This is a genomic window from Avibacterium volantium (assembly GCF_049366555.1).
Classification (GTDB): domain Bacteria; phylum Pseudomonadota; class Gammaproteobacteria; order Enterobacterales; family Pasteurellaceae; genus Avibacterium; species Avibacterium volantium_A.
Genome location: NZ_JBMMGT010000018.1, coordinates 1 through 48216, shown reverse-complemented (window position 1 = coordinate 48216; position 48216 = coordinate 1). Strand labels below are relative to the sequence as shown.

At 40.4% G+C, this 48216-nt stretch carries 45 protein-coding genes and 1 tRNA gene; 15 read left to right on the top strand and 31 right to left on the bottom strand.

Translation table 11 applies throughout. The features are described 5' to 3' along the window. Positions 1-37 precede the first annotated feature (37 nt). From ACLS0A_RS07260 to bioA, 25 genes are all read right to left on the bottom strand, one after another. Positions 38-2095 carry an AAA family ATPase gene (locus ACLS0A_RS07260; protein ID WP_416082864.1) on the bottom strand — a complete coding sequence of 686 codons (2058 nt, stop codon included), beginning with the start codon at positions 2093-2095 and terminating at the stop codon, positions 38-40. 153 nt (positions 2096-2248) lie between these two features. Then, positions 2249-2755 carry an opioid growth factor receptor-related protein gene (locus ACLS0A_RS07255; RefSeq protein WP_416082865.1) on the bottom strand — a complete coding sequence of 169 codons (507 nt, stop codon included), beginning with the start codon at positions 2753-2755 and terminating at the stop codon, positions 2249-2251. 55 nt (positions 2756-2810) lie between these two features. After that, positions 2811-4709, bottom strand: coding sequence for a DUF262 domain-containing protein (locus ACLS0A_RS07250; RefSeq protein ID WP_416082866.1), 1899 nt, complete (start codon positions 4707-4709; stop codon positions 2811-2813). Beyond that, complete coding sequence (locus ACLS0A_RS07245) at positions 4699-6111, bottom strand: DUF262 domain-containing protein (RefSeq protein ID WP_416082867.1); 1413 nt, start codon at positions 6109-6111, stop codon at positions 4699-4701. The genes ACLS0A_RS07250 and ACLS0A_RS07245 overlap by 11 nt, the downstream gene beginning before the upstream one ends. Before the next feature lie 60 nt (positions 6112-6171). Continuing rightward, positions 6172-7002, bottom strand: coding sequence for an SIR2 family NAD-dependent protein deacylase (locus ACLS0A_RS07240; protein ID WP_416082868.1), 831 nt, complete (start codon positions 7000-7002; stop codon positions 6172-6174). Positions 7003-7062: 60 nt separating this feature from the next. Continuing rightward, positions 7063-7809: a PP2C family protein-serine/threonine phosphatase gene (locus ACLS0A_RS07235; protein WP_416082869.1), complete on the bottom strand. Its 747-nt coding sequence runs from the start codon at positions 7807-7809 to the stop codon at positions 7063-7065. Positions 7810-7869: 60 nt separating this feature from the next. Continuing rightward, entirely contained in the window at positions 7870-8856 is a 987-nt protein-coding gene (locus ACLS0A_RS07230; protein WP_416082870.1) for a helix-turn-helix transcriptional regulator, read from the bottom strand. A gap of 116 nt (positions 8857-8972) precedes the next feature. After that, entirely contained in the window at positions 8973-9857 is an 885-nt protein-coding gene (hflC, locus tag ACLS0A_RS07225) for a protease modulator HflC (protein WP_416082871.1), read from the bottom strand. Next, positions 9857-11080 carry an FtsH protease activity modulator HflK gene (gene hflK / locus ACLS0A_RS07220; protein WP_416082872.1) on the bottom strand — a complete coding sequence of 408 codons (1224 nt, stop codon included), beginning with the start codon at positions 11078-11080 and terminating at the stop codon, positions 9857-9859. Before hflK ends, hflC begins: the two co-directional genes overlap by 1 nt. 94 nt (positions 11081-11174) lie before the next feature. Beyond that, positions 11175-11909, bottom strand: coding sequence for a 4'-phosphopantetheinyl transferase family protein (locus tag ACLS0A_RS07215; protein ID WP_416082873.1), 735 nt, complete (start codon positions 11907-11909; stop codon positions 11175-11177). A gap of 30 nt (positions 11910-11939) precedes the next feature. Continuing rightward, positions 11940-12203, bottom strand: coding sequence for a DUF5339 family protein (locus tag ACLS0A_RS07210; protein WP_103853734.1), 264 nt, complete (start codon positions 12201-12203; stop codon positions 11940-11942). Between the two features lie 73 nt (positions 12204-12276). Beyond that, positions 12277-14157: a molecular chaperone HtpG gene (htpG, locus tag ACLS0A_RS07205; RefSeq protein WP_416082874.1), complete on the bottom strand. Its 1881-nt coding sequence runs from the start codon at positions 14155-14157 to the stop codon at positions 12277-12279. 148 nt (positions 14158-14305) lie between these two features. Beyond that, positions 14306-15646, bottom strand: a complete 1341-nt coding sequence (locus ACLS0A_RS07200) for an anaerobic C4-dicarboxylate transporter (RefSeq protein ID WP_103853736.1) — start codon at positions 15644-15646, stop codon at positions 14306-14308. Between the two features lie 163 nt (positions 15647-15809). Further along, the gene (gene acpP / locus ACLS0A_RS07195) at positions 15810-16040 is read right to left on the bottom strand and encodes an acyl carrier protein (protein WP_005544465.1); all 231 of its coding nucleotides are present in this window, start codon (positions 16038-16040) and stop codon (positions 15810-15812) included. Positions 16041-16351: 311 nt separating this feature from the next. After that, the gene (gene fabG, locus ACLS0A_RS07190; RefSeq protein WP_416082875.1) at positions 16352-17080 is read right to left on the bottom strand and encodes a 3-oxoacyl-ACP reductase FabG; all 729 of its coding nucleotides are present in this window, start codon (positions 17078-17080) and stop codon (positions 16352-16354) included. Between the two features lie 23 nt (positions 17081-17103). Continuing rightward, positions 17104-18048 (bottom strand): ACP S-malonyltransferase, encoded by a 945-nt coding sequence (gene fabD, locus ACLS0A_RS07185; protein WP_416082876.1) that lies wholly within the window; start codon positions 18046-18048, stop codon positions 17104-17106. 45 nt (positions 18049-18093) lie between these two features. Beyond that, positions 18094-19044, bottom strand: coding sequence for a beta-ketoacyl-ACP synthase III (locus tag ACLS0A_RS07180; RefSeq protein ID WP_416082877.1), 951 nt, complete (start codon positions 19042-19044; stop codon positions 18094-18096). A gap of 30 nt (positions 19045-19074) precedes the next feature. Beyond that, complete coding sequence (plsX, locus tag ACLS0A_RS07175) at positions 19075-20109, bottom strand: phosphate acyltransferase PlsX (protein WP_416082878.1); 1035 nt, start codon at positions 20107-20109, stop codon at positions 19075-19077. Positions 20110-20134: 25 nt separating this feature from the next. After that, the gene (gene rpmF, locus ACLS0A_RS07170) at positions 20135-20305 is read right to left on the bottom strand and encodes a 50S ribosomal protein L32 (RefSeq protein WP_103853741.1); all 171 of its coding nucleotides are present in this window, start codon (positions 20303-20305) and stop codon (positions 20135-20137) included. Positions 20306-20322: 17 nt separating this feature from the next. Further along, entirely contained in the window at positions 20323-20847 is a 525-nt protein-coding gene (gene yceD / locus ACLS0A_RS07165; RefSeq protein ID WP_103853742.1) for a 23S rRNA accumulation protein YceD, read from the bottom strand. Positions 20848-20930: 83 nt separating this feature from the next. Then, a complete protein-coding gene (gene bioD / locus ACLS0A_RS07160; RefSeq protein ID WP_416082879.1) occupies positions 20931-21578 on the bottom strand; it encodes a dethiobiotin synthase in 648 nt (215 codons plus the stop codon). A gap of 14 nt (positions 21579-21592) precedes the next feature. Further along, a complete protein-coding gene (gene bioC, locus ACLS0A_RS07155; protein ID WP_416082880.1) occupies positions 21593-22351 on the bottom strand; it encodes a malonyl-ACP O-methyltransferase BioC in 759 nt (252 codons plus the stop codon). Beyond that, positions 22351-23058 (bottom strand): DUF452 family protein, encoded by a 708-nt coding sequence (locus ACLS0A_RS07150; RefSeq protein WP_416082881.1) that lies wholly within the window; start codon positions 23056-23058, stop codon positions 22351-22353. The genes bioC and ACLS0A_RS07150 overlap by 1 nt, the downstream gene beginning before the upstream one ends. Further along, positions 23049-24233, bottom strand: a complete 1185-nt coding sequence (gene bioF, locus ACLS0A_RS07145; RefSeq protein WP_416082882.1) for an 8-amino-7-oxononanoate synthase — start codon at positions 24231-24233, stop codon at positions 23049-23051. Before bioF ends, ACLS0A_RS07150 begins: the two co-directional genes overlap by 10 nt. Next, on the bottom strand, positions 24226-25515 hold the full coding sequence (gene bioA, locus ACLS0A_RS07140; RefSeq protein WP_416082883.1) for an adenosylmethionine--8-amino-7-oxononanoate transaminase: 1290 nt from the start codon (positions 25513-25515) through the stop codon (positions 24226-24228). Before bioA ends, bioF begins: the two co-directional genes overlap by 8 nt. A 213-nt stretch (positions 25516-25728) precedes the next feature. Here bioA and asd point away from each other — a divergent pair, with 213 nt between their 5' ends. After that, positions 25729-26619 carry an archaetidylserine decarboxylase gene (gene asd / locus ACLS0A_RS07135; protein ID WP_416082884.1) on the top strand — a complete coding sequence of 297 codons (891 nt, stop codon included), beginning with the start codon at positions 25729-25731 and terminating at the stop codon, positions 26617-26619. Between the two features lie 47 nt (positions 26620-26666). Beyond that, the gene (locus ACLS0A_RS07130; protein ID WP_330933994.1) at positions 26667-27299 is read left to right on the top strand and encodes an FKBP-type peptidyl-prolyl cis-trans isomerase; all 633 of its coding nucleotides are present in this window, start codon (positions 26667-26669) and stop codon (positions 27297-27299) included. Between the two features lie 115 nt (positions 27300-27414). Here the strand turns inward: ACLS0A_RS07130 and ACLS0A_RS07125 are convergent, their stop codons facing one another. Continuing rightward, complete coding sequence (locus ACLS0A_RS07125; RefSeq protein ID WP_416082885.1) at positions 27415-29988, bottom strand: penicillin-binding protein 1A; 2574 nt, start codon at positions 29986-29988, stop codon at positions 27415-27417. Between the two features lie 158 nt (positions 29989-30146). Between ACLS0A_RS07125 and ACLS0A_RS07120 the strand changes: the two genes are divergently transcribed. The 8 genes from ACLS0A_RS07120 to ACLS0A_RS07085 all read left to right on the top strand — a co-directional run bounded on the left by ACLS0A_RS07120 (position 30147) and on the right by ACLS0A_RS07085 (position 36418). After that, positions 30147-30950: a competence protein ComA gene (locus tag ACLS0A_RS07120; RefSeq protein ID WP_416082886.1), complete on the top strand. Its 804-nt coding sequence runs from the start codon at positions 30147-30149 to the stop codon at positions 30948-30950. After that, positions 30940-31464, top strand: a complete 525-nt coding sequence (locus tag ACLS0A_RS07115; protein ID WP_416082887.1) for a hypothetical protein — start codon at positions 30940-30942, stop codon at positions 31462-31464. The genes ACLS0A_RS07120 and ACLS0A_RS07115 overlap by 11 nt, the downstream gene beginning before the upstream one ends. Further along, entirely contained in the window at positions 31445-31984 is a 540-nt protein-coding gene (locus ACLS0A_RS07110; protein ID WP_416082888.1) for a hypothetical protein, read from the top strand. Before ACLS0A_RS07115 ends, ACLS0A_RS07110 begins: the two co-directional genes overlap by 20 nt. Beyond that, positions 31981-32340 carry a pilus assembly protein PilP gene (locus ACLS0A_RS07105; protein ID WP_416082889.1) on the top strand — a complete coding sequence of 120 codons (360 nt, stop codon included), beginning with the start codon at positions 31981-31983 and terminating at the stop codon, positions 32338-32340. The genes ACLS0A_RS07110 and ACLS0A_RS07105 overlap by 4 nt, the downstream gene beginning before the upstream one ends. Before the next feature lie 9 nt (positions 32341-32349). Next, positions 32350-33753 (top strand): type IV pilus secretin PilQ, encoded by a 1404-nt coding sequence (locus ACLS0A_RS07100; protein ID WP_416082890.1) that lies wholly within the window; start codon positions 32350-32352, stop codon positions 33751-33753. Positions 33754-33888: 135 nt separating this feature from the next. Beyond that, positions 33889-34437: a shikimate kinase AroK gene (gene aroK / locus ACLS0A_RS07095; RefSeq protein ID WP_416082897.1), complete on the top strand. Its 549-nt coding sequence runs from the start codon at positions 33889-33891 to the stop codon at positions 34435-34437. A gap of 20 nt (positions 34438-34457) precedes the next feature. Next, complete coding sequence (gene aroB / locus ACLS0A_RS07090; RefSeq protein ID WP_416082898.1) at positions 34458-35546, top strand: 3-dehydroquinate synthase; 1089 nt, start codon at positions 34458-34460, stop codon at positions 35544-35546. A 5-nt stretch (positions 35547-35551) separates the two neighbouring features. Continuing rightward, the gene (locus ACLS0A_RS07085) at positions 35552-36418 is read left to right on the top strand and encodes a Dam family site-specific DNA-(adenine-N6)-methyltransferase (RefSeq protein WP_416082891.1); all 867 of its coding nucleotides are present in this window, start codon (positions 35552-35554) and stop codon (positions 36416-36418) included. Here ACLS0A_RS07085 and ACLS0A_RS07080 read toward each other — a convergent pair. Beyond that, positions 36406-36720 (bottom strand): DciA family protein, encoded by a 315-nt coding sequence (locus ACLS0A_RS07080; protein WP_126373467.1) that lies wholly within the window; start codon positions 36718-36720, stop codon positions 36406-36408. The two genes, ACLS0A_RS07085 and ACLS0A_RS07080, sit on opposite strands and share 13 nt — an antisense overlap. A 106-nt stretch (positions 36721-36826) precedes the next feature. Between ACLS0A_RS07080 and secM the strand changes: the two genes are divergently transcribed. From secM to mutT, 3 genes are all read left to right on the top strand, one after another. Further along, positions 36827-37138 (top strand): secA translation cis-regulator SecM, encoded by a 312-nt coding sequence (secM, locus tag ACLS0A_RS07075; RefSeq protein ID WP_416082892.1) that lies wholly within the window; start codon positions 36827-36829, stop codon positions 37136-37138. Positions 37139-37222: 84 nt separating this feature from the next. Continuing rightward, complete coding sequence (gene secA, locus ACLS0A_RS07070) at positions 37223-39940, top strand: preprotein translocase subunit SecA (protein WP_416082893.1); 2718 nt, start codon at positions 37223-37225, stop codon at positions 39938-39940. A gap of 121 nt (positions 39941-40061) precedes the next feature. Further along, entirely contained in the window at positions 40062-40457 is a 396-nt protein-coding gene (gene mutT / locus ACLS0A_RS07065; protein ID WP_416082894.1) for an 8-oxo-dGTP diphosphatase MutT, read from the top strand. 66 nt (positions 40458-40523) lie between these two features. Here the strand turns inward: mutT and ACLS0A_RS07060 are convergent, their stop codons facing one another. From ACLS0A_RS07060 to mfd, 4 genes are all read right to left on the bottom strand, one after another. Next, positions 40524-40682, bottom strand: a complete 159-nt coding sequence (locus ACLS0A_RS07060) for a hypothetical protein (RefSeq protein ID WP_164550739.1) — start codon at positions 40680-40682, stop codon at positions 40524-40526. 51 nt (positions 40683-40733) lie between these two features. Then, on the bottom strand, positions 40734-42146 hold the full coding sequence (gene mltF, locus ACLS0A_RS07055) for a membrane-bound lytic murein transglycosylase MltF (RefSeq protein ID WP_416082895.1): 1413 nt from the start codon (positions 42144-42146) through the stop codon (positions 40734-40736). Between the two features lie 112 nt (positions 42147-42258). Continuing rightward, the gene (gene lpcA / locus ACLS0A_RS07050; protein WP_126373476.1) at positions 42259-42843 is read right to left on the bottom strand and encodes a D-sedoheptulose 7-phosphate isomerase; all 585 of its coding nucleotides are present in this window, start codon (positions 42841-42843) and stop codon (positions 42259-42261) included. 86 nt (positions 42844-42929) lie between these two features. Continuing rightward, a complete protein-coding gene (mfd, locus tag ACLS0A_RS07045; RefSeq protein ID WP_416082899.1) occupies positions 42930-46364 on the bottom strand; it encodes a transcription-repair coupling factor in 3435 nt (1144 codons plus the stop codon). 234 nt (positions 46365-46598) lie between these two features. On the opposite strand from mfd, the gene ACLS0A_RS07040 reads away from it, so the two are divergent. Both ACLS0A_RS07040 and ACLS0A_RS07035 read left to right on the top strand, forming a co-directional pair. Beyond that, a tRNA-Ser gene (locus tag ACLS0A_RS07040) sits at positions 46599-46688 on the top strand. Between the two features lie 227 nt (positions 46689-46915). Continuing rightward, positions 46916-48103 carry a tyrosine-type recombinase/integrase gene (locus ACLS0A_RS07035; RefSeq protein WP_416082896.1) on the top strand — a complete coding sequence of 396 codons (1188 nt, stop codon included), beginning with the start codon at positions 46916-46918 and terminating at the stop codon, positions 48101-48103. Positions 48104-48216: the final 113 nt, after the last annotated feature.

Sequence of the window (48216 nt, the reverse complement as noted above, 5' to 3'; positions counted from 1 at the left end):
TTAACGTGCCATTTTTTGCTGAAAACGCTTGTTTAACCTAAAGTACCCATTTTTCTAAATTAGTATCTACTTTAGGTTTTAAAGATAACTCATTTTCTAACGCATTTAACCATTCAGCACTGGTTTCAAAAGGGGAAAAATGATGGCGTCGGGCAATGGCAGCAAAATCGCCTAAGGTTAAATTATCTAGATACTGAAATCGAGCAAGTTCTTGTTTATTCAAACTTGTTAAGCCTAATTTCGCTACTTGATTGATCGCTACATCTTTTCGCTGTTCTGGCACTAAATATTCAAAATGTAATTTAAGATCAAAACGACGTAAAGCAGCTGGGTCGAGATTATCCATTAAATTCGTTGAAACAATGAGCAAGCCTTCAAATTTTTCAATTTGAGTCAGCATTTCATTTACTTGACTATGTTCCCAACTACGTTGCCCATTTTCCCGAGCAAACAAAAAAGTATCGACTTCATCAAAAATCAGCACCATATTATTCTCTTTCGCCTGCTGAAATACCCGTGCAATATTTTGTTCTGTTCCACCGACATACTTATTTAATAAATCTGAGCCTTGGCAAATTAAGGCTTTCAGCCCCATTTCTTGTGCTAACCACATTGCCCACGCTGTTTTTCCTGTTCCTGGCGGACCATAGCAACAAATTCGCCCTCGTTTCGAACGCATTAATCCTTCACTAATTTTATGTATATTATTTCTACACGCGACCCAATCCAAATTATAAGCAACTTTATTTTCGACAAGTGGTTCAATTTTCTTAAAGCCTTGCGAAGCGAGCATTTGATTAAACATTGTTAATGCTTTATCAGCAAAATCTGCGGCATTTTCTGTAGGCAACACATTAATTAGATTTAAAGTACGACTTAATACCGCTGGCGATAAATCGGCATTTTGAGCAAAATATTGGATATAATCGGTAGAAAGTTTATCGCCCACCAACTCTGTAATCAGTTGTTCTTTATGTTTACTCGGTAACATCGGCATTTCAAATACCATATCAAAACGGCGTAAATAGGCATTATCAATACAACTAACTGAGTTGGATATCCAAATCATTGGAATAGCATTATTTTCCAAGAAATCATTCACCCAGGCTTTATGTTCTTGAGCAACAGAATGGCTCATTAAGGAACCTGAGAAAACATCTTCCACTTCATCAAAAATAATGATTGCTTTTTTTCCTGCCAGTAATTTTTGTGCTAAACGGCAGTTTTCTAAACGTGTTCTACCACTTAACACATCACCATCTTTATCTTGGCTTACCATTGTATAAGCGGGTACATTCAATGTTTCAGCTAATAGTGCCGCAAATTCGGTTTTACCCGTTCCTGGCGCACCATAAAGCAACATATTTATCCCTTTTTTCTTGCTGTTTATGGAAAATTTGAAGTAATTTAGCATCATTTCACTATTTTTAGCGATATGATCATAGTGGCTAAGTTTTAATGTACAAGGTGGTGTTGGAATAGTAGCTTGCTCAATTAAGGATTCTTCAGTAATGGGTAAAATGACAAAATCATCAAAATCTAACGCATTTCCCCAACCTAAGTAATCGCGAAGTTGATCAGAATAGTGATGCTGTTCAATCAAACCATAACTCATTAATTTGCTTCGCTTTGTGAGTGCCAATGTTACCTCTTTCTGAGGGTGATTGATCAAATTTGCTAAAATTGATGCAGCCTGTCTTAAATCGACCTTAGGTAAATATTCCAGTAAATCACGCAAATTTCGTTCTGCGCGTAGATGAAAGGCAAACTGCATAATCGCTTTTTCACAAGCAGTTAATTCAAGAAGTTCTGTAAGTTTAGCTAAATTATCATAGGCTGTTCGCCAATCTTTTGGCTCTTCCTGTTGAGACAAAATGGTTTGATAGCGTTGTTTTAATAACTCACGGGCTTGTTGTTTGAGATCAGCATCAGTTTCCATTTCTGCTGGCAAGCCGATCGCATATGCTACATCGTCATCACGATAATTGTCATGACGAAAAAATTCTGAAAATAATTTATGCTCAAACATTGCTTTTAGCATAATTTTTTCAGAATAAAGCGAAACGGTTGAAGGGTTTAATTGATATTTACTCATAAAACATTCCTTTTGGTGATTTCACAGGATAAATTATATTTATGAGTACGACAATTTGTGTCGCAAAAGGAAGCTATATTTTAACCTTTCTACAAACCAGATAAAACGTCTTTCTTGGTTATACAACCCGCTTACGTTTAGCTGGTAAAGCGATTATTCATCTAATAACCGCTTCCAAATTTCAACTGTTTCAGGTTTTGGTGTACCTTTCTCCATTCCCAATTGAATAGCAATATGTTGCAGCTGCTTTGCAAGCGCTGGCTGTCCACATAAATTAAGGCTTACGATAATACGAGAGATTTTTTTATCTTCGTGCCCAATATGTCTAATCCAATAATCTCGATTCTTTACTTCCTCGCTAATTTTGAGTTCACCATTTTCCAAATATAATCCCCAATAACGGATAATATTTTTAAACGTTGTTAAAAATTTATCTTGAATATTGGGATCATTACGGAAAAACTCCGTATCCTGTGGCTGAAATGCGGGTGCGAGATTGTTCCATTTTGATGGTTTTTCTACGGGAAACAACCACGCAATCCAAAAATAGCCCTGATTTAATATAAATTCTTCAAGCTTCCACGTTTCTTCCAAACTCAAATTAGCCTGACTTGTTTTACGTTTACCTTGATAAAATTCAATAATAGGGTGCTGATTCATAATAAATACCTACTAACATTATTATTCAATTCACTTACCACTTTAGCTAATACTATTATTTATTTTCTTCAGGATTTAAAATTTTTCTCATATCTTCATTATGTTTTTCAATTTCTTCCTTTCCCCAAATTTCATAAGAAAGCATTAGTGCTTGCTTAGGGCTAATACATTTTAAACTGCCATTTTCATATCGTTTTCTTTTTTCCGATGGAACTTCATCATTTAATGATGAATTTTGATAATGTGAAATCAAGCATAGATTACCAAAACTATTTAATACTTCCTTTCTCTCATTTTCATCCTTTATATCACTAAGAAAACTGTCTCTTTTATTTTGCGGTAAATAATGTTCAATAGAGTTTCTAGATAATGAAAATACGAACTCATTTTTCTTCAAAAATTTATTATCCTTACCAAGATTATCCCAATCTTTCCATAACAGATAATCTAAATAGTTAAAAATATAATTTGGTATATTCTGCCCACCTGATTCAAATAACTCTTGTCTTTTAGAGTTTTTATAATACTCATCATAAGCTAACTGCTCCAGAATTTCTATATATTCAACAGCACTTAAACTATATGTAGTTTCTAATTCACTAGATTTACTTAATTTATCTAAAACATCAAATAACCAGTTTTTATAGGTCTTCTGCCTAAATGAAGTATGGAACATTGATAATAACTGCACTATTTTAGTATGGTTTTCAGATAAATCATCTGTATCACCATCTTTATCAACATCATTGTCAAGTCGTTCCAAAGCAGTTCCAAAGGTATTAACTTCCCTAAAGGATCCATCTTTATATTTTTTTATGCCATTTAAAATCCAACTATCTTCTTCCTCTTTTGACTTAATAATGTATCGATCAAAAATCAATCTAACCTTTAGTAATAGAAGGATAAATTCTTTTATAGTCGCTGGTTTATCCTCTATCTCTTTAAATGCATTAAGAAGGTATTTATCATTTAATGGTACATCTCCACCACGAGAAATCTTATATACAATCATTAAGAAGTTTGGAAAATCAATAATGGATTGGAAGTTTCCATCTTCATAATTTCTTTTATCTTGATTAAGATTACTATTACTAGTATCAGGTTTCAATAACTCTAAAATGCTTTTATTATTAGCTTTTATACCACTATTTTTAATCTTACCCATCATATCATCGAAATTTTTCGGTATTTTATTTACTAGCTCACCAAAAAATGCGTCCGAAGTTCTTATACTCTTATTCTCATCATTTGAATAAGGGAAACGTTTAATTGCATATACAGACATATCTGAGCAGGCATCCCAAATTAACGCAAATAGTTTTTTATCATCATCGCCAGTGAGTTTTTCCATTAATCTAGCTTTTAACACCTCATGCTTCTCTAATTGCTCACCTCGGCTATTCATAATCTCAAAATAGTGATTAAGATCCGTATCTTCTGGCACTTCAGTTCTTAAAATTACAACTTTATCTAGTAAAAAACTAGAAAAGTCTTCTTCATTAATATTATTCTCTTTACTTTCTTCTACTATTTTTTCACTAAAAATATCTAAGATAAATTTATACCCTATTTCTATACTGTTTTCATATTTATTATTACCTAAGTTATTTAGGCTTTGATTAGATTCATCACGATACTCAAAATTCAAATTAATATTAGAATTCTTAACATTGAGTTTCTTATTGAAATAACTTAATAATAATTTCAATGTTGTTAGCCGTTGCTGCCCATCAATAACCTCATAACCATCTTTTCGTTTTGCAACAACCAAGCTACCAATATAATAATTATTTTCCTTATCCTCTTTATTTTTTAGTGCTTCTGAAATATCTTGAATCAATAACTCAATTTCATCTCTTCCCCAAGCGTAATTACGCTGATAAATCGGAATAATGTAGTTATCACCATTGCATAACTCGCTTACTGTTAATGTTTTCACTTGATTATTGTTCATTTTTTTTCTCCAAATCAGATCCTAGTAATGTTGATAAACCTGTATTATTATTGAAATCAAATTCTTGTTTATATTTATCAATAATGAATTCTAAAAATTCTCTTGATTTCTCTACTCTCATAAGATGAGAGAATAGACTATGCTCACCATATACTTCATTTTCTATCGTTCTATAAAAAACTCTTCCTTGCATTAAACGAATGCGATAACACCATTTAAAGCATTTCTCTATCGCTTGAACAAGATGTTCTTGACCAAATTTATCATAGTAAAGCATAACTAAACATTGAAATAGGTTTTTAATATATCCATCGCCTACACGATTAGCCCCTGGATAACTATTGATAAAATGTATTAGCCCATATTCCTTCAAAGAATTTAATGGTTTTCCATCTTGCAAAGAATCTAGTTTCTCTTTAAAAATTTCACGATTATTTAAAAATCCACTTTTCTTATCAAATAAGAATATATAGTTTTGTCTATAATGTTCAATATATTTAAAAAATAGTTCGCCATTAATAATAGGTTGAGTAGATTGAAAACTTAGCTGACTAAATCGACGATCTATTAGCATAGGGAAAGTCTGGTACAGCTTATATAAATTGAAATTAGCTAACTGCTGATTAATATAAGGATAATTATCGCTAGCATTAGCTCCTTTAAAGGTATCTAATTCTTTATTGGTAAAAGATTCTGCCTGTTGAAACTTATACCAGCGGCGTAATCGAAACAAGGTATTACTAATAACTTGCTGTAAATCAGCAATGTCTGCATCTACTGCATTTTCCCAATTTTCTACACATTGATAAACAGTTTGTTTATCTGCATCTAGCTCTCTTAAATGATATGCCTTAAGTAAATCATAGGGTGCAAGTGATTTCCCCCTCGCATTTTGTGCATCAAAAAACTGGAACGCTTCATCAAGATCTCCTAATTCAATATAAACCAATTCACATATATCTAAAATATAGTTAGAAAATGCCTCCCTGTCTTTTACTCTATCTTGAATAAATTGTTCGGTTGCATTTTTATTTTTCATTAAGTTATCAACACTAATGCTATGAGGAAGTGTTTCATTTAATAATGGTAAGGAAGTTTCTGATAATGATGAAGAACTATCCTTATTCAATAAATATAAAATTAACGACAGACTAATTAATCGTTGTTGTCCATCTACAATATTAGATTTATCTGTATCTTTATGAATAACTATTGCACCAACTCGGTAAACTTTTTTATCTTTTTCAAAATTAGAATAAAGATCGTTTAACAGTTGGGTAATGTTCTTTTCCGTCCATTTATAGGGTCTTTGATAGTTTGGAATAGATAATTCTTTCGTCACTACATCTTTAATTTTTTTTATTTCTGCAATTTCTTTTATTTCTACAATTTCTTTAGTCATTCTATTTTCCTACTTTCTATAATTTGAAATACAACATATTGTAACAAAATTTCATCAGATTTAATCTGCTTGCAATAACTCATCAATTGCTCTCAACGCCTCTAATCCTCCCATTTTCAAGCTCAAAAAGTGCATTTTTGGCACACCTGCATCAATCGGGTTAATACGAATTAAACTACCTTTTTTCTGTTTGGCGATGCGTTCAGAAAAACGGCGAACTATCGGTACAACTTTTCCGGCACCGATTTCAATGACTATGAGACGCTGAATTTTACCTAGCCATTCATTAAGTCGTGTATATTTAGCCAGTTGATAGTTTTCGCAATAAATATCGTCATTAAACATCATTACATTTTGCCGAGCTAAGCCCCCACAATTAGGACAAGTTGGAGCTTCGCTAACGACTATACATTGTTCATCATCTGTAATAGGGTTGTAGCCATAAGACCACCAAGATTGGTTTTGACAATTATTCATACATTGCAAGCGATCTAACGTGCCGTGGCACTCGTAAATTCGACTTTCATTAAATCCTGCTTTACGAAAATGCCCGTCCACATTACTGGTAAATACAAAATAACCATATTGCTTATTTTCTGCCCAGCGTTTTAAAATGGTATAACCTTCGTGAGGTTCGGCTTGACGATATTGATTTAAGCGATGAGCAAAAAACCATTTAGCAAGTTCAGGACGTTGTTCATAGGCAAGAGGTGTTGCAATATCTATAAATTGCAAATTAAATTTTTTAAGTGGAGGGTAGGCATTCCAAAATCCTCCAACACTTCTAAAATCTGGCAGACCACTATCAACAGACATTCCAGCTCCTGCAGTAATCAAAATACCATCAGCTTGGCGAATAAGTTCAACCGCATAATTTAGATCGTTATTCATCACTTCCTCCTTTGTTTTTTTATCATTTTAGTTAGAAAAGCGACAAATTGTGTCGTTGAATTATAAAAATTCGCACATAATGACAGAAAAATCATCATAAGTGCGGTGCTTTTTTACCATTTTTCTACAAGTTTGAAGGCGTTCAATGCTATTAGGATATTTTTGCCAAATTTGTTTAATCTGTATTGGCGTGATGTAATTGTGCAAACCATCTGAACAAAGTAATATGCTTTCGCCTTTTGCTAGTTGAAATGTTGCAATATGAATACGGAAATCTGCCTCATCAAAATTAGCACTAATACAATCAGATAAACCTTGATACATTGCCGCATATTCCGTTTGCTCATCAGCCAAACCTTGAGCCTGCATTTCAGCAAGAATAGTATGATCAAAACTGAGTTGTTGCCACTCGCCATTTATCGTGATTTTATAAGCTCGGCTATCGCCTGTATTGACTATTTTACCACTTCCATCTGCATATAATTCACAGCCAACAAAGGTACTACTTGTTCCAAAATAAGATTGTGCATATCGTTCACTTAACTTATTTTGAATATCCCTTAGCCAAGCTGAACTAAGCGATTGGCATTGACTTAATTGTTCCATTAGAAATCGGCTAGCGAGTTGAGGTTTTGGGCTATTAGAGACGCCATCGGCAATGCCAAAAATTACGCTATCCTCATATAAAATAACATTTTCAGCATTTTTTAGCTTCCATTGGTAAACGTTCACCCCATTGAATAAGGCATCTTGGTTGTGTTTTTTATCATTACCAGCTTGCTGGCAGAATGTAAGTTGAAATGGCATAAGGTTTCCCCTAATTGACTGTTTAGCAGGGCATTTTATTCAAATTATATAGCGTGTAAACTATGTTAATGGCTCCCGCTCAATATCCCAAATATCCTCACCAAATTTTAAAATCCACCAATCCAACATATCATTTTCAGGCAGGGTTGCACGAAAACGGTAATGTTTATCGCTTTCTTCTAAAATCTGTTGATCATTGGAAAGAGGCGTTTCCGTTAAATGAAATCCTGCCCATTTTGCAATAGAAAACGTCAAGCAAATTTTACGGATAGTTTGATAACGGGTAAAACCTAAATAGCCCTCATCTTGATAGACCTGCAAGTTGAAATCTTTAGGTCGTTCAAAGCTAAATGTAGAGATGTCTGCTTTACAGATACGATGCATTGCCAGTATTCGATTATCGGAGAATCCATCAAAACGACAAATGAGGTAAATGCTCGCTCCTTGCTGTGCAATTGCCAAAGGCATAATAGTTGCAGAGTGTTGTTTACCACTTGAGTTTTGATATTCGATCTTGAGTAACTTGTTCTGATACAGCGCTTGGCTAACGGCTGAAAAAATATCCTCTCCAATTTTGGCAGGAATTAATGGTAAAGTTGTTGGAGTGACACAAACTTTATTGAGCCATTGATGTGTAGGCTTCTCTTTTTCATTTGGGTAAGTACCTGAAACCATTCTATCAGCTTGCTCGAAAAAAGGTTTCATTGAGGACATAATATTTGCAGGTAACAGATATTTAAGTTGTTTTTCTGCAAGTTTGAGTAATAGTGATTGTTGCTCATTTAAAACGGGTAGCGCAAATCCAGCTGAACGCTCTTTCCAATAATAGGTATAAGGCTTGCTATCGTTGTTACATTCTAAATCATCAAAATGTAAGCAAAGTGCTTGTAGCGTTCTCTGAATACTACGTAAATCACGATTAAAGCCTAAATCTTTCAGTTTTTCGTGAATCGTTTTTGCCTCTATGCTCGCTGGCAGCCTAGGAATAATCCTTAAAATTTCTATCTGCAAAAGCGTAGCATCAATATCTTTTGGTCGAGTTGTCATAATTTTATAATTTCCTCTAGCTTCAATTATAAAATTATAGCAAAAGCAAGTGAATATTTTGTGAGAATAGTGAGGAGTTTAGGGCTAATCTAATATAGATATAGCCCTTATATATTTTACTTCGGCGCTTGCATAAAGCGGAAGAAGTCGCTGTCTGGTTTGAGAATCAGCATATTGTTTGATTCTGCAAAGCTTTTTTCGTAGGCTTTCATACTACGCACAAAGCTGTAAAATTCAGGTTCTTGCGCAAAGGCATCAGCGTAGAGTTTGGCGGCGGCGGCATCACCGTTACCACGCAATTCTTGTGCTGTTTTATTGGCGGTGGCCAAAATTACCGTAACTTTACGATCCACATCGGCTTGAATAAATGCCGCTTTTTCTTTACCTTGTGAACGATGTTCACGGGCCACTGCATCACGTTCTGCACGCATACGTTGGTAAATTGATGAAGACACCTCATCAGGGAGATTGATTTGTTTTACTCGTACATCAACCACTTCGATCCCTAATTCTGAGGTGCTATCTTGCCCTGTATTCAAGGCTTTGCGCGCGCCAACCATTAATTCGCCGCGCGTCCCTGACACAATGTCTTTAATGGTGCGTGAACCCACTTCAGAGCGTAAACGGTCATTCACTTTACGGCGTAATAAGTTGGACGCTTGAGTATAATCGCCACCACCTGTTGCGGTGAAGAAACGGCCGAAATCACTGATTCGCCATTTCACATAAGAATCCACTAAAAGATCCTTTTTCTCAACGGTAACAAAGCGATCTGGCGCGCCATCAAGGGTGCGAATACGCGCATCTAACACTTTCATTGAGTCAATAAATGGGATTTTAAGGTGTAAACCCGGCTCATACACCATCACTTTATTGTCAGAATCACGATGAACTTTGCCGAAACGCAACATAATGCCGCGCGTGCCTTCATCTACAATCACAAGGCTAGAATAAATCACCGCAAGCAATACCAGTAAAACAGGGGTTAAAATCTTACGCATTAGTTAAATCTCCCTTGGCGATTTTCAGATGATTGTTGATCGTTCTCACTGTTGGAAAAAGCGCGAGACTCGGAATAAATTTCCTGATTTTTCACCGCACTTTGTGAATTTGATGAGTTAGGTGCGGTGCTTTTTTCACTATTTTTTTGCGATAAAATTTTATCGAGCGGCAGCACACTTAAATTATTGCCGTTGCTATCAAGCAACACTTTTGGCGTGTTTGCCATCACTTTTTCCATCGTTTGAATATATAAGCGATCACGCAATAATTGCGGCGCTGCTTTAAATTCAGGCAATAAGCGTTGGAAACGCTCCACCTCCCCTTGCGCATTTAACACCACTTGATCTTTATAGGCGGTGGCTTCTTCAATAATGCGTTGTGCATTACCACGTGCGATTGGCTCTTGCTCACGAGCATAGGCTTCCGCTTCACGAATATAACGTTGCTCATCTTCTTGTGCTTTGATCGCATCATCAAAGGCGGCTTTCACTTCTTCTGGCGGGCGCGCAGATTGGAAGTTCACATCAAGCACTTCTAGCCCCATATCATAAGGCTGAATAATGCTATTCAAGGCTTTCCAAGTGTCTTCACGCACAATGGAACGCCCTGTGGTTAAAATATCGTCCATTGACATATGTCCAATCACATAACGCAACGCACTGTCGGTAGCTTGGTTTAAGCTGTCATCGGCATTGGTTACGCTAAATAAATATTTCGCTGGATCACTCACGCGATATTGCACGGTCATTTCCACTTTCACCATATTTTCATCGCGAGTGAGCATTGCGCCTTGGGTTTTCAGCTCTTTCACTTGTTCCACATTAACGGGAATCGCTTTATCTACGAAAGTTGGTTTCCAGTTCAAACCCGGTTGCACGATTTTTTCCAGCTCACCAAAACGTAACACCACGCCACGCTCCGCTTCTTTCACGGTGTAAAAACCGCTCACGCCCCAAACAATCGCACCAATCACCGCAGCAACAGGTAACAATTTCCCTAAGCCAAATGACAGGCCTTTGCCGCCACCGTTATGGTTGCCACCATTTTGGCCACCACCGAGTTTTTTCAATAAATTACTAAAGACTTCTTCAAGATCAGGTGGGGATTGTTCCTGCTTATTACGCTTATCCCATTGGTTATTTGGATCGGATTTGTTATCCGATTGATTTGGGTTGCTCCCTGGTTTTCCCCAAGGATCTTGATCTGAACCATTAAAGGACATTCTTTTCTCCATTTGTCAAAAAATTGTTACAAGTCTAAACAAAATAATAAGTGAAGTCTAGGGCAGATTACCCGCTTTCCTTCCCTTTAATCCATCAAAAATCCGTTAAAGTGTGGTTTACTTTATAGCAAATTTTTTGCCTTAATTCAGTGGGAATTAAGCCTTCATCATTCCAATAAAAATAATGCGCTGTTGCCAGGGTTGCATTAGCGAAAACGGCCAAATAAAAGGGCAATTCTTGCGTAAATATGGCTTCCCCTTGCGGGCAATAGGCAGAAAATAATTGCAGACTCTCTGCTTGGTGATCCACTTCCGATAATTTCACAATGCCCACACCTTGGGATTTCAACAGCGCTTCACGCAAACACCAAATACGATAAAAAGCTGTTTTTTTGTCGGGCTGCTTTGCAAACCATTGTTGTTCTTGTTCGGGGGCGAAATGACCAAGCAAGGCAGCATAATCCCGTTCTTTTTGCGGAAATTCAATGTCAATTCCCACCGCACTTTGGATTTCATTTTTTTCATTAACCTTGAGTATCACCGCCACCCAATCGCCTGAATGGCTGATATTAAAATCAATATTCGGCGTAAGAAAATAAGGGCGCTGGCTTTGGCTGTATGCGATTTGCGATAAAAGTGCGGTAGAAATTTTTGCGGTTTTTAATAATTGCCATAGCAAAAAATGCGCCATCCAACGGCAACGATAACGTTGCAACAAACGCGGTTGTTCAGGCGGTGCTTGACATAATTTAGGCGTGAGTAATGCCGTTGGAATTTGCTCGAAAGGATAAGACTGATGAATATTTCCCCACGCAATAAAAATGCTCATTGACGCTCCTTGTTACGCAGGGAAAGAAAATTAATGTTGAAAACGTGCCAAACGCGCACGGCAGAATTGTTCTTGTTTCTCAGCAGAGAGTTTTGTAAATTCTTTGCGATATTGTGCAAAATCCTGTTGTAATGCCTGCAAGGTTTCCGCAGGTAGGGTGGAAGTGGCAACATTCTCATCTAAAATATTGAAATAGGTTTGGCAGCTGTTAGCTAATTTAGCCGATTGAGTAACATTCAGTACTGAACTACAAGCAGATAACAATAAGCTTATAACGACAATAAATTTTTTCATACCATTCCTTTTTATAAGTCAAAAAATAAGCGTTGCCTAGTTTTAGACAACGCCTCTATTCTAACCTAATTTATTAAGATAACAACTCATTTACACGTTTAATGAATGCGGTTGGATTTTCCAGCGATCCGCGCTCCGCAAACATGGCCTGTTCAAGCAGTAATTCCACCCAATTTGCAAAGGCTACATCGTCTGTTATCTCTGCCACTTTTTTCACTAACGAATGGTCTGGATTTAACTCAAGAGTATATTTCACTTCTGGCACTGGCTGCCCGCTCATAGCAAACAATTTCGCCATTTGTGTGGTCATTTGATCGTTATCCGTTGAAACCACCACTGGGGTATCCGTTAAACGGTGCGTTAAACGTACCGTTTTCACGCGATCCCCCAATAAGGTTTTCACGCGTTCAACGAAAGCACCAAAGGCTTTATCTTGTGTCTTTTGTTCTTCCTGTTCTTGATCCGCTAAATCGCCTAAATCAAGATCGGACTTGGTGATAGGCTGCAATGGTTTGTCATCAAATTCGGTGAGATAACTTACCATCCATTCATCAATACGATCAGAAAGCAACAACACTTCAATGCCTTTCTTATTAAACAGTTCTAAGTGCGGACTATTTTTTGCCGCAATATAGCTATCTGCCGTGATATAATAAATGGCTTTTTGTCCTTCTTTCATTCGCGAAACATAATCTTGCAGGGAAACGGTTTGCTCGCTGCTATCATTATGCGTTGAAGCAAAACGATATAAACGGGCAATTTGCTCACGGTTAGCCACATCTTCCGCCACCCCTTCTTTTAACACTAAGCCAAATTCTTTCCAGAATTGTAAATATTGCTCTGGATTGTCTTTCGCTAATTTTTCTAACATTTGTAATGAACGCTTGGTAAGCGCTTTACGCAAGGCTGCGGTTACTTTGTTATCTTGCAGAATTTCACGAGAAACGTTGAGCGGTAAATCATTGCTATCAATTAAACCACGCACAAAACGCAGATAATTCGGCATAAATTGTTCCGCATCGTCCATAATAAACACACGTTGCACATAGAGCTTCAAGCCTTGTTTGTGATCACGGTTAAAGAGATCCCAAGGGGCTTTAGACGGCACATAAAGCAGGCTGGTATATTCTTGATTTCCTTCTACTTTATTGTGCGCCCATAAAAGCGGATCAGCAAAATCGTGGCTTAAATGTTTGTAAAATTCTTTATATTCTTCATCAGAGATTTCGCCTTTTGAGCGTGTCCATAGGGCTTGGGCTTTGTTGATCTTTTCCCATTTCACTCCTGTTTCTTTGCCCTCATCATCATATTCTTTGCTTAGAATTTCAACTGGCAAGCCAATATGATCGGAATATTTGCTGATGATTTCACGCAAACGCCACGCGTTGGCAAACTCTTTATCTTCCGCACGCAAGTGCAATGTGATCTCCGTTCCACGATCTTTTTTCTCAATGTTTTCAACGGTATATTCACCTTCACCGGTGGATTCCCACAACACACCTTGATCAGCAGGCACGCCTGCTGCACGGGTTTTCACGGTTACTTTATCCGCCACAATAAAAGCAGAATAAAAACCGACACCAAATTGCCCGATAAGCTGGCTGTCTTTCGCTTGATCCGCGCCAAGTGCGCTCAAAAATTCTTTCGTTCCTGATTTCGCAATCGTCCCTAAATGATCGATCACTTGCTCACGCGTCATTCCAATTCCGTTATCGCTAATGGTGATCGTTCCTTTTTCTTCATCAAAGCTGATACGCACTTTTAAATCGCCATCACCTTCATATAATTCTGGTGCAGAAAGCGCTTTAAAACGCAACTTGTCCGCCGCATCAGACGCATTTGAGATTAGCTCACGCAGGAAGATTTCTTTATTCGAGTAAAGTGAGTGGATCATTAATTGAAGTAATTGTTTAACTTCAGATTGAAATCCACGAGTTTCTTGATTTTTGTTCATATTGTATCCTCTCTTTTGCAATGGGATCTTATATAGGAATAAATAAGGGAATTTCAACGGGGGATTTTTTGTTCGGTGAAAGTTTAAGCATTTCTGCTGTAATAAAAATGCGGTGAAAAATCACCGCACTTTGCTATTATGAAATGAGTTATCTAATCACAATCTGTGCAATGGTATATCCAACCATACAGGCTACCACGACACCGATTAGACCCGGCACCATAAAGCTGTGGTTGAAGTAGTATTTACCAATTTTGGTTGTGCCTGTTACGTCAAAGTTCACCGTTGCGATATCTGACGGATAATTTGGAATAAAGAAATAACCGTAAGTGGCTGGCATTAAGCCCACTAATAATGGTGCTGGTAAACCTAGTCCAATTCCCACTGGCAACATCATTACTGCGGTGGCAGCTTGGCTGTTGATTACCACAGAAACGGCAAACAATGCAAAGGCGAATGTCCAAGGGTAAGTGCTTACCATTTCAGTAATGCCTGCTTTAAATTGTGGCATTGCGAATTTGAAGTAAGTATCACTCATCCACGCAATCCCGAAAATCGCGATGGCTGCCACCATACCTGATTTAAACACCACGCCATTTGGCACGATTTGCGGATTGGTTTTAGTGACCAATAAAATAATCCCACCAAAACACAGCATCATCATTTGAATGATGTAAGACATTGAAATCGGTTTGATTTTTTCACCCACGCCAACTGTACGAATTTCTGGGAACATTGCGATGAACACAATCACAACAAGGGCTAATAAGAATAAATAAACCGACTGTTTTGCCGCTGGTGGCAATTCTTCGTTTAAGGTGGTGCTAGTGGTATTCAAAATACGTTCACGCCAAATTGGATCTTGCAAACGGCGTTGGTATTCTGGATCTTGCTCAAGTTCTTTACCACGGCGCATACTATAAAGCGACAAAGCGATAGTTCCCGCTAAGGTTGCTGGCACAGTTACGCAAATAATATCCAACAAGCTGATGTGATCGAATCCCGGTAACTCAGTAATACGTCCTAAATAAAACACCACGGCCGCAGATAATGGGCTGGAAGTAATCGCCAATTGCGACGCCACAGAAGCCGCTGCCATTGGACGTTCTGGACGAATTTTATTTTTCAATGCCACATCACCAATAATCGGCATAATAGAATACACCGAATGGCCTGTTCCGAGCATAAAGGTCATCAAATAAGTCACCAATGGCCCGAGCAAGGTAACCCGTTTCGGATTATTACGCAGAATTTTTTCCGCCACTTGCAGCATAAATTTCAGCCCGCCTGCTGCTTCTAATACGGAAGCACAGGTTACCACGGCTAAGATGATCAGCATTACATCAATCGGGGCTTTTCCTAATGGCATACGCAACACGAAAACTTCAATTGCCAAGCCAATTCCAGATACCACTCCCAAACCAATACCACCGTATCGGCTACCGATATAAAGCATTAATAATAGAAATAAAAATTCTAAATAAAGCATAGTCTATCCCTAAAATGAGTTATAAAAATTTCCGTTAGCAATCATACTTTATTTACAATTTTCTACAATATTCTTGGTGGGATTATTTGATGAAAAGGCTATCTAAATCAAATTTTTATGGAGGGGAAAAAATTAAGGCGGTTTTTACACCGCCTTAATGTGATTATTGGTTGTTTTGAACATAATCAATTGCTGATTGAACAGTAGTGATTTTTTCTGCTTCTTCATCAGGAATTTCGATATCGAATTCTTCTTCTAAAGCCATCACTAATTCAACAGTGTCTAAAGAGTCTGCACCTAAATCTTCAACGAAAGAAGCTTCTGGTTTAACGTCTTCTTCTTTAACACCTAATTGTTCAACAATAATTTTTTTTACGCGTTCTTCAATGCTCATTTGCTTTTCCTATTATAGTTAGCCATAAAATAATGGTTTTATAGTGTATGTATTTTTAGCTAAGTTGCAACCTATTTTTGCAAGGTCAAACCACAAATCAACTAACAAAAATACATTCGCTAAAAATAAGTTACGTTACTTTGCTAACGCAACAGCCAACGTAAACAATTTACATCGCTGGGGGCGATTTTAGCATTAAGCCCCCCGCTTGGCTATGTTTTCGTGCAAGAAATTGTTTTAAATCAAAGATTAAACAGAAAATCTTTTCCGCTATAGAATAAATTTTCCTTTTAAATCTTAGGGTTATGGCATTACGCCATATACATTCCACCATTAACGTGTAGAGTAGAACCAGTGATATAACCTGCATCATCAGAGGCTAAAAATGCCACCGCTTTGGCAATATCTTTTGGTTCGCCTAAACGGCCTGCAGGCACGTTAGCCAAGGTTTCCGCTTTTTGTTCTTCCGTTAATGCGTCTGTCATATCTGTGGCAATGAAGCCGGGAGCAACCATGTTTACGGTAATTCCGCGTGAAGCCACTTCTTTGGCAAGGGCTTTGCTGAAACCAATTAAACCTGCTTTTGCCGCACAATAGTTCGCTTGTCCTGGATTACCCATTGAGCCAACTACCGAGCCAATGGTGATAATACGACCAAAACGTTTTTTCATCATTGAACGTAGCATTGCTTTGGAAAGATGGAATACAGAGGTGAGATTAGTTTGCAAAATATCAAACCATTCTTCATCTTTCATTCGCATTAATAGGTTATCACGGGTGATCCCAGCGTTATTAACAAGAATATCAATATCGCCGAAATCGGCTTTAATTTGTGCGAGAACTGCTTCAATGGATTGTTGATCCGCTACATTTAGCACTAAGCCTTTGCCTTTCTCGCCAAGATAAGCTGAAATGCTTTCAGCCCCTTTTTCAGAGGTGGCAGTACCGATCACAAATGCGCCTTTGGCACTTAATTCTTCCGCAATCGCACGTCCAATTCCACGGGTTGCCCCAGTTACTAACGCAATTTTACCTTGCATAATTGTTCTCCTAATTGTCTTTTTTAGGCTTCGGTTAATACCGCGTGCGCTTTTTCTAGCGATGCTACATCATTGACGGCAACGGCGGTTAATTCTTTCACGATACGGCTTGTTAAACCAGTAAGCACTTTATTTGGGCCAATTTCTACTAACACTTCAATGCCATTTTGAGCCATTTTTTCTACGGTTTCAGTCCAGCGTACAGGGCTGTATAGCTGACGAATAAGTGCGGTGCGAATTTCTTCACTTTTTTCTTCTGCTTTCACATCAACATTATTGATCACCGCAACTTTAGGGGCTTTAATGGCAATGCTTTCTAACGATACGGCAAGTTGATCTGCCGCTGGTTTCATTAAGGCACAGTGAGAAGGCACGCTCACCGCTAAAGGTAAGGCACGTTTTGCGCCTGCTTCTTTACAGGCTGCTGCGGCACGCTCTACGGCAGCTTTTGCGCCTGCAATCACCACTTGTCCTGGTGAGTTAAAATTCACCGCTGAAACCACTTCGCCTTGCTCGGCGTCTTTACAAGCTTTGATAATTGATTCGTTATCTAAACCAATAATAGCATACATTGCGCCAGTGCCTTCTGGCACGGCTTGTTGCATTAATTTTCCGCGTAATTCCACTAATTTGATGGCATCTTGGAAATCAATGACACCTGCACAAACTAAGGCTGAATATTCGCCAAGGCTATGGCCTGCCATTACACTTGGTTTTAAATCTGGATATTGTTGTTGCCAAACACGATAAATTGCCACGGAAGCGGCTAAAAGTGCGGGCTGAGTTTGCCAAGTTTTGTTTAATTCTTCCGCTGGGCCTTGTTGTACGAGTTGCCATAAATTATAGCCAAGTACTTCAGAGGCTTGCTTAAAGGTTTGTTCTACCACAGGAAATTGGCTTGCTAATTCAGCAAGCATTCCGACCGCTTGCGAGCCTTGTCCGGGGAAAACCATTGCAAATTTTTTCATTGTTTTATCCTATTTTTTATGGAATTGCTATTCTAGCAAATAAAGTTAAAAACGAACCAGTGCTGAACCCCAAGTCCAACCACCGCCAAAGGCTTCTAATAATAACAGTTGTCCGCGTTGAATACGCCCATCTCGCACCGCTTCATCAAGGGCAGTCGGCACGGTCGCCGCACTGGTGTTGCCATAGCGATCGAGCGTGATCACCACTTGCGACATTTCCATTTCTAATTTTTTGGCTGTGGCACTGATAATGCGTAAATTGGCTTGATGTGGCACGAGCCAATCAAGATCTTTTTTGTCTAATTGATTTTCGGCTAGGGTTTCTTCCACCACATTGGCTAATTGGCTCACCGCTAATTTAAAAGTGGCATTGCCTTGCATTGAAATATAGCCAGACTGCTCATCACCACGTTGCGCCTGTGGAAGTAGCAAGGCATTTTCGGTATCTGGGGAAGCGTGTAAATGGGTTGAAATCACACCGCACTTTTCGCTGGCTTCTAAAATCACTGCACCAGCCCCATCACCAAATAACACCACTGTGCTGCGATCGGTTTCATCAAGATGACGTGAGTTTAAATCCGCACCGATCACCAAGGCTTTTTTCACTTGCCCGTTACGCACGAATTGATCCGCCACTGAAAGGGCATACACAAAACCAGTACAAGCTGCTGCAACATCAAAGGCAATGGCATCTTTAATGCCAAGAAGGCCTTGAATTTGGCAAGCTGCACTTGGGTAAGAATGAGAGTTCGTGGTTGTGCCAACCACAATGAGATCGATTTCTTGTGGATCAATATTGGCCATTGCTAAAGCGTTTTGCGCGGCCGCTGCGCCCATTGTTGCAACGGTTTCATTCTCACCTGCAATACGGCGTTCTTTAATGCCCGAACGCGTGGTGATCCACTCATCAGAGGTATCTACCATTTTTTCTAAATCGGCATTTGTTCTTACTTGTTCTGGCGCATAGCTACCAGTGGCTAAAATTCTACTATACATAACAATTTCTAATGATTAATGAATTGAAAGCTAATATCTTTGCAAGCCAGCTAAAATCTTTTCAGGGATTTTTTGTCTTGCTTGCTGTGCCGCATCAGCAATGGCGTAAGCAAAGCCATCAATGTTAGCGCTGCCGTGGCTTTTGACCACCACAGCGGTTAAACCAATTAATGACGCGCCGTTATATTGGTCTGGATTAATTTGTTTTAAGCGTTGATAGCTCCCTTTCAACAAGAAAGTTCGCACAAACCAGCGAAAAATCGGTTTTAAAATATGATTTGTTTTATTCAATGTTGGACTGCCTTTGAATAAAGAAATCACATTCTTTGCCGCACCCTCTAAGGTTTTTAATGCCACATTGCCCACAAAGCCGTCATTGACAATCACATCAGCTTTGCCATTGAGCAATAAATCTCCCTCAATAAAACCAATGTAATTTAAGGTGGGATTTTGCTTCAATAATTCTGCCGCATCACGAATAGATTTATATCCTTTAATTTCTTCGATGCCAATATTTAGCAACGCAATGCGCGGAAAAACCAGATCTAAACAATTCTCGGCAAAAATTGATCCCATTAATGCAAATTGATAGAGATTTTCTGCACTACATTCAATATTGGCACCAAGATCAAGCATTACGGAACGATCGCCATTCATTGTAGGGATCACAGAAATTAGCGCAGGACGCTCAATCCCTTTCAGGGGTTGCAATAAAATTTTGGCTAAGCCCATTAATGCCGCTGTATTGCCTGCGCTCACGCACGCCTGTGCCTCGCCTTTTTGCACCGCTTCAATGGCTAAACGCATTGATGTGCCTTTGCTATGACGCAGGGCATAAGACAAACCTTGGGTATTTTCAATGATTCTGCTGCAATGGCAAACCTTGATGCGATCTTGCAACGCAGTGGGGATATTTTCTAATAAAGGGAGAATTATTTGGCTATCGCCAAATAATAAAAGAGAAAGCATCGGATCTTGTTCCAACGCTTTTATGGATGCTGGGATAGTAACACGGGGACCAATGTCCCCGCCCATCACATCTAACGCAAGGGTTAGACGGCTCAAGTGAATACCTTATATAAAAAAGGAATTACTTGTTGATCACTTTACGACCGCGGTAGTAACCGTCAGCAGTAACGTGGTGACGTAAATGGGTTTCGCCAGTTGCTTTATCTACTGATACTGCTGCAGTAGTTAAGGCATCGTGTGAACGACGCATATCACGACGTGAACGAGATTTTTTATTTTGTTGAACAGCCATTGGCTATACTCCTAAATTTACTTTTGCTTTAAACTAGCTAATACAGCGAACGGGTTCGGTTTTTTTGCCAATTCTTCGGGCAATTCGCCAAAAACCTGTTCAGCCACGGACACTTCACAGTGTTCAGATGAATGCATCGGCACAATCGGCAGACATAACATCAATTCATCTTCAATCGTTGCCAGTAAATCTATTTCCCCAAACTCATTAAGTTCAATAGGTTCATAAATCTCTGGTAACGCATCGGCTTGATCCAAATTAGAAACAGGGCTATATGCAAACTCGGCTTCCAAGATTTGGTTAAAAGGTTCACCGCAGCGCTGACAAGTGAGTTCCACTTCAACCTGAGCTTTGCCTTTCATTACCACTAATTTTTGTGGATCAATGAAAAATGATAATGTTACCTGTGCATCGCTGAGCACTTTATTTACTGATTCAGCCAGGCGACCAAGTTGGTTGATTGCATAATAGCCATCATAATCCAATCTACGCTGTGCATCCTTTACTGGATCAGTTGTAAGGGGTAGTTTTACCTTTTGCATAGGGCGTGCATATTACCTTTTGATGTTCAATTAGTCAAAGGAAATTATGATTTTTTATGCGAAAAGTGCGAATTTCCTTTTTGTTAAATTTGATCTTGTTTTTCTAAGCGGAAAAATTCTGCTTGGGGAAAATGTTGGTGCAAATAATTTTCTAAATAACGCGCCGTTTCATCATTGATGGTTTCATCACCTAAAGGATAGCGATTATAAATTAATCCTTTTAATTCAATATGATACTGCTTACAGGCTAACAAACTAAGCAAGGTGTGATTAATGCTGCCCAGTTTTCCTGATGTTACTAAAATCACAGGATAGCCTTGCGCGGCCACATAATCTAAGGTGGTGTACTGTTCATCATAAGGCACGCACAAGCCACCTGCGCCTTCCAATAGCACATAATCATAACGTGCTGCCAGGTCGTCTGTTGCTTGGCGGATAAGTGCGGTGCAAATTTCACGATTTTCTAGGCGCGCGGCGAGATGCGGCGAACAAGGGTAAGAAAATAAATAAGGGCAGGTTAGTCCTTGCTGATCTTCGGGCAATAGCTCAATGCCTTGCAATTTGCGGTGTTGCACAATGTCTTCAGAAATTTCTTCACAGCCTGTTTGGATCATTTTTTGCGTAATGACCGAAAAACCTTGTTCCGCGAGTTTTTTCGCATACCAGCCTGTGGCGATAGTTTTTCCTACATCGGTATCAATGCCCGAAATAAAGATCACTTGCCCTGTCATTTTGTTCCCCCTTGCTATAATTTTTGCGCCAAAATAAAAAGTGGCTGATAATTCAACCGCACTTGTCCTTGCGGATTTTCATATTGCGCTTGGTAATCTGCAATAAATTGTTGCAATCGTCCCTTTGTCCAACGCCCTTGCCCTGTGGCAGTAACCCCAGTGGCTTTGAGATGTTGCAACACTGCCAATGGATTAGAAAAATATAGCGGCATCGCTTGTTCAAATAAGGCTTTGATCTCAAATTTTTCATTCAGCCATTGTTGCCATTGAGCCAAATCAGGATAATCCAAACCAATTCCCGTTAATGCACGAATTTCTGCTAAATTTTGTGGGGCAAAGGTGCTAATCAGCAAGATGCCGTTTTCACGCAATAAATCGGCACATTTATTGACGAAACCGTGCGGATTAGCAAACCACTGCACCGCAGAAGCGGAAGCGATGAGATCATAATGCGCAGGAAACGGATAATTTTCCCCATCGCCTTGATAAAAAACAATATTCTCTTGTGGAAATAAGGCGTTAAGTTGGCTTTGCACATTGCATAAATCGTTAAATGCCCAAGATTCTACTTGTAAATGTTGCGCTAAAAGCTGGCTAAAATGCCCCGTGCCACAACCAATTTCCAGCACTTGCGGAAAAGCCGTTCTGCCCGTTTGCAATAACAGCTGTAATAGTTGCTGATTAATTTGCTGTTGCGCTTGTGCTTGGCTGTCGTAGCTCTGTAAGGCTTGGCTAAAGCATTGCGCCACGCGAGATTTATCTATCGCCTTCATTAAAATAACTCAGCCCACGCGTGAAATTGTGCAAAAGGATAGTGCGGCAATGGCATTGTTTGTAAGACAAATTCTGTGCCATTTTGCACCGCACTTTGTTTTTGTGTCACACTTTGCTTTTGCACCGCGGCATAAGTTTGCCAAAAGTTAAGCTGATTTTGGCTAGGAAAAATACGATCTTTCTCCCCAATAATGGCTTTTGTCCAGTTCAGCGATTTTCCATTATCTTGCTGAATAGATTGATAAAGTTCGTTTAATTCTGACCGCACTTGTTGCCAATCACGTTGCCCTGTTAATTGGTTATATTGCTCGAACGTGGCGCTATCGCCGCACATTCTGCGTTGAAATTTGGCTAAATTGCGTTCATCTAGCTGTTCTAGCGTGCCGATAAATACCGCTTGCGGAATGCCCATCTCATCATCACAAGGCCTGCCTGTGCCGTTAATGGCAGTCGCATTGACAAGAGGCGTTTGCCCGAGTACCTGATTTGCCACCCACACGCCCATTGACCAAGCCACCACACGGATCTGCGAATAAGGGGAGAGATCCACATTAAATATCAGATCTTGATAGTCATAGCACAGCAGTAAATCGGTGTTTTCTGGTAACGCTAAGTGAGAAACAGCACTGGCTGGCGTTCCCCAGCCCGCAAAATAAATGATTAAATTTGGATTATTATCTGCGCGCTTGATTAATTCTATTTGCATTGTTGTTGCTCAAATTCCATTAAGGTTGTGAGAAAAGCGTCCACTTCTTGTTCTGTCATATCCGCTGTTAAAGAAACGCGAATGCGCGATGTGCCTTTCAGTACTGTAGGCGGACGGATTGGCAAACAATAATAGCCTTGTTGCTGCAAGGCAAGCGCCGTTGCCACGGTTTTTTGATTATCACCGATAATATAAGGAATAATACCGCTTTCGCTCAGAATCGATTGGGCTAAATTCTCGCGAAAAAAGCACCGCACTTTTTCGCTTAGCTGATGTAAATGTTGGCGGCGCGCAGCAAAGTGCGGGAGTTTTTCAAACTGAAATGCGGTCCACGCCACACACAATGGCGGAAGCGCGGTAGAAAAAATCAGCGGTCGCATTTTATTAATTAAATAATCTTTAATGAGCTGATCGCACACCACATAAGCGCCCATTGATGCCAAAGCTTTGCCAAAGGTGCCAACCAGCAAATCAATGTCTTGCAGGCAACCTTGCTGTTCCGCAATGCCCAGCCCTGTTTCCCCATAAGCGCCGATGGCGTGGGCTTCGTCCACATAGAGCAACACATTACCAAAGCGTTGTTTCAGCGCCACTATTTGTGGCAAATCCGCTACATCGCCGTCCATACTAAATAGACTTTCGGTTACGATGATCATTCGTTGATACTGATTCTGGTGCTTGCTGAGTAGGGTTTCTAAATGATTGAGATCATTATGCCGATAGCGCACGAAATCTGCTTCGCTCAAACGAATACCATCAATAATACTAGCGTGAACCAGTTTATCTGCCACAATTAGTGTTTTCTTATTTGCCACCGCAGGCAAAATCCCAATGTTGGCGTGGTAGCCACTATTAAATAATAAGCAGGCTTCGCGTCCGAAACGTTGTGCCATAAGTCTTTCTAATTGTTCATAAATGGCGAAAGATCCCGTTAATAAGCGGGAGGACGATGAGGTAAAGTGCGGTAATTTTTCGCCGTATTTTTGCAAAAATTCCGCTTTTAATTTATCGTCATTGGCAAGACCTAAATAATCATTAGAGGACATATTGAGCATTGTACGTCCGTCTTTGACGATCATCTTGCCTTGATGATCTAACTGGGGAAGCTGACGAAACTGCCCAATCGCCTTGAGTTCTGCCAGTGTTTGTGCAAAATCAGCGAGATGATTATTCATTGTAAACCTCTTTGAGTACTGCCAATAAGCCTTGCGTGAGCTGGCTGAGCTGAGCGGCCGAAATAATAAAAGGAGGCATAATATACACCAAATGCCCGAAAGGGCGTAGCCAAATGCCTTTTTCGACAAATTTTGGCTGTAAAATGTTCAAATTCACAGGTTCTATCATTTCTAACACGCCAATCGCCCCCAGCACACGCACCTCTTTCACCGCCTTGAAGGATTTCGCAGGGGCAAGTTCCATTTTTAATTGTTGCTCAATGCGTTGCACATTGCCTTGCCAATCACTTTCTAACAGAAGATCAATGGACGCACAGGCAATGGCACAAGCTAGCGGATTACCCATAAACGTCGGTCCGTGCATAAAGCATTTTGCCTCGCCGTTACAAATGGTTTCTGCTATGTGAGCGGTGGTAATAGTGGCAGAAAGGGTTAAATAACCGCCTGTGAGGGCTTTGCCTAAGCACATAATATCAGGCTTGATATTGGTGTATTCGGTGGCGAACAATTTTCCTGTCCGCCCGAAGCCTGTGGCGATTTCATCAAAAATCAGCAATACGCCATATTCATCACACAAGGCACGGGCTTTTTCCAAATAAGTCGGCGAATAAAAATACATTCCGCCTGCCCCTTGCACAATCGGCTCTAAAATTAAGGCAGCAATTTCACCGCTCTTTTCTGCCAGTAAATCCTTTAATGGCTGAATATCTGCCTCTTGCCATTGTCCGTCAAAAGGGGTTTTAGGCTGTGGGAGAAAATACTGCACGGGCAAGCCTTTCGCAAATAGGCTGTGCATACCCGTGATCGGATCGCACACCGACATTGCGTGCCAAGTGTCGCCGTGGTAGCCCGAACGAATGGTGGCAAACTTGTAACGCTCGCTTTCCCCTTTCGCTTGCTGATACTGAATTGCCATTTTCATCGCTACTTCCACTGCCACCGAGCCACTGTCGGCGAAGAAAATTTTGTCTAGCCCTTGAGGTAATAATTTCACCAAGCGAGAAGCCAATTCACCAGCGGGATCGTGGGTAAAACCGCCAAACATAATATGGCTCATTTTCTCTAACTGATCTTTCGCTGCTTGGTTCAATTTCGGGTGGTTATAGCCGTGCAACGCTGCCCACCACGAAGACATTCCGTCAATTAATTTTTTACCATTTTTTAAGGTGATCTCCACCCCGTCCGCACGCTCCACCGCAAACATCGGTGCATCACTATTCAGACGTGAATAAGGGTGCCAGATGTGGTTTTTGTCGATATTAAGGAGGGTTTGTTCTTGCATTTTTTCTACCAAAATCGTAGGGCAAACCTGTGCATTCGCCCATATATCATTATCTGTTTTACGGGCGCACACATAGGTGCGTCCCTACATCAATATAATAGAGAACGAACACTACCCCCATTCCTTTGATAAATCAAGACAAAATCCGCATATCGTTGCACAAGTAGGATAAGTTGATATAATCGCCCTTCCATTTTAACAAAGGAAAACCTTATGACAGCAAAAACGCAAATGCCTTTAACTTATTGGCAACGTGTAAAAGTGGCGTTTCAATATGTAATGCCGCAGTTTTATTTAACGCAACTTGCAGGTTGGTTTGCAAAGCAACGTTGGGGAGCGCTAACCCATTTAGTGATTAAATTATTTGCGAAAAAATACCAAGTTAATATGCAAGAAGCGCTGAAACCAAATTTTAATGATTATGCGACCTTTAATGAATTTTTTATCCGTCCTTTAGCGGAAGGAGCGAGAAAAATTGATGAAAATCCTACCGCACTTTGTTTACCCGCAGATGGCCGCGTGAGCCAGCTCGGGCATATTGATGAAGATCGTTTATTACAAGCCAAAGGACACGATTTTAGCCTTGCTGATCTGCTTGCCAATGATAAAGAATTGGTTGAGGCCTTTAAAAATGGTGAATTCGCCACAATATACCTTTCACCGAGAGATTATCATCGTGTACATATGCCTTGTGATGGCACATTACGCAAAATGATTTATGTACCGGGTGAACTGTTTTCAGTTAATCCATTTTTGGCAGAACACGTTCCCAATTTATTTGCTCGCAACGAACGCGTGATCTGCGTGTTTGATACGGAATTTGGGCAAATGGTACAAATTTTAGTGGGCGCAACCATCACAGCAAGTATCAGCACTCAATGGGCTGGCGTGATTAACCCACCGCGTAGCAAAGAGGTGAAAGTCTGGACATATAGCGGTGAAAATGCCGTGAAATTACGCAAAGGCCAAGAAATGGGCGCGTTCCAGCTTGGTTCTACGGTAATCAATTTATTCCAGCCGAATCAAGTGAAATTGGCAGAACAGTTGGCGGTTGATGTGCCAGTGCATATGGGCGAAGTGTTAGCTTATAAAAACACGATGTAATAAATCGCTTAATCAAACACATTTATTTTTAATAGAAGGAAAAAACAATGTCAGAACAATTTTTTAACCAAGTCGCTTTAGATGATGTTTCTGCCAAAGGCAGTTACGGTATCGGTTTACAAATCGGCCAGCAATTAGTTGATAGCAAATTAGCGGTAAAAGCAGATGCCGTGGCGAAAGGAATCTTTGATGCGTTAAATCAAAATGCTCCAGCAATTGACTTAAACGAAGTGAGTCAAGCCTTACAACAACTGCAACAACAAGCCGCAGAAGCAGCGCAAGCCCAATTCAAAAAAATTGAAGAAGAAGGTAAGGCCTATCTTGCAGAAAATGCGAAAAAAGACGGCGTGAAAGTAACAGACTCAGGCTTACAATATGAAGTGTTAGTGGAAGGTAACGGCAAAATCCCAAGCAAACAAGATCAAGTACGCGTTCACTACACCGGAACATTGCCAGACGGCACGGTATTCGACAGCTCCGTACAACGTGGCCAACCTGCTGAATTCCCTGTAAGCGGCGTAATCCCAGGTTGGGTTGAAGCCCTTTCAATGATGCCAGTTGGCTCAAAATGGAAACTCACCATTCCACATAACCTTGCCTACGGCGAGCGCGGCGCAGGTGCAGCAATCCCACCATTTAGCACATTAGTGTTTGAAGTGGAATTGTTGGATATTCTTTAATTTATTTTCTGCATAAAAAAGACCTAGCTATTTCGCTAGGTCTTTTCTTTTCCGATTAGAAAAATTCTTGAAAAAACAACCGCACTTTATTTTTTATCCTGTCGGTAGCGTTGTACTAGAATAATTCTTGTTGTTCAGAAGATTTCACTCCACCATTTAAACGCTCTAGCAATTCAGGTGGCACATAGTAACCACGTTCTTTAACATAGGCGCGCTTAGGCTCTGTGCCTTTGATGAAGTATTCTTTACGTCCACCACTGTTAGAAAGCAGCCCTGAGCCCGTATCAATACGCTTTTCGATAATATTTTGTGGAAGTGGAAGATTACGCTCTGGCACATCTTTTAAGCTCGTTTTCATATAATCAATCCACGCAGGCATTGCGGTTTGTGCGCCCGCTTCGCCTTTGCCTAAATTGCGTTTGTTGTCATCAAAGCCAACATAAACGGCGGTGGTAATATTTGCTCCGAAACCGGCATACCAAGCCACTTTTGAATTATTGGTTGTCCCTGTTTTTCCACCAATATCCGAGCGCTTAATTTGATTTGCCATTCGCCAGCTCGTTCCTTTCCAGCCTAGACCTTGTTCACCGTAAATTGCGGTGTTCAATGCACTACGAATTAAGAAGGCTAACTCACCACTAATTACGCGAGGTGCATACTGCACTTGGTCATTGGATTTTTTATCTTGAGCCATAAAATCAATTGCGTTTTCATCTAATTTTTTATTTTGGCGATCAAGTTCTGGAATATCATTAGGTTGCTCATCTTGATCTAGCTCTTCACCATTGGTGCTGCTATCCGTAGAAACTAAATTATCAGGCTTCTCTAAATCAAGGTTTTTAAACCCATCTAATTTTTCAGTTTCCCCATAAATCACAGGAATGTTATCACAGGTAACACAAGCAATTTGTGGGTTCGCAACAAACAGTTCCTTGCCTGTATTATCAAGGATTTTTTCAATAAGGTAAGGATTTACCAAGAACCCCCCGTTATCAAACACCGCATAAGCACGCGCCATTTCAAGTGGGGTGAATGAAGCCGCCCCTAAAGCAAGGGCTTCACTGGCAAAATATTGATCACGCTGGAAGCCAAAGCGTTGCAAGAAATCGGCGGTAAAATCAATGCCTGCCATTTGGATTGCACGGATCGCAATCATATTTTTGGATTGCCCTAAGCCCACACGCAAGCGCATTGGGCCATCATAGCGGTTTGGTGAGTTTTTCGGTGTCCATACTTTTTGCCCCGGTTTTTTGATCACGATAGGGGAATCTTGTAGCACACTTGATAAGGTTAGCCCTTTTTCTAATGCGGCGGCATAAATGAAAGGCTTGATCGATGACCCTACTTGCACTAAAGACTGAGTGGCGCGGTTAAATTTGCTTTGCTCAAAGCTAAAGCCGCCCACTAATGCTTCAATTGCCCCATTATCACTGTTTAACGAAACCAAGGCAGAATTTACTTCTGGAACTTGAGAAAGTTGCCATTCACCATTGCTACGCTGACGCAACCAAATTTGTTCGCCTGCTTTTGGTTGTCTTTTGCCTGCCCAGCGCATTGCTGCCGGGGAAAGCGTGATGCTGTTGCCATCATCTAATAATACTTTTGCCCCAGCCTTGCTGGTTTCCAATACGGCAGCTGGCACTAAAGGCGCTGAATTAGGCAATTTTTTTAGCGCATCAATAATTTTATCTTCGTCCCAAGCGGTGTCGCCTTTCTTCCATAACACAGCCGCACCGCGGTAGCCGTGGCGCATATCATAAGCGAGCAAATTATCACGCACCGCTTTTTGCGCTTCGGACTGATCGGCGGAAAGCACCGTAGTATAAACTTTATAACCGCTAGTATAGGCGTTTTCTTCGCCAAAACGTTTCACCATTTCTTGGCGTACCATTTCGGTAACATAATCTGCTTTAAAATCTAACTGCGCGCCGTGGTAGCTCGCTACAATAGGCTCGTTAATGGCTTCATCATATTCCGCTTTGCTAATGTATTGCATTTCTAACATTCGCCCTAGCACCACATTACGGCGTGCGGTCGCGCGTTTAAGAGAATAGAGCGGGTTCATTGTGGAAGGCGCTTTTGGCAAGCCTGCGATCACCGCCATTTCTGATAAGGTGAGCTGATCAAGCGATTTGCCGAAATAGGTTTTCGCCGCTGCCGCCACCCCATAAGCGCGATAGCCAAGATAAATCTTGTTCAAATACAGCTCTAAAATTTCATCTTTGCTTAGCGTATTCTCAATTTCAATCGCCAAAATGGCTTCTTTCGCTTTACGCACAATATTTTTTTCTGGCGTTAAGAAGAAGTTACGTGCGAGCTGTTGGGTAATGGTACTCGCCCCTTGTGAAGCACCGCCTTTGGTAATCGCAACACTCACCGCACGCGCAATGCCCACCGGATCTAAACCGTGATGTTCATAAAAACGACTATCTTCTGTGGCAAGCACCGCTTCAATTAATTTTTGTGGTACTTCATTTAATTTCACTGGAATACGGCGCTGTTCGCCCACTTCACCAATGAGCTTGCCATCAGCCGTATAAATTTGCATCGGTTGCTGCAATTCAACGGTTTTTAGGGAATCTACACTTGGCAAGCCTGATTTTAGTTGAACATAAATAATTCCTGCGACAACACAGCCTAAAATGATCATTGTCAGCAAGCTACTTAAAATTAATTTTGCGATCCGCATCGTAAAATTCTCTCTTCATTCGTGCAAAATTGAAAAAAATCAGAAAAACTAAAACTCGAAATTTTAGCTTAACTACTTCCTTAAAACGTAAGTATAAAGTTTAGTCAAGGAAATCCAAAGCTAAAAGTGCATTTAAAATGAATATTTGAGTAGGAAGAATGAAGAAAACGAACAATTTCACCACACAAAAACAAGTTGGTGTGTGGAAACAAGGTGAAAATTATGAATGTGTTTGGTTTGATGAAAAAAATCAACCACACGCCTGTACCCTACCTTCACCAATTTCCTTGCCACAACTTGCCACGCAGCTTATGCCGCAATCAGGCAATAATTCCTTGAAAACAATAAAATTTATCACCGCAATATCACCACAATACACTTGGATCAAAAATCTGTTATTGCCACAAATTTTAACTGCCGCAGAATGTGAGCAACAATGTCGATTTTTATTATCGCAAGAATTACCCCTTCCCCTTGAAGAAATCTGGTTTGATTATCAATCAGAACCACTCAAACAAGGTTTCAAACTAAGTATTTTTGCCATAAAAAAACAAACTGCCTTGGATTATCTCAACGCTTACGCCCCTTTCCCTATTCAAGTGTTGGATTGCTGTATCCACGCGATAATCCGAGCATTTCAATATCTCACAGGGATTGGCACGGAAAAACAAGCGCTTTTTCTTTACCAAGATGAGCAACACACTTTTGCCGTTCAGCCCAACGCTTCAGCGGTTCAATTTATGCAACAAACAGACAAAAATCTCACCGCACTTGCTGAAATGTTCTGCCAGCGTCATTCCTTGCAGCCTGAGCAAATTTATTACTATTGCAATGAGTTACAAGCAAAAGCCTTGCCTGATTACTGGCAGAAAGTCGAAACGGATTTGCCTTTTATCGCCTTAGGCAATGCTTTGTGGCAACAATCTTTTTGGCAGCAAAAAGGAGAAATAAATGGCGATTAATTTGCTACCGTGGCGATTGGCGGCACATCATAAAAATATGAAAAAATTATTAATGCGAGCAGGAATTTGTTTCGCCATAAGCCTGGCTTGCCACCTTACGATGTTCAACGTTTTACAAGCAGAACAAGCCATCGCACCACAAAAAAATGCGCAATATGAAACACTTTCTCAAAATTTAAACCAAACTATTGAGCAGATTAGTGCCTTAAGACAACACTATGTTTATCAGCAAGAACAAAAAAGTTTGCCATCGCAAGAGGTTATTCAATTTTTAGACTGGCTTGCTGCGCTTCCTTTGCAACAAGGAGAATTAAATGACGTGGCGCTTACGCAAGAAAAATTATTGCTCAATGGTTTTACAGAAGATCAACAAGAATTTGAGCAATTACAGCAACGCATCACGCAATTAGCGCTATTTAGCCATTCACAACTCACGCAATTTCAGCCCACAGGTTCACAGCTAACTTTTGAATTTCAATTAAAAAATGAACAAGATGATGAAGCAAATTTTTAATAATCCGCATAATTTACTAGGCAAGCTCGCCCAGCTTTCAGCTACTAGGCAATATGCTCTATTACTGATTTTTATCTTTTTGCCCTTGTCTTTTTGGATTATGGAATATCAGCAAATTCAACAGCAAAATAACCAAACAGATCGCCAAATTCTGCAATTAGAACAAAATTTGGCACATCAAAAACAAATTTTAAGCTCACTACAACAAAATACACAAAATACGTTTACGCCTGAACTCACAAGCGATATTGCCCAAATAAATCAAGTTTTGCGTCCACAGGATTTTCAACTACAAGTAAAAAATAGCCAATGGGATTTTTACCAAGCGCCTTATTTAACAATGCAATTAGTCGGCAATTTCAATAATTTACGTCAATTTTTGACCGCACTTTTAAAGCGCACTCCGCAACTCAATGTATTACAACTGCATATTTACAAAACACGAGAAAACCTGCTTTCACAACTCTCACTAATCACAGAAGTTCGTTTTAAACTTTCTTTACCCAAGGATAAACAATGAAAAAAGCGTTTCTTTTCCTCATACTGCTCAGCCCCTTTGTTTCTGCACAAGATCCTTTTGATAAAACACAGCGCACAGCACAGGCGGCAATAGTTGCTCAGCCAAGTTCTACAAATTGCCCTACACATAAAAAAATCTTGGCGGAAGAGGCTTCTTTTCAACAGCTCAAGTTAGTTGGAATCATTCAGTTTCCAGAAAACAACAAAGCAATTTTTACTGATAAAAATCAACAAGTTATACTTATTCAAAAGGAAGATGTGGTTGCACAAGAAAGATTGCAGATTAAGGAAATTTCACCACAGCAAATTACACTTTTTGACTGTATGCAATCACAATTTGTTTATTTAACCTTTTAGGAGAAAAAAATGCAATTATTAAAGTGCGGTGCGTTTTTTCTGAGTTTTTCATTATTTGCCAGCGCAAGCGAAAAACCGAGCGAAACCTTTTCAATTCGCTTGCAACAAGCCCCTTTGGTACAGACCGTGCAACAACTCGCTGCACAACAGAAGGTTAATTTAGTAATCGATGACGAATTGCAAGGTTCAATTTCGTTACAACTGCAACAAACTACTCTCGCGCAATTTTTGCAAGTGGTTGCCAAAATAAAGCAGCTTCAATTCTGGCAGGAAAATGGTATTTATTATCTCAGTAAAGCCTCGCAAAATTCTTTGCCAGAAGTAGCCAATAACCTTCCCATTGAATTTGTAGATACACTGCCTGAGCCAACAGTTCCCACATTATCAACAATGACAATAAAGCTGCACTATGCCAAAGCGTCTGAAGTGATGAAAACGCTCACTTCGGGCAGTGGTTCGTTGCTTTCGGCAAATGGCAGTATGAGTTTTGATGATCGCAGTAACCTATTGATTATTAAAGATGAAAAAGCCGTATTAAACCAAATGAAACGCTTGGTTACGGAAATGGATAAGCCCATTGAACAAATCGCCATTGAAGCGCGCATTGTAACTATCAGTGATGAAAGTTTGAAAGAACTTGGCGTGCGTTGGGGGATTTTTACGCCAACAGATGCAAGCCATAAAGTAATGGGTAGCCTGAATGCGAACGGTTTTGTCAATATTACCGATAATCTCAACGTCAATTTCGCCACCACCAATACCCCCGCAGGCTCGGTGGCGTTGCAGATTGCCAAAATCAATGGAAGATTGCTTGATTTAGAATTAACCGCCTTGGAGCGAGAAAATAGCGTAGAAATTATCGCTAGCCCAAGTTTGCTTACCACGAATAAGAAAAGCGCAAGCATCAAGCAAGGGACGGAAATTCCTTATGTGGTGAATAATAATAAAAATGACAGCCAGAGCATTGAGTTTCGCGAGGCGGTGCTAGGGCTAGAAGTAACGCCACATTTATCCAAAAATAACGGCATTTTGTTGGATTTGGTCGTGAGTCAAAATGCCCCTGGTGGGCGTGTGGCTTATGGCGAAAATGAAGTGATTGCCATTGATAAGCAAGAAATTAACACGCAAGTTTTCGCACAAAATGGAGAAACCATTGTGCTAGGTGGCATCTTCCACGATACCATTACCAAAGCCTTAGATAAAGTGCCTGTGCTGGGTGATATTCCAGTGATTAAACGCTTGTTTAGCAAAGAAGTAGAGCGTCATCAAAAACGGGAATTGGTGATTTTCGTCACACCGCATTTGATCAAAAAAGGGCAACAGGCCGAAAAACAAAGTGCGGTGAAAAATCCGACAAAAAATCACCGCACTTCGTCATCTTCTAGCAAGATTTCGCACAAATCTGGTAAATAAATCTGCTTTGACGGTTGAAAAAGGTGGGCATTTATTGAGATAATCCCTATTATTTTTTGGGTGATCTTTTAGCAACCATATTTGATTTTGTGGTTGTCTTTTTATTTGTCGGAAAGATCAATTATTTTAAATTTTATTAAAGAAGAACAACGAAAAATGGCAGAGAAACGTAATATTTTCTTAGTAGGCCCAATGGGAGCAGGGAAAAGCACTATTGGTCGTCAATTAGCGCAAATGTTAGGAATGGATTTTATTGATACTGATTCGGAAATTGAACAACGTGCTGGCGCTGACATTAGCTGGATTTTTGATGTTGAAGGTGAAGAAGGCTTCCGCAAACGCGAAGAACGTATTATTAATGAATTAACACAAAAACAGGGCATTGTGCTTTCCACAGGCGGCGGTGCGGTGATGTCAAAAGAAAACCGTAATCACCTTTCTGCACGTGGCATCGTGATCTATTTAGAAACCACGGTGGAAAAACAATTCCAACGTACTCAACGTGATAAGAAACGTCCATTATTGCAAGATGTGGAAGATCCGCGTCAAGTGTTAGAAGATCTATCAAAAATTCGTAATCCGCTTTATCAAGAAGTGGCGGATATTACCTTACCGACTGATGATCAAAGTGCCAAAGTAATGGCAAATCAAATTGTTGATTTAATTGAAAATATCAACGGCTAATTAACCAAAAGGAAAAAATGATGTTGTGCGTAAATGTTGAATTAAAAGAACGTCGTTATCCTATTTATATCGGAGCAGGCTTGCTTTCTGATCCGAGTATTTATCCCCTAAAATCGGGTGATAAAGTGATGATCGTTAGTAATCCAACCATTGCACACCATTATCTTGCACAGGTAACGAAAACCTTGATGGAATTGGACTGTCAGGTTGATCACGCGTTATTGCCTGATGGGGAACAATACAAAAATCTTGAGTCGCTTAATCTAATTTTTACCGCCTTGTTAGAAAAAAATCACGGCCGCGATACCACCTTAATTGCTCTAGGTGGCGGTGTGATTGGTGATGTAGTGGGTTATGCCGCAGCCAGTTATCAACGTGGTGTGCGTTTTATCCAAATTCCAACCACCTTACTTGCACAAGTGGATTCTTCTGTGGGGGGGAAAACCGCAGTTAATCACCCTTTAGGTAAAAATATGATTGGGGCGTTTTATCAGCCTTGCACCGTGATTGTCGATACGCTCACCTTGAATACCTTGCCAAAACGCGAAGTCAATGCCGGTTTAGCGGAAGTGATTAAATATGGCGCGATTTTAGATTATCCTTTCTTTGAATGGCTAGAACAGCACATTGATGAATTGGTTGCCCTTGAACAAGCGCCGTTGCAGCAATGTATCGCGCGTTGTTGTCAAATTAAAGCAGACGTAGTGGCAAGAGATGAAACAGAAAAAGGCGATCGCGCATTGCTCAACTTAGGCCATACTTTTGGCCACGCTATTGAAACCCATTTAGGCTATGGGCAATGGCTACACGGTGAAGCGGTGGCTGCGGGTTCAATGATGGCGGCTGCGCTTTCTGAAATGTTAGGGGATTTATCAGTGCAAGATGTAGGGCGTTTAGAAAAGCTCTTTGCGCGTGCTAATTTACCAACCCTTTCACCAGATATAATGCAACCTGAAGATTATTTACCGCATATGATGCGTGATAAAAAAGTGCTAGCAGGCAAGTTACGCCTTGTGCTACTACAATCTCTTGGGCAAGCTTATGTGGCAAGCGATAGCGACAAAGATCTTGTTCTTGCAGCCATTGCACGTTGCACACAAACTGACTGATCTCAATGTATCCTGATGCGACAATTTTCCCACAACAAAAATACCGCCCTTTTCTAAAATGGGCGGGCGGAAAGTTTCGTCTTACGGATCAAATCAATAAATTATTTCCTAAGAAAAAACAATGCCTTATTGAGCCTTTCGTGGGGGCTGGGGCTGTTTTTTTGAATAGCCAATTTGAACGCTACATTTTGGTGGATATTAATGCTGATTTGATCAATCTATTTAACACCGTTAAACAAGATGTCAATTTGTATATTGAAGCTGTGAAAACGGTCTTTTTTCACCCTGATGCGAATACGCCAGACTATTATTACGCACGGCGCGCCCAGTTTAACCAATCCACTAATAACTTTGAGCGTTCCGTACTGTTTTTGTATCTCAATCGCTTTGGATTCAATGGCTTATGTCGTTACAACAGCAAAAATGAGTTTAACGTGCCATTTGGGCGCTATAAAACCCACTATTTCCCCGAAATTGAGCTACGCTATTTTGCCCATAAAGCACAAAGTGCGGTGTTTATTTGCGCAGATTTTCACGAAGCCTTTAAATTCGCTGATGAAAATTCGGTGATCTATTGCGATCCGCCGTATGCACCGATCAAACAAGAAAGCAATTTCACCAGCTATGCTGGCAATGAATTTTCGTTAGATCATCAGCAAGCCTTGGCTGAATTGGCGCATCGTACCGCAAGAGAGCGACAAATTCCCGTGCTAATTTCTAATCACGATACCAAATTTACCCGTCAAATTTACCACGGAGCGAAAATCAAACGCTTAAAAGTACAGCGTTCAATCAGTCAAGCTTCGCACAAGCGCATTAAGGTGAACGAACTGATCGCCAGATTTCACGGGCAAAAAACTCAACGTGGCTGAGTGATTAAAGCGGGATTCACTTTAAATTGAAGTTGTTGAATCTGCGGATTTAAGCCTTGCACTTTTGCCAAGAGATCTTTTTCTTTGAATAACAAACTTTGGCGCACCATCGCATTTGCCACTTCAATCACCAACGTTGTTTCGGAAAAATTGGCAACACGATAAAAGCCTTTAAATTGATTAGGAAATAGGCGTTCTACTTGCTCGTTCAGCTGTTGTAACAAAATGCCTTTTTGCATAATTTTGCCTAGGCTGGAATTTTCTAGCACATCTTGTACGTTGGTTGGTTTACTGTATCGCATCGCTTGTTTTCGGCTTTTTTGCCCTAATATTACACATCAGAATAAGACATTGTAGTGATTTTCCGCTACAATAACAGCCATTTTTTAATTGAAAATAAGTTACCGAATGATTTCATCTAAAAGCACACAGCATTTTTGGTCGCAGTTACTACTTAGTATGATTGCGATCTTTGCCTTGCCTAATGCGCAAGGGGTGGAAAATGCTGGGCTTGCCTGTGAAAATTATTCGCGCGAACAGCGCCAAATGCAACAGCTTGCTTGTTATCAGCGAGTTGCCCACAAACAAATTATTCAACAGCAACAAAAACCAAGCAAAAAAAGTTTTGTTGCACCGAAAATTCTCACTAAAAAAGCACCGCACTTTGTTTTTCCTATACTCAGTGCCGCCACGCCGATCCGTGCAGGCCCTACGGCTTAACCTTTCTTTCTAGTAAATACTTTTTAACTGATTTCAGCAACTGCTGAAATTGAATTTAACCTATTGATATAAAAGAATAAAATTATGTTTAGAACTATTTTTACAAAAATTTTTGGTAGCCGTAATGATCGCATTCTGCGCCGTTTGAATAAACAAGTGATCAAAATTAACAAAATGGAGCCGGAGTTTGAAGCCTTAAGCGATGAACAGTTGCAAAGCAAAACGGCAGAATTTCGTGAACGCTTAAAAAATGGTGAAAGCTTACAAAGCCTATTGCCAGAAGCCTTTGCCACCGTGCGTGAAGCGAGTAAACGTGTACTTGGTATGCGTCATTTTGATGTGCAGCTCATTGGCGGTATGGTGCTGAATAATCGTTGCATCGCAGAAATGCGCACAGGGGAAGGGAAAACCCTTACCGCAACCTTGCCTTGCTATCTTAATGCCTTAACAGGAAAAGGCGTTCACGTTGTTACGGTGAATGATTATCTTGCGCGCCGCGATGCGGAAACTAACCGCCCATTATTTGAATTTTTAGGAATGACCGTTGGGGTAAACGTGCCGGGCTTGCCAGCAGAAGAAAAACGTGCTGCCTATGCTGCGGATATTACCTATGCCACTAACAGTGAATTAGGCTTTGATTATTTGCGTGATAATTTAGCTCATTCAGCACAAGATCGCTTCCAAAAAGAACTTTATTATGCCTTGGTTGATGAAGTGGATTCTATTTTGATTGACGAAGCGCGTACGCCGTTGATCATTTCAGGGCCTGCGGAAGACAGTTCTGAGCTTTATATTGCCATTGATAAATTGATTCCTCATTTAATCAAACAAGATAAAGAAGACACCGAAGAATACCAAGGTGATGGCGACTACACTTTAGATCTGAAAAGCAAACAGGCGTATCTCACAGAACGTGGGCAAGAAAAAATCGAGCAATGGTTGATCGATCAAGGCCTGATGCAAGAAACCGAATCTCTGTATTCCCCTGCTAAAGTCACGCTGTTACACCATGTTTATGCCGCATTGCGCGCTCATACATTGTTTGAACGTGATGTGGATTACATCGTAAAAGATGGCGAAATTATCATTGTTGATGAGCATACAGGGCGCACAATGGCAGGCCGCCGTTGGTCAGAGGGCTTGCACCAAGCTATTGAAGCAAAAGAAGGTGTGCCAATTCAAAATGAAAACCAAACGGTCGCTTCTATCACTTACCAAAACTATTTTCGTCTTTATGAGAAATTAGCCGGAATGACAGGGACAGCGGACACTGAAGCCTTTGAATTCCAACAAATTTATGGTCTGGAAACCATTGTGATCCCAACTAATCGTCCAATGATTCGTGATGATCGCACGGATTTAATGTTTGAAAATGAACAGTACAAATTTGCTGCGATTATTGAAGAAATTAAAGATTGCATTGCGCGCAACCAACCCGTGCTGGTGGGAACGGCGTCCATTGAAAAATCAGAATTGTTATCTGATGCCTTAACCAAAGCTGGCATTAAGCATAGCGTATTAAACGCAAAATTCCATGCGCAAGAAGCGGAAATTATTGCTAATGCAGGTTATCCGGGGGCCGTAACCATTGCCACCAATATGGCAGGACGTGGTACAGATATTGTGCTTGGTGGTAACTGGAAAGCCGAAGTGGCGAAATTGGATAACCCAACAGAAGCGCAAATTGAAGAAATCAAAGCCAAATGGCAAGAAAGCCACAATATTGTAAAACAAGCGGGTGGCTTGCATATTATCGGTACGGAACGCCACGAATCACGCCGTATCGATAACCAGTTGCGTGGACGTTCAGGCCGCCAAGGCGACCCAGGTTCATCACGTTTCTACTTATCCTTAGACGATGCGTTAATGCGGATTTACTTAAACGAAGGTAAGCTCAATATGATGCGCAAAGCCTTTAGTACACCAGGCGAGGCAATGGAATCGAAATTGCTCACGAAAGTAATCGCTTCTGCGCAAGCAAAAGTTGAAGCGCATAACTTTGACGGTCGTAAAAATCTATTAGAATTTGATGACGTTGCCAACGATCAACGCCACGCGATTTATCAACAACGTAATGAGCTGTTGGATAACGAAAACATCGCTGACACCATTGAAGTGATCCGTCAAGATGTCTTCAACAGCGTGATTGATCAATATATTCCACCAAATTCCTTAGAAGAAATGTGGGATATTCCGGGGCTAGAACAGCGTTTAAGACAAGATTTCGCTTTAGACTTACCAATCAGCCAATGGTTGGAAGAAAATAATGCCTTGCACGAAGAAACCTTGCGCGAGCGTATTATTGACGCGGCCGTTGCGGAATATAAACGTAAAGAAGAATTGGTTGGCTCAGAGTCAATGCGTCATTTTGAAAAAGGCGTAATGCTGCAAACCCTTGATGAACTTTGGAAAGAACATTTATCCGCAATGGATCACCTACGCCGTGGTATTCACCTGCGTGGCTATGCACAAAAAGATCCAAAACAAGAATATAAAAAAGAATCTTTCCAAATGTTCACGGATATGCTTGATTCCTTGAAATTGAGTGTGATTACCACCTTAAGCCGTGTACAAATTCGTACTCAAGAAGAAATTGAGCAAGTGGAGAAATTGCAGCAAGAAATGGCAGCGCGTGATCAGGCACAAATGCAATATAACACTGCTGATGATCAGCAAGCTCAAGGAGAACAAGCACCATTGCCACCATCAGATCGTAAGATTGGGCGTAATGAACCTTGCCCTTGCGGTTCAGGCAAGAAATACAAACATTGCCACGGCAATCGCGCGGCGAAATATAGTTAATCCATAAAGCATAAAGTGCGGTGAAAAATTTTTGATTTTTTTACCGCACTTTATAGAGAGTTTGTTGATCATTCATAGCTCAAATGCAAAATGAATGATCAACAGATCCTAAGGAGAAAAAATGGCGAAACCCATTATTCAAGTAGCAGCAGGTATTATTCGTAATGAATTTGGGCAGATTTATCTCACTCAACGTCTTGAGGGGCAAGATTTTGCCCAAGCCCTAGAATTCCCTGGTGGAAAAGTTGATAAAGGTGAAACACCCGAACAAGCCCTTGCCAGAGAGCTAGAAGAAGAAATTGGCATTCATATTCTTAACGCCGGTTTATTTGAGCGTTTTACCTTTGAATATCCAAGCAAGATCATTCAATTTTCTTTTTACCTTGTGGAACAATGGGTGGGTGAACCTTTTGGACGAGAAGGGCAAGAGGGAATGTGGATCGCGCAATCTGAACTTGATGCCAGCCAATTTCCACCCGCTAACAGCAAACTTATTCAACGCTTATTGGCTGAATAATGCATAATTTATCGATAACAAAAAAAGCATTATGTGGAAAACATAATGCTTTTTTCATTTCACTCATTAACAACAAATATCCTGAACCACAAATTGCAATGAATGGCGTTCGTGTAAGCGGAATTTTCGCTGTTTCAAACGTTTTAATCTTAATGCTCGCACTTGCGATAAACGGAAGAGTTTAGTGTTGTTTTTCTTCAAAAATGTTTTTCTTTTTACTGCCATAATATCCTCTATTTTCTATCAAAATTCACAGCCTAAGGGAAGCACCCTAAATTATTTGCTGCGTTGTGGTAAAAGTTGGTTTTGTTCTTCTTGGTTTTGCTGTACGCGGTGATAATTCACAATGCTGTTCATATATCGGCGAATATTTTCCACATATTGGAACGCTTCATAACCTCGCGCATAGCCATATTTTAAATTTGTGTAGTAACGTTTTTCTGCCAGTAAAGGAAGATTTTTCTTCACATCAAGCCAGTTATCAGGATCACCGCCAAGGCTTTTCGTTAAACGGCGCACATCAAGTAAATGCCCTAGTCCCATATTATAAGCACATAAGGCAAACCAAATGCGATCTTCTTGGCGAATGGTATTTGGCATTTGTGCAAGCAATAAATGCAAATATTCCGCCCCCGCTTTAATGCTTTGCTCCGCATCTAAGCGATTGTTGATTTTCATTCGCTCCGCTGTCACCTTAGTAAGCATCATCATTCCGCGCACCCCTGTTGGCGAAGTAGCTTCTGGGTTCCAATGTGATTCTTGATAAGCAATAGCAGCTAACAAGCGCCAATCTAAATCCCCTTTATACTTATCAAAAAGATCGGCATATTTCGGTAAAATTGTTTCTATCGCGTTTAAATAAGAGCGGGTGTCCACATAATCAAACTGTGCAAGATGATTAAAATATTTTTCTTCAATGCGTGCAATAAGCCCTGTTTCAATGGCATTATTCATAAAATCAAGCAGAGCGGCTTGCAGTTCGTTATAAGAGTTGTTTGCCAGATACCAATGAATGGTTGCTTCATCAGTAACATCAAAGGCAACTGCAAGCTGTGGCTTAATTTGTTGGGTAATGGAAATATCTATTGAGTTAGCAATAGTGTAATCAATTTTACTTTCCGCAACTTGCAGCAATAATTCTTCTTGGCTTTGATCTACTGTCGTCCATTGCAAATCAGGATATTGCTCTTTAAAACGGTTAAGCAATACATTAAGCTCCGAGCCTTTCGCCACCACTAAGCGACCATTTAATCTTGCTAGCGAATTCGGGCGATTTTCTCCTTTACGGTAAACCAGTTGCCATGAGGCAGAAGAATACGCCGGTCCAAGCTGAAACTGTTCTAATTTTTCAGGCTGATAAAGCAAATTCGCTGCGGCTAAATCAATTTGATGAGCGGATAACGCAGAAAACAGCGCGTGAACGCTATCCATTGGGCGAATATCCAATTCTACATTCAAATAATCGGCAAAGGCTTTCGTCAGTTCATATTCAAACCCCGTTGCACCTTCCGAACCAATGAAATAAGAAATAGGATTATTCAGTGTGCCAACAATCAGTTTGCCTTTGGTTTGCACCATTGCATAAGGGTTATCTTCCGATTGCATTATGCGCTGCCACGGGAACACCATATCAATGGCCCATAATAATAAGGCAACGGCACTCACTATGCGTAAAAATAAACCTTTCAATCTCGCTCTACTCTATCATCACAACACATTTTATGTGTTTGGTTAAATTTAAAAGTGCGGTAAAAAATCATTAAATTTTGTACCGCACTTATCAAATTAAATGAAAAATAAATTATGCCACTTTCGCCATTTCAAATTCGATCAACATCATTAAAATATGGATCACTTTGATGTGAATTTCTTGAATGCGATCGGCATAACGGAAATGTGGCACGCGAATTTCTACATCAGCAAGCCCTGCCATTTGTCCACCATCTTTACCCGTCATTGCGATGACTTTCATTCCTTTGTCTTTCGCGGCCTTGATAGCATTTAAAATATTTTTGGAATTGCCTGAAGTGGATAAGCCAAACAGCACGTCGCCTTTTTGCCCTACTGCTTCAATATAGCGAGAGAACACATAATCATAGCCAAAATCATTACTCACGCAGCTTAAATGGCTGACATCAGAAATAGCAATGGCTGGGTAGCCGGGGCGATTTTCGCGATAGCGCCCTGTTAGTTCTTCGGCAAAGTGCATAGCATCACAATGGGATCCGCCATTACCGCACGAAAGCACTTTTCCGCCTTGTTTAAAGCTATCGGCAATTAACAACGCAGCTTGTTGAATTAATTCGGTATTTTTTTCATCATTGACGAATTTATTAAGCACGTCCTGCGCTTCGTTCAGCTCGGCTTTAATTTGATCTAAGTACATTTTGTTCTCCTTTTGAGATAATGCATTAAAGTTAAAATGGCGTTAATCTATCACGATTTTGCCATTAATTCATTATATTTCCGTGCCTAGGGTTGTAACGCTTGAAGCAATTCTGTAACAAAATCCAACCGCACTTTGTTATCGGTTAAATCACGCTGAAATCTAAATTTCGTTGGGCCGTCAAAGCGATACACCGCAGGGGATTGCTGAATAAGCTGCAAGAATTTTGTTGGATCAAGGCTCGCTTGAGGGGAAAACTCAATAAAGCCACCTTGTGCTGTCGCTTCAATACGAATGATCTGCAATGGCTTGGCTTGCAAACGCAGTTGGGCAATTTGTAGTAAATTTTTGGCTGGCTGCGGCAATAGCCCGAAGCGGTCGATAAGCTCCACTTTTAATTCATCAAGCTCTTGTGTATTTTCTGCCCCTGCAATGCGTTTATAAAAACCAAGACGCATATTCACATCGCCTAGGTAGTCATCTGGCAGTAAGGCTGGAATACGCAAATCAATTTCAACTTGACGTTGGGTGAGTTCATCAAGAGAAGGTTCACGTCCGTCTTTCAGTGCATTCACCGCACTTTCTAGCAGATCCATATATAACGAAAAACCAATACTTTCAATTTGTCCACTTTGCTCATCGCCAAGTAATTCCCCTGCACCACGAATTTCTAAATCTTGCGTTGCCAACATAAAACCTGCCCCAAGATTATCCAGACTTTCCAAGGCTTCAAGGCGTTTCAAGGCATCTTTTGTCATTGCTTTTGGCGGTGGCGTGAGCAAATAGGCATAGGCTTGATGATGCGAACGCCCCACTCGCCCACGCAGTTGGTGTAATTGTGCTAAACCAAAGCGATCCGCTCGTTCAATGATGATGGTATTCGCCGTTGGAACATCAATCCCTGTTTCAATAATGGTAGAACAAACTAGCACGTTATAGCGCTGATGATAAAAATCAGACATCACACGTTCTAGCTCACGCTCTCGCATTTGCCCGTGGCCAATCACAATACGCGCTTCAGGCACAAGTGCGGCAAGATTTTCCGCACAATTTTCAATGCTCGCCACATCATTATGCAAATAATAAACTTGTCCGCCACGCAGAATTTCACGCAAAATTGCTTCACGAATAATTAAATCATCAGCCTGTCGCACAAAGGTTTTAATGGTTAAACGGCGCGCAGGTGGCGTAGAGATAATAGAAAGATCACGAATGCCATTCATCGCCATATTTAAGGTGCGTGGAATTGGCGTTGCCGTCAGAGTGAGAATATCCACATTGGCGCGCAGTTGCTTGATTTTTTCTTTTTGACGCACACCGAAACGATGCTCTTCATCAATAATCAGCAGGCCGAGATCCTTAAATTTCACTTCTGGCTGAATGAGTTTGTGCGTGCCGATGAGAATATCAATCTTGCCTTCCGCTAACTCAGCAAGCAGGACTTTTTGCTCTTTAGCCGTTTTAAAGCGCGAAAGCACTTCCACATTCACTGGCAAGTTGGCAAAGCGATCTTTAAAGTTCTCGTAATGTTGCTGAGCAAGAAGCGTGGTCGGCACAAGCACCGCCACCTGTTTATGGTTCATCACCGCCAAAAATGCGGCACGCATTGCCACTTCTGTTTTACCAAACCCCACATCACCACAAACTAAACGATCCATCGCTTTCGGCTGACACATATCGGAAATCACAGCGTTAATCGCGGTCATTTGATCCAGGGTTTCCTCAAAAGGGAAAGTGGCAGAAAACTGCATAAATTCATCGCGATCATAATGAAAAGCAAAACCTTTTTGCGACTCTCGCAAGGCATACACATCAAGCAATTCCGCTGCCACATCGCGAATTTTTTCTGCCGCTTTTTGCCGACTTTTCGCCCACGCATCGCTACCTAGTTTATGCAAGGGAGCGGTTTCTTCCGAGCCACCCACATAACGGCTAATCAAATGCAGTGAGGTTACCGGCACATAAAGTTTGGAATCATTAGCATATTGCAGTAGCAAAAATTCCGATTTTATCCCTGCATTTTCTAGTGTCACCAAGCCAGCATAACGCCCTACCCCGTGATCTAAATGCACCACTGGCTGACCAATTTTAAGCTCCGCTAAATGACGAATTAAGGTATCAGGATTAACCGATTTTTGTCGATCTCGGCTGCGCTGTTGCACTCGTTCGCCGAGCAATTCCGTTTCCGTAATCAACGCAAAGGAAGCCTTGCCTTTATCCACAATAAAACCACGATCTTGGCTACAAATCAGCAAACTTTGCTTTTCTTGCAAATCGGAAAGATGCGCAATTTGTTTTGGTCTTAATTTCAATGGACTGAGCAAATCCAGCAAAGTTTCTCGCCGCCCTTCTGTTTCCACACAAAAGACAATATCGCCATTAAACTGCGCCATAAATTGTTGCAAAGGTAAGAGCGGTTCTTTTTGTTGTAATTTTAGGCTTAAGTCTGGCAAGGCTTGCACAGGCAAGTTTTGCTGACGCACAGAAGCACGCGCCACTTTTTCCGCTTTCAAGGTGATTTTAGGAAAATGTTTGAGCTGATGATTAATTTGATCAATGGGCAACCAAAGCTGATCTGGCGGTAATAAAGGACGCATTGGATCAACACGGCGGCTTTCATAACGCTGTTCACAATCTTGATAAAAACGCTCACCTTGTTGCGGATTGCTCTCAAAATCCACAAATAGCGTTTGTTCAGGTAAATAATCAAATAAGGTGGCCATTTGTTCAAAAAACAGCGGTTGCCAATACTCAATCCCTGCTGCCAGCGTGCCTTTGCTCACTTGTTGATAAATATGTTCAGGATCACGGCGAATTTCGCCAAAGGTTTCACGAAATTTCGCACGGAAAAATTCAATGCCTTTGCTATCGGTAGGGAACTCTTGCGCAGGCAATAAACGAATTGAAGGAATCTCTTCTAACGTACGCTGCGTATCCACATCAAACGTGCGAATGCTATCAATCTCATCATCAAAAAAATCTAAACGAAAAGGCACCTCACTTCCCATTGGAAACAGATCGAGCAACGCCCCACGCAGCGCATATTCGCCGTGTTCCAGCACCTGTTCCACTGCACGATAACCCGCATTTTCTAACTTCAAACGGAAATCGTTAATCACAATGCGATCGCCTTTTTTAATCAACAAAACATTGTGCTGCAAATACTCAGGCGGACAAATTTTTTGCATTAAGGTGCTGATCGGCAAAATGAAAATGCCGTTTTTTGCATTTTGCAAATGGAATAACGCACTGAGCCGTGAAGAAATAATGTCTTGATGCGGTGAAAAGCTGTCATAAGGCAAGGTTTCCCAATCGGGGAAAAAGGTAACAGGCTGTGCAACGAATTCTGCCAAAACCTTAGATAAACGCACCGCACTTCGCGTATCTGGCGTTACAACTACAGTAAGCCCTTGGTGGCTTTGGGCAATTTCTGCAAGGGCTAAGGTATCGCTGCCTGCAATAACATTGGCTAAAATTTTGTGATCATTGGCTTGCGTTGGGATATTCAAATCAAAATACATCATAAGGCTAAGTGCGGTGCTTTTTTCATCTATTTTTACGGATTAAAATTGTGCTTAGTTTAGCGGAAATCCCCAAACTTGCAAAGAAAAACACTGTTTTTTTACACAGTATTAAAACACAAACAATCCAGCGCTCACTTTGACTGCCCCTATTTTAACCAGTTAAGCACCAAGCGCGGAAAAACGCTTGACGAAAGCCGATGAAATCTTTATATTCAGCCACTACTTCCTGATGGTGAGATGTCCGAGTGGTTGAAGGAGCACGCCTGGAAAGCGTGTATGTGCGAAAGTGCATCGGGGGTTCGAATCCCCCTCTCACCGCCATCGCTGATATTTTTTCAGTTCTTTTTGTTCGTATTGTTCACTAACTTATTAAAAAACAAGGCTTTTTATAGTTCGTTCTGTTTTTTCTGTTCTTTTTGCGTGTTTTTGTTCTTGGCGAAATGATCCCAAATGATCCCTTTTTTGTTAGCTCTCACTTACAAAAATGGATTTTTTAGATTTTAGGGATCATTTCTTGAAATTTTTCAATTAAATCAAGAGCTAACACTATGACAAAAATTAACCAAACTTTTATCAATAAACTGAAAGCCACTGGCAAAGAAGAACGCTATTCACTAGGGCATAAACTCTTTTTAGTGATGACCCCTAAGGGTAGCAAGTCTTATCGTTATATTTACCGCTTACCCGATACCAAGGCGATTAGAAAAAAGAACCTTGGGCGGGCTGATATTATTTCCCTTGAAGAAGCGTTAAATATGGCGATTTCCTATAATCTTTCAATTACCCAAGGCATTGATCCTTTAGCGCAAATTCAAGCAGAAGAAAAGCAATTACAGTTGCAAAAAATCACGTTGATAGAGATTGCGGAAGATTGGCATAAGACAAAGGGCATTCGATTAAGCGAAGCGCATTTGAAAGATCGCTTAGCACGTTTTAAAAATCATTTATTTCCAATTTTGGGCGAATATCCTATTTCAGCCATTACTCTTTTTAATGCAAGAGAGTTGATCAAACCTATTGCCGATAAAGCCCCGTTTATGGCTGAAAAAGTTGCACGGGATTTAAGAGAATTAGGCAATCACGCCGTTGAAATGGGGATTTTATCTAGTAATCATCTCGCTTTAATCAAGCAGTCTTTCCCTAGACCAAAATCAAAGCCTAATCCTTGCATTAAATCGCACGAATTACCGCTATTCTTTAAGCGCTTATTTGAATCAAATTTAGCGCTACAAACACGCTTACTTATCGAATTTGAGCTTTTAACTATGGTAAGGGCTAACGAAGCGGCAAGTGCTGAATGGGCTGATATTGATTTTGAGAATAAACGCTGGGTAATTTCTGCGGAAAAAATGAAAATGGATAAGCCGCATTATGTGCCATTAAGCTCGCAAGCCATTGAGATATTGCGGCTATTACAGCAACTTAATGGGCATAAAAGATATGTTTTTTCGCATCGTTCTGATGATATGAGCCACATTTCACCAAATACGGCAAACCAAGCATTTAAGCGTATTGGCTATAAGAATATTATGACCCCGCACGGTATGCGCTCACTGGCTGCAACGTATTTGGAGGATATTGGGGCAGAAGCTCACGAAGTGATTAACGCTTGCTTGGCGCATAATGAGAAATCAACAACTGCAAAAGTCTATTTGCGCAGTAACTTCTACGAAAGACGGATCCCCGTTATGCAAATATGGGGCGATTATGTAGAGCAATGCAAGAAAAATCGTTAAGCAAGAAATAAGCGGCGCAATGCCGCTTTTTTATTCATCTTCACATTCCTCTTCATCTTCGCATTCTTCATCGTCATAGGAAGAATAAGGCTCTTCTGTTTTATATAACTTCT

Coding starts and splice junctions, on each gene's coding strand:
- ACLS0A_RS07260 (WP_416082864.1), bottom strand. CDS start 2,095: ATGAGTAAATATCAATTAAACCCTTCAACCGTTTCGCTTTATTCTGAA.
- ACLS0A_RS07255 (WP_416082865.1), bottom strand. CDS start 2,755: ATGAATCAGCACCCTATTATTGAATTTTATCAAGGTAAACGTAAAACA.
- ACLS0A_RS07250 (WP_416082866.1), bottom strand. CDS start 4,709: ATGAACAATAATCAAGTGAAAACATTAACAGTAAGCGAGTTATGCAAT.
- ACLS0A_RS07245 (WP_416082867.1), bottom strand. CDS start 6,111: ATGACTAAAGAAATTGTAGAAATAAAAGAAATTGCAGAAATAAAAAAA.
- ACLS0A_RS07240 (WP_416082868.1), bottom strand. CDS start 7,002: ATGAATAACGATCTAAATTATGCGGTTGAACTTATTCGCCAAGCTGAT.
- ACLS0A_RS07235 (WP_416082869.1), bottom strand. CDS start 7,809: ATGCCATTTCAACTTACATTCTGCCAGCAAGCTGGTAATGATAAAAAA.
- ACLS0A_RS07230 (WP_416082870.1), bottom strand. CDS start 8,856: ATGACAACTCGACCAAAAGATATTGATGCTACGCTTTTGCAGATAGAA.
- hflC (WP_416082871.1), bottom strand. CDS start 9,857: ATGCGTAAGATTTTAACCCCTGTTTTACTGGTATTGCTTGCGGTGATT.
- hflK (WP_416082872.1), bottom strand. CDS start 11,080: ATGTCCTTTAATGGTTCAGATCAAGATCCTTGGGGAAAACCAGGGAGC.
- ACLS0A_RS07215 (WP_416082873.1), bottom strand. CDS start 11,909: ATGAGCATTTTTATTGCGTGGGGAAATATTCATCAGTCTTATCCTTTC.
- ACLS0A_RS07210 (WP_103853734.1), bottom strand. CDS start 12,203: ATGAAAAAATTTATTGTCGTTATAAGCTTATTGTTATCTGCTTGTAGT.
- htpG (WP_416082874.1), bottom strand. CDS start 14,157: ATGAACAAAAATCAAGAAACTCGTGGATTTCAATCTGAAGTTAAACAA.
- ACLS0A_RS07200 (WP_103853736.1), bottom strand. CDS start 15,646: ATGCTTTATTTAGAATTTTTATTTCTATTATTAATGCTTTATATCGGT.
- acpP (WP_005544465.1), bottom strand. CDS start 16,040: ATGAGCATTGAAGAACGCGTAAAAAAAATTATTGTTGAACAATTAGGT.
- fabG (WP_416082875.1), bottom strand. CDS start 17,080: ATGCAAGGTAAAATTGCGTTAGTAACTGGGGCAACCCGTGGAATTGGA.
- fabD (WP_416082876.1), bottom strand. CDS start 18,048: ATGAAAAAATTTGCAATGGTTTTCCCCGGACAAGGCTCGCAAGCGGTC.
- ACLS0A_RS07180 (WP_416082877.1), bottom strand. CDS start 19,044: ATGTATAGTAGAATTTTAGCCACTGGTAGCTATGCGCCAGAACAAGTA.
- rpmF (WP_103853741.1), bottom strand. CDS start 20,305: ATGGCTGTTCAACAAAATAAAAAATCTCGTTCACGTCGTGATATGCGT.
- yceD (WP_103853742.1), bottom strand. CDS start 20,847: ATGCAAAAGGTAAAACTACCCCTTACAACTGATCCAGTAAAGGATGCA.
- bioD (WP_416082879.1), bottom strand. CDS start 21,578: ATGACAGGGCAAGTGATCTTTATTTCGGGCATTGATACCGATGTAGGA.
- bioC (WP_416082880.1), bottom strand. CDS start 22,351: ATGAAGGCGATAGATAAATCTCGCGTGGCGCAATGCTTTAGCCAAGCC.
- ACLS0A_RS07150 (WP_416082881.1), bottom strand. CDS start 23,058: ATGCAAATAGAATTAATCAAGCGCGCAGATAATAATCCAAATTTAATC.
- bioF (WP_416082882.1), bottom strand. CDS start 24,233: ATGAATAATCATCTCGCTGATTTTGCACAAACACTGGCAGAACTCAAG.
- bioA (WP_416082883.1), bottom strand. CDS start 25,515: ATGCAAGAACAAACCCTCCTTAATATCGACAAAAACCACATCTGGCAC.
- asd (WP_416082884.1), top strand. CDS start 25,729: ATGACAGCAAAAACGCAAATGCCTTTAACTTATTGGCAACGTGTAAAA.
- ACLS0A_RS07130 (WP_330933994.1), top strand. CDS start 26,667: ATGTCAGAACAATTTTTTAACCAAGTCGCTTTAGATGATGTTTCTGCC.
- ACLS0A_RS07125 (WP_416082885.1), bottom strand. CDS start 29,988: ATGCGGATCGCAAAATTAATTTTAAGTAGCTTGCTGACAATGATCATT.
- ACLS0A_RS07120 (WP_416082886.1), top strand. CDS start 30,147: ATGAAGAAAACGAACAATTTCACCACACAAAAACAAGTTGGTGTGTGG.
- ACLS0A_RS07115 (WP_416082887.1), top strand. CDS start 30,940: ATGGCGATTAATTTGCTACCGTGGCGATTGGCGGCACATCATAAAAAT.
- ACLS0A_RS07110 (WP_416082888.1), top strand. CDS start 31,445: ATGATGAAGCAAATTTTTAATAATCCGCATAATTTACTAGGCAAGCTC.
- ACLS0A_RS07105 (WP_416082889.1), top strand. CDS start 31,981: ATGAAAAAAGCGTTTCTTTTCCTCATACTGCTCAGCCCCTTTGTTTCT.
- ACLS0A_RS07100 (WP_416082890.1), top strand. CDS start 32,350: ATGCAATTATTAAAGTGCGGTGCGTTTTTTCTGAGTTTTTCATTATTT.
- aroB (WP_416082898.1), top strand. CDS start 34,458: ATGTTGTGCGTAAATGTTGAATTAAAAGAACGTCGTTATCCTATTTAT.
- ACLS0A_RS07085 (WP_416082891.1), top strand. CDS start 35,552: ATGTATCCTGATGCGACAATTTTCCCACAACAAAAATACCGCCCTTTT.
- ACLS0A_RS07080 (WP_126373467.1), bottom strand. CDS start 36,720: ATGCGATACAGTAAACCAACCAACGTACAAGATGTGCTAGAAAATTCC.
- secM (WP_416082892.1), top strand. CDS start 36,827: ATGATTTCATCTAAAAGCACACAGCATTTTTGGTCGCAGTTACTACTT.
- secA (WP_416082893.1), top strand. CDS start 37,223: ATGTTTAGAACTATTTTTACAAAAATTTTTGGTAGCCGTAATGATCGC.
- mutT (WP_416082894.1), top strand. CDS start 40,062: ATGGCGAAACCCATTATTCAAGTAGCAGCAGGTATTATTCGTAATGAA.
- ACLS0A_RS07060 (WP_164550739.1), bottom strand. CDS start 40,682: ATGGCAGTAAAAAGAAAAACATTTTTGAAGAAAAACAACACTAAACTC.
- lpcA (WP_126373476.1), bottom strand. CDS start 42,843: ATGTACTTAGATCAAATTAAAGCCGAGCTGAACGAAGCGCAGGACGTG.
- mfd (WP_416082899.1), bottom strand. CDS start 46,364: ATGTATTTTGATTTGAATATCCCAACGCAAGCCAATGATCACAAAATT.
- ACLS0A_RS07035 (WP_416082896.1), top strand. CDS start 46,916: ATGACAAAAATTAACCAAACTTTTATCAATAAACTGAAAGCCACTGGC.